This is a genomic window from Actinomyces johnsonii, assembly GCF_006546835.1.
GTDB classification, from domain to species: Bacteria; Actinomycetota; Actinomycetes; order Actinomycetales; family Actinomycetaceae; genus Actinomyces; species Actinomyces johnsonii.
Window position 1 is genome coordinate 1 of sequence record NZ_VICB01000021.1, and the last position, 41,945, is coordinate 41,945.

Annotated in this window: 33 protein-coding genes and 1 pseudogene; 12 read left to right on the forward strand and 22 right to left on the reverse strand. The window is 66.9% G+C overall.

Features of this window, described 5'->3' with window-relative positions; genetic code table 11:
- Positions 1-72 precede the first annotated feature (72 nt).
- From FK256_RS11960 to FK256_RS11990, 8 genes are all read right to left on the reverse strand, one after another.
- Complete coding sequence (locus FK256_RS11960; protein ID WP_141424914.1) at positions 73-606, reverse strand: GNAT family N-acetyltransferase; 534 nt, start codon at positions 604-606, stop codon at positions 73-75.
- A gap of 133 nt (positions 607-739) precedes the next feature.
- Positions 740-2,818 carry a hypothetical protein gene (locus tag FK256_RS11965; protein WP_141424915.1) on the reverse strand — a complete coding sequence of 693 codons (2,079 nt, stop codon included), beginning with the start codon at positions 2,816-2,818 and terminating at the stop codon, positions 740-742.
- On the reverse strand, positions 2,805-3,329 hold the full coding sequence (locus FK256_RS14330; protein WP_150387403.1) for a hypothetical protein: 525 nt from the start codon (positions 3,327-3,329) through the stop codon (positions 2,805-2,807). The genes FK256_RS11965 and FK256_RS14330 overlap by 14 nt, the downstream gene beginning before the upstream one ends.
- Positions 3,330-3,406: 77 nt before the next feature.
- A complete protein-coding gene (locus FK256_RS11970; RefSeq protein ID WP_141424916.1) occupies positions 3,407-5,290 on the reverse strand; it encodes a hypothetical protein in 1,884 nt (627 codons plus the stop codon).
- A gap of 148 nt (positions 5,291-5,438) precedes the next feature.
- Positions 5,439-6,914 (reverse strand): hypothetical protein, encoded by a 1,476-nt coding sequence (locus FK256_RS11975; RefSeq protein WP_141424917.1) that lies wholly within the window; start codon positions 6,912-6,914, stop codon positions 5,439-5,441.
- 135 nt (positions 6,915-7,049) lie between these two features.
- Positions 7,050-7,319, reverse strand: a complete 270-nt coding sequence (locus FK256_RS11980; protein WP_141424918.1) for a hypothetical protein — start codon at positions 7,317-7,319, stop codon at positions 7,050-7,052.
- A gap of 196 nt (positions 7,320-7,515) precedes the next feature.
- Positions 7,516-9,198: a phosphoglucomutase (alpha-D-glucose-1,6-bisphosphate-dependent) gene (gene pgm, locus FK256_RS11985; protein ID WP_141424919.1), complete on the reverse strand. Its 1,683-nt coding sequence runs from the start codon at positions 9,196-9,198 to the stop codon at positions 7,516-7,518.
- Between the two features lie 222 nt (positions 9,199-9,420).
- Positions 9,421-10,470: a hypothetical protein gene (locus FK256_RS11990; RefSeq protein WP_244936408.1), complete on the reverse strand. Its 1,050-nt coding sequence runs from the start codon at positions 10,468-10,470 to the stop codon at positions 9,421-9,423.
- A 198-nt stretch (positions 10,471-10,668) separates the two neighbouring features.
- Between FK256_RS11990 and FK256_RS11995 the strand changes: the two genes are divergently transcribed.
- From FK256_RS11995 to FK256_RS12010, 4 genes are all read left to right on the forward strand, one after another.
- Complete coding sequence (locus FK256_RS11995; RefSeq protein ID WP_021608628.1) at positions 10,669-11,067, forward strand: RidA family protein; 399 nt, start codon at positions 10,669-10,671, stop codon at positions 11,065-11,067.
- Between the two features lie 164 nt (positions 11,068-11,231).
- The gene (locus FK256_RS12000) at positions 11,232-12,230 is read left to right on the forward strand and encodes a DUF5129 domain-containing protein (protein ID WP_141424920.1); all 999 of its coding nucleotides are present in this window, start codon (positions 11,232-11,234) and stop codon (positions 12,228-12,230) included.
- A gap of 218 nt (positions 12,231-12,448) precedes the next feature.
- Complete coding sequence (locus tag FK256_RS12005; protein WP_021605124.1) at positions 12,449-14,071, forward strand: DUF5129 domain-containing protein; 1,623 nt, start codon at positions 12,449-12,451, stop codon at positions 14,069-14,071.
- Positions 14,072-14,214: 143 nt separating this feature from the next.
- On the forward strand, positions 14,215-15,105 hold the full coding sequence (locus FK256_RS12010; protein ID WP_141424921.1) for a DUF5926 family protein: 891 nt from the start codon (positions 14,215-14,217) through the stop codon (positions 15,103-15,105).
- A 138-nt stretch (positions 15,106-15,243) separates the two neighbouring features.
- On the opposite strand, the gene FK256_RS12015 is transcribed toward FK256_RS12010, so the two are convergent.
- The 4 genes from FK256_RS12015 to FK256_RS12030 form a co-directional block, all read right to left on the reverse strand.
- Complete coding sequence (locus FK256_RS12015) at positions 15,244-16,101, reverse strand: DUF817 domain-containing protein (RefSeq protein WP_141424922.1); 858 nt, start codon at positions 16,099-16,101, stop codon at positions 15,244-15,246.
- A gap of 228 nt (positions 16,102-16,329) precedes the next feature.
- Positions 16,330-17,079 (reverse strand): DNA alkylation repair protein, encoded by a 750-nt coding sequence (locus FK256_RS12020; protein ID WP_141424923.1) that lies wholly within the window; start codon positions 17,077-17,079, stop codon positions 16,330-16,332.
- A 3-nt stretch (positions 17,080-17,082) separates the two neighbouring features.
- Positions 17,083-17,694: an NAD(P)H-dependent oxidoreductase gene (locus FK256_RS12025; RefSeq protein ID WP_141424924.1), complete on the reverse strand. Its 612-nt coding sequence runs from the start codon at positions 17,692-17,694 to the stop codon at positions 17,083-17,085.
- On the reverse strand, positions 17,694-18,251 hold the full coding sequence (locus FK256_RS12030; RefSeq protein WP_141424925.1) for a TetR/AcrR family transcriptional regulator: 558 nt from the start codon (positions 18,249-18,251) through the stop codon (positions 17,694-17,696). Before FK256_RS12030 ends, FK256_RS12025 begins: the two co-directional genes overlap by 1 nt.
- Before the next feature lie 808 nt (positions 18,252-19,059).
- Here FK256_RS12030 and FK256_RS12035 point away from each other — a divergent pair.
- Together FK256_RS12035 and FK256_RS12040 are read left to right on the forward strand one after the other, a co-directional pair.
- Positions 19,060-21,084, forward strand: coding sequence for a DUF885 domain-containing protein (locus FK256_RS12035; protein ID WP_141424926.1), 2,025 nt, complete (start codon positions 19,060-19,062; stop codon positions 21,082-21,084).
- A 666-nt stretch (positions 21,085-21,750) separates the two neighbouring features.
- The gene (locus FK256_RS12040; RefSeq protein WP_141424927.1) at positions 21,751-22,635 is read left to right on the forward strand and encodes a glycosyltransferase family 2 protein; all 885 of its coding nucleotides are present in this window, start codon (positions 21,751-21,753) and stop codon (positions 22,633-22,635) included.
- On the opposite strand, the gene FK256_RS12045 is transcribed toward FK256_RS12040, so the two are convergent.
- Positions 22,584-25,094, reverse strand: coding sequence for a hypothetical protein (locus tag FK256_RS12045; RefSeq protein ID WP_244936410.1), 2,511 nt, complete (start codon positions 25,092-25,094; stop codon positions 22,584-22,586). The two genes, FK256_RS12040 and FK256_RS12045, sit on opposite strands and share 52 nt — an antisense overlap.
- Positions 25,095-25,280: 186 nt before the next feature.
- Positions 25,281-26,231: a fructosamine kinase family protein gene (locus tag FK256_RS12050; RefSeq protein WP_141424928.1), complete on the reverse strand. Its 951-nt coding sequence runs from the start codon at positions 26,229-26,231 to the stop codon at positions 25,281-25,283.
- 162 nt (positions 26,232-26,393) lie between these two features.
- Here FK256_RS12050 and pheA point away from each other — a divergent pair, with 162 nt between their 5' ends.
- On the forward strand, positions 26,394-27,338 hold the full coding sequence (gene pheA / locus FK256_RS12055; RefSeq protein WP_141424929.1) for a prephenate dehydratase: 945 nt from the start codon (positions 26,394-26,396) through the stop codon (positions 27,336-27,338).
- Between the two features lie 370 nt (positions 27,339-27,708).
- Positions 27,709-28,299: a low molecular weight protein-tyrosine-phosphatase gene (locus tag FK256_RS12060; RefSeq protein ID WP_141424936.1), complete on the forward strand. Its 591-nt coding sequence runs from the start codon at positions 27,709-27,711 to the stop codon at positions 28,297-28,299.
- Here FK256_RS12060 and FK256_RS12065 read toward each other — a convergent pair.
- Complete coding sequence (locus FK256_RS12065) at positions 28,268-29,365, reverse strand: alpha/beta hydrolase (RefSeq protein WP_244936412.1); 1,098 nt, start codon at positions 29,363-29,365, stop codon at positions 28,268-28,270. The genes FK256_RS12060 and FK256_RS12065 overlap by 32 nt on opposite strands.
- Positions 29,366-29,685: 320 nt before the next feature.
- Here FK256_RS12065 and FK256_RS12070 point away from each other — a divergent pair, with 320 nt between their 5' ends.
- From FK256_RS12070 to FK256_RS12080, 3 genes are all read left to right on the forward strand, one after another.
- The gene (locus tag FK256_RS12070; RefSeq protein ID WP_141424930.1) at positions 29,686-30,792 is read left to right on the forward strand and encodes a methionine ABC transporter ATP-binding protein; all 1,107 of its coding nucleotides are present in this window, start codon (positions 29,686-29,688) and stop codon (positions 30,790-30,792) included.
- Positions 30,789-31,508, forward strand: coding sequence for a methionine ABC transporter permease (locus tag FK256_RS12075; protein WP_009234550.1), 720 nt, complete (start codon positions 30,789-30,791; stop codon positions 31,506-31,508). The genes FK256_RS12070 and FK256_RS12075 overlap by 4 nt, the downstream gene beginning before the upstream one ends.
- A 139-nt stretch (positions 31,509-31,647) precedes the next feature.
- On the forward strand, positions 31,648-32,499 hold the full coding sequence (locus FK256_RS12080) for a MetQ/NlpA family ABC transporter substrate-binding protein (RefSeq protein WP_009234549.1): 852 nt from the start codon (positions 31,648-31,650) through the stop codon (positions 32,497-32,499).
- Positions 32,500-32,662: 163 nt separating this feature from the next.
- On the opposite strand, the gene FK256_RS12085 is transcribed toward FK256_RS12080, so the two are convergent.
- The 4 genes from FK256_RS12085 to FK256_RS14335 all read right to left on the reverse strand — a co-directional run bounded on the left by FK256_RS12085 (position 32,663) and on the right by FK256_RS14335 (position 37,274).
- Positions 32,663-33,859 (reverse strand): glycerate kinase family protein, encoded by a 1,197-nt coding sequence (locus FK256_RS12085; protein ID WP_141424931.1) that lies wholly within the window; start codon positions 33,857-33,859, stop codon positions 32,663-32,665.
- Between the two features lie 78 nt (positions 33,860-33,937).
- Entirely contained in the window at positions 33,938-35,509 is a 1,572-nt protein-coding gene (locus FK256_RS12090) for an SLC13 family permease (RefSeq protein ID WP_141424932.1), read from the reverse strand.
- The gene (locus FK256_RS12095) at positions 35,506-37,119 is read right to left on the reverse strand and encodes a sensor histidine kinase (protein ID WP_141424933.1); all 1,614 of its coding nucleotides are present in this window, start codon (positions 37,117-37,119) and stop codon (positions 35,506-35,508) included. Before FK256_RS12095 ends, FK256_RS12090 begins: the two co-directional genes overlap by 4 nt.
- 5 nt (positions 37,120-37,124) lie before the next feature.
- On the reverse strand, positions 37,125-37,274 hold the full coding sequence (locus FK256_RS14335; RefSeq protein WP_009234545.1) for a hypothetical protein: 150 nt from the start codon (positions 37,272-37,274) through the stop codon (positions 37,125-37,127).
- A gap of 354 nt (positions 37,275-37,628) precedes the next feature.
- Here FK256_RS14335 and FK256_RS12100 point away from each other — a divergent pair, with 354 nt between their 5' ends.
- Positions 37,629-38,114, forward strand: a complete 486-nt coding sequence (locus FK256_RS12100) for a helix-turn-helix domain-containing protein (RefSeq protein WP_141424938.1) — start codon at positions 37,629-37,631, stop codon at positions 38,112-38,114.
- A gap of 262 nt (positions 38,115-38,376) precedes the next feature.
- Here the strand turns inward: FK256_RS12100 and FK256_RS12110 are convergent, their stop codons facing one another.
- The 3 genes and pseudogenes from FK256_RS12110 to FK256_RS14905 form a co-directional block, all read right to left on the reverse strand.
- Positions 38,377-39,756, reverse strand: coding sequence for a hypothetical protein (locus FK256_RS12110; RefSeq protein ID WP_141424934.1), 1,380 nt, complete (start codon positions 39,754-39,756; stop codon positions 38,377-38,379).
- An 800-nt stretch (positions 39,757-40,556) separates the two neighbouring features.
- Positions 40,557-41,411 (reverse strand): type I restriction endonuclease subunit R, EcoR124 family, encoded by an 855-nt coding sequence (locus FK256_RS12115; protein ID WP_425321594.1) that lies wholly within the window; start codon positions 41,409-41,411, stop codon positions 40,557-40,559.
- Positions 41,406-41,864: pseudogene (locus tag FK256_RS14905) on the reverse strand (type I restriction enzyme subunit R domain-containing protein); the annotation flags it as partial. The pseudogene FK256_RS14905 and the gene FK256_RS12115, both read right to left, overlap by 6 nt.
- Between the last annotated feature and the right edge of the window lie 81 nt (positions 41,865-41,945).

Genomic DNA, 41,945 nt, shown 5'->3' on the forward strand with positions numbered 1-41,945 from the left:
CATCCACCACCAGACCCCACCGTCCCCCTACGCGCAGGATGTCCCCGACCGTGATCCATGTCGACGGCGACGTCAGCCCAGGGTGAGGCGCATCTGGTGCCAGGGCACGCCGCCGTGGTTGGAGGAGGACAGGCCCTCGTCGATGAAACCGAGGCGTGCGTAGAAGGGCACGAGGTCGTCGAGGCAGGTGAGCACCAGACCCCGGCGGCCGTGGGTGCGCGACGTCTCGATGACGGTGCGCAGCAGGCGGGTGGCCAGTCCTTGCCCCTGGGCGGCGGGCGCCGTGGCGACGCCGAAGATCATCTGCCAGTCCCCGTCGGGGTCGTGCATTGCGGCATTCTCGTACATCTCGTCGCTCAGGTCGCGCTCGTTGGTGCACAGACCGTTGACCAGCGCCAGCAGTGTGCCGGACTCGTCCTCGATGAGCCAGAAGTGGTCGGCGTAGTGGGCCATCCGCTCGGCGATCGACGTCGGGCTGGCGGCCTGCTCGGGCGGGAAGCAGACGGCCTCCAGGGCGGCTGCCATGGCTGCATCCTGCGCCTGCTGTGCCGGTTGAGCGCGGGCTGTGCGGATGTGGAGGATGGTGGAGTCGCTGGTGGAACTCATACCTGCATTCTCTCCGGGTGACCCGCCGGCGTCGAGTGTCGCCGGCGCTTTCGGGCAACGGCCGGGACATCCCTCGTATCGAGGCGTGGGAACTCTGCTCCCGACGGCGTCGAATGCCTCCGGTGGGAAGACGCTAGAGGAGCTTCCTGCCTGTCAGCGTGGAGGTGGAGTCAGATTTCTTTTCGGCCGTGATCATCATTCCTTCTGGAGATAGAAGAGAATATGTGTCCGGGGGAGTGGGGAAATCGATGCTGATCCGTACCCATGGCAGCCTGCGCCCATCCGATGCCGTGATGCCGCTCTGGTCACCCCTGTCATCCCCCATGCGGATGGCAAGCTTTCCGTAGTAGGCGTCGTAACTTTCCGTTTGTAAGAGGAGCTGGGGTGTGTCGATGGGTCCGTTGGCGGCGCGGTCGATTTCAGTGCTACTGCTACTGGAGTCATCGGCGCGCTTGGTGCTGCGGTAGAGGCCGGAGGAGTCGATGGTTGTTGATTTTCCAGAGCGAGTGTCGAAGACGCTGAGAGAAACAGGGTAGATGGGAGTGGATGCTTGATTGAGCTCCTGGTTCGGTTCTGTATCGACAGTCCAGACCGAGATGGCTTGCTGGCTTGCTTCTATCTGAAGAACATTCTGGTAGTTGGTTGAAGGTTCAGTGAGGGGTACCCTGCCTCCGCTGTCGATGTTCTGCGCTGTCAGCTCGTTGTTGTCATCGACGTAGGTGACGATCCATCCGCCTGATGTGATGATATATCCGACAGGCATCCAAGCGCGTTTCAAGCTTTGGTGCTCGATCTTGTATCTATTGTCTGATGAGGCGCGCAGATATGTCTCTGGGAGACTTTCCACTGATGTCTTTGATTGTGCCTCGGGTTGCTCGTTATCGGTCTTGACGAGAACATTGGCGTGACCACCGGGGCCTGGGACAACAGTCACGGCGGTATCCAGTGGATCGAGTTCCTTACCGCTGGTGAGGTCGTAAACTTTGCGATTGATGACAGCCATGGAATCGGTCAGCTGTACGGTTGGCACATTCTCTGAGAATTGGGCATCCACAGCGACTTCTCCGGTATCAGTACGCAGAATGACAATGCGGGTCAGAGTGTCATGCGAGTTTTTAGGGGTCATGTCGATGGCGTAGGCGAGCCAGGTGCCGTCCGGTGAGGTGAACGCGGGCTTATCTGCATATATGGAAGTGTTTTCTATGGTCTTTCCAAGCGCGTCATACTCCAGGATGTCTGGGCTGGTCGTTGCGAAGCACCAGGTCAAGTCGTCAGTGGAAGGATTGATGCCGTAGAGTCCTCTGTCAGTGACGGCTACGGCGTTGTGCTTTCCCGTCAGCAGCTGATCGACTCTTGTATAACCGAGAGATCTCTCCCAGGTAGGTTCTTGAGGTGGTAGCCGGTCCCCAGCTCCCGCCTGAATCTCATCGACGGTTGGGAATGAGACCTGGCTATTGGCGGCCTTGGTCGTTGATCGGATGAGCGGATCCAGGTGATGATTGACGGCACTGGGAGCTGTCGCCGCCAGGACGACTGTCAGTGCGCCAGCGGCACTCGCGCACAAGCGTTTGGCCCGCTCCTTACGGGGAGCTCGAGAGTGGCAAGAGGTTGTCTGGATCCTCCCCTGCCCGGTTGGACGACTTTCCTCCGACTCAAGCGCATCATCTGGGAGACAGTCCTCTTCGCGGCCTACCTCCTGCTTGGAAGCATCTCCGGTGTTCTGGCGTCGGAGGAGCTCGCGTTTGTCGCGCGCCTGCAGCAGCATGCACGACACTGCGGTGATAACAACGCCCATCCAGCCGGCAAGGAGCCATCCCGCGACGCTCGGAACAGTGCTTGATGAGGAGGTGAATGACACCACCTCGCTCCTGACGTTCTGATTCAGAATAAAGGTGGCTATGAAAAGAAGAAGAGTGGTCGAAAAAAAGTAATTGCTGGTTCGCAGCCGTTTTGGTCTCAGCAACCACGCGCACAGGGTGATGGCTATGATCGTCGTGATCGCATAGATGCGCATGGACCCCATTGCCATGGACAAAGGGGAGCGCAGCCAGACGATGAAGGCACCAACGTGCAGGGCGGCGGTTGCGAGGCCAGCGGCCCGGTTGACCCCGAGGAGGATACTGCGCCCGAGCCACCGCTCCCGCCTGGGAGGTGAAGTGGCTGAGCCGGATCGCGGGGAAAGCTCGCTCAGTGCCGCATCATCGTTTTTCATATGGCAAGTTTTCACTCTCTGAGTTCGATTGGCGATGGGGAAGGCGGCCCGATGGCGTCGTCGATCCGTCTAAGGCGCCTGTCTGAGCAGAGGATTGATCGGCTGCCCGTAACCTGATGAGTCGATCGTCGTACGCCTGCAGCAGCATGCATGAGAGGATGGCGACAATCAGGCTGATCCAGGCGGCTATGAGGTGCTCGACTGATGAGGGTATTGTGTCAGAATGTGATAACCCTATGGGTTTGATCCACCAATCCTGGATGCAAGTGGCTGTGATGAGGGTAAAGGCCGCTGCTGGATAGTTATCGCTGTGCGGCGGCCTCGGCCGGTAAGGACGAAGCAGCCACCCACATAGTGTCACGGTAAAGACCAGGACGATCGTGTAGTAGTACAGGAGCCACATGATGTCTAATGAATATGGCGCGTACGAGCACACGATGAAGGCGCCGAAGTGCAGGGCGACGGTCATGGAGATGGTCGCCCAGATCATCCAGATGAGGAGACCTCGCATGGGCCGCAGTTTCTGGTGAGGAGGTGGAACGGGCGGGCTCGACTGCGGGGCGGGGCTGGTTGGTGCTGCGCCGTTCCTCATACGGGAAGCCTCCAACCCTTCAGAAAGACTTGACCTGTGTCCGACTGTTGCTCGGCGGAAACTACTCTCCCTTCGGGGCATAGGACGGTGTCGCGAACTCTATTTTCCAGAAGAGGGGTGGAGACCTTCTTCCAAGACGCCTTGGCTCCGTTCTTGAGTGTCACGGTCCCCTCTCCTTCTCCCGTTGGGACGGCGAGTTTTTCTCCGAAATCTTCTGAACGGTCGCCAGTCACGGAGAATGTCGGGGTATCTACGATCCCGATACCGATCCTGCCCGTTACGTTTTGGTCGCTCTCCTGATGATTGAAAAGCGCCTGATGAATGCTCGACTGATCGACGGCTGTCACTTCTTCTGTCCTTGGATCGAACACGGACAGCGTCAGGGGATACAGTCGATGTGGATCAGCGTCGGCCAGTTCTCCATTCTCGCTCACATCAGCCAGCCACACGGCGATGGCCTGAGAACTGACGTGCATCAGGATCACCTTCTTGCTTTGGTTTCCAAAAGATATGCTTCTTCCGGTATCGATGTTCTGGACGGCTTCTTCTCCGTTACTGTCGGAGATGACGACCCAGCCGCCGGATGAGACGGGCTGGCCGTTGATCGTCTGGGCTTTCTGCATAATGGGCGTCTGGTGCTGATCCTCCGGAGATATGCCCTCAACCGATACCGAGTTCGACGTAAGCGACTCGGAGTAGTCGCTCGTTCGGGTGAGTATGCGTTCATGCCCTCCGGGGCCGGGGACAACGTTCGTTTCGGATTCCAAGGGGGCGATCTCTTCGCCGTCGGCAATGTTGTAAACACGTCGATTGATGATGGCGTTGGAATCAGTCAGCTGCACCGTCGGAACCGTTCCAACGACCTGGCTATCCACAGACACTCGCCCCGTGCTGGTGTTGAGCACGATGACACGGGTGACGGCCTCGGGACTGTCGTGGCCGTTCGCCTCGGTCGGGGTGATGCTCACTGCGTAGGCCAGCCAGGCTCCGTCGGGGGAAGTGAAGGCCTCATGCCCCGCGTAGATATCCACTCCGCGGAGTGAGGCCGAGGACTCGGTGTCGGGTGAGGGCGGAAGTGCCGCCGTCGCGAAGCACCATGTGCTTCTACCGGTGGAGGGATCGACCCCGTAGACGCCGTGGTCGGTGACGGCGATCGCTCCCCTGGATCCGGCGAGCAGCTGTTTGACGGTGGTGGTTCCCAGCGGAGTCTTCCAAGCCGGTTCCGACGGCGGCGATTGCTGCTGTGCCCCGGCTTGAAGCTGAGCGACGCTCGGGAAGCGAGCATGACCGCTCGATGCTGTGACTGTTGTTCTCAATAGCGGGTCCAAGCGGTGATTGATGCCTGTGGGGGTCGTCGCGGCCAGAGCCACCACTGCTGCCGCTCCGATGACGCCCGCACCTATATGCTTCACTCGTTCGCTGCGGGAGGACCGGGCTTGAGAGGGATCGCCGTCGGAGTCGTCTGAGGAGTCCTTGGAGCGAAGACGCGGAGAAGACCCGACCGCACGCAGAGCGAGATGTGTCAGCATCGCAGTAACGAGGCAGATCCATGCAACTGCCAGTCTGCCCACGACCTCGGGCACCGTTCCCGTTTCCCGGATGATCTTGCTGGTCTCCGCCACGGTAAGCGCGCACCCGACAAAGCTGAAAAAGGCCAGGGCGCCCGCAGCGCCGAAAACATCACTCACGGCCGGCTTTCGAAGCGCAGCCCAGATCATGGCGTAACCGAGCAGAACAATACCGATCTCCCCGATTACGATGAGCGGCGTTGTCATCGCCATCGATAATGGTGAGCGCAGGAGGGAGACGACCGTGCCGGCAATCAGGGCTAGCATGGCAATCGCCGAGGCCAGGGCGATACCGATGAAGAGACTGTGCACCAGTCGACGCCACCGTCGGGGAGACGAAGCGGGCGGGTCCGATTCTGGGGCGGGGCGGGGTTGCGCCTTGTCATCGTCCTTCATGGAATCAGCGTCCGGCGACGTCCCACCGCGGACAATGGGGACGAGAGCCCAACGGTGCAGCCGCCTATCCCACCCCGTACAGGATGGTGCGGCTGCGGTCCTGGTCGTGTCCGCCCCGTATCTTCTCGAAGTCGGTGCTCACCTCGACCCCGACGACGACGATCCCGGGGGCGGCGACGGTGAAGGGGTTGTGCGCGGTGTCGTTCTTCCCAAGCAGTGCCCCTGCGGGACTGATGGGGACGCCGCTCGATCCATCGACCCGCCCGAGCTCCAGGTAGCCCGCTCCCAGGTCATCTGGCGCGCCGTTGTCGGGGATCGACCACCGTGGCACACCCGTGTCCGGGGTCGGCCAGGAGGGCCGATGCAGTGACGTGTCCCAGTCCTGTCCCACGGAGACCTCGGTGAGGCTGCGAGTCGCCGGGTCGAAGACCGCCACCGGCGCCGGGGCCGGCGGCGACGAGCCGTCCTCAGCCCCGGGAGCGTGCTCTGGAATGACGGGCCGCAGGGCGATACGTGCCCCGGAAGTCGCCCGGTCCGGTCCGCCATAGGTTCCCAATGCGACAACTTCCTGCGCCTCATCAGCAGTGCCGGCGGCATCCAGGCTGATCGCCTCCAGCGGCGAGTCCGGGCCGCCGGGGGACGCGCGCCGCACCGTCCACCCCTGGGCTAGCGTGACGACGTCGTCCCCGTAGCCCGGGATGCGGTCGTCCGTCGGGTCGACCACGACGTTGCTCAGGCGGCGGGTCGAAGTGGGGTCGGCGTCGTCTGCCAGGGTCAGGGAGCAGGTTCCGCTCTGCTCGTCGCACTGCTGGTCCACAACGAGGGTATGCGGCGCTTTCGTGCCGGAGAAACGCCGCATCGGGGGGTCTGGCAGCCTCCACAGCGTGGAGCCGTCTGACAGGGAGACGCCCTCCCGGCCGATGAGGGCCACCGAGTCGGTCACCTGCACGACGCCGTCTTCGAGGTTGGCGGTGAGTGTCTCCCGTTCGGCCACGACCCGGCCAGTGGCGGTCTCCAGGATGACGATGATGCGTCCGTCATCCGCATAGCTCGTGCGCGGGTACCAGATCGAGATGAGAGCGTAGCGACGGTCCGGGCTGGTGATGACCCGAGGGTCGGAATCTTCGCCGACTCCCATGAACTGCGCTCCCGTGCGCCGGTAGCTCCACAGCGTGGAGCCGTCGACCGGGTCGAGACCCTCCAGACCCTCCCCGGTCATGAGCAGCGGCCCCGACACGCCGGCGGCGACGTCGACATACGGGCTCACCTCCCGGCTCCACTCGACCGTTCCGGTTACCCGCTCAGGAAGCTGAGGGACGTTGCTCGGCGCGGCGATCGTCCGTGACTGGACGGGAGAGAGGACCTGGGACGGCACCAGTGCCGAGGCCGCGAATACCACGACCGTCACCCCGGCGGCGACGAGCCGGGGGCCCGACGGCGTGGCGGCCCGGGGCCGGCGGCGGATGATCGCCTCGCTGATGAGTGCGACCCCCAGGGCCAGTGCGGCAACGGCCAGGTTGAGGAGGTAGCCGATGTTCACGCCGTACTGGTTCAGGACCTGCCACCACCTGCCGGCCAGGGCAAGGGCGACGCCTAGGGGGATGAGGAGGCCGACGACGATGACGATCCTGAGGACCGTGCCCGGCCGTGGGAGCCGACCGCTTCTGCGCAGCCTCTACCAGACGAGTCCGCAGACCAGCGCCAATGCCAGGGCGCACAGGAAGAAGAAGGGCCAGGCCTCCACGACGTGGTCCCACCACTTGCCGATCGCGCCCTCCCGGTCCTCAAGGAGAAAGACGCCCCAGTGGTGGGCGCGCCGCTGCCAGATCGCGGCGGCGATGAGCCCGATGACGGAGGCGCAGGCCCCCAGACGCACCCCCTTGAGAGCCGCCGAAGTACGGCCTCCGAGGGGAGCGCGACCACCGGGAATGGGCTGAACGGTCATGAGGTAACTGTGCCAGGCGCCATACCTCGACGGCATGGGACCAGCTCGATGCGGCCGGCGGCGGCGAGCCGATGGCGAGCAGCACGACGGCCGGAGACAGCCGACGCCGTCGGGAACAGGAATCCTGTACCGATACGCGTCGAATGCCTCCGGCCGTGAGAAGGGGATGCGCGGTGAGGCCGCGGGCCCGCGTGCTTCAGCCGCCCAGGGCCGCGGAGACTACCTGCTTGGCCTCCTCCTGGACCTGCGCCAGGTGGTCGGCGCCCTTGAAGGACTCGGCGTAGATCTTGTAGACGTCCTCCGTGCCCGAGGGGCGGGCGGCGAACCAGGCGTCCTTGGTGGTGACCTTGAGCCCGCCGATGGCGGCGCCGTTTCCGGGCGCATCGACCAGCCGGGCGGTGATCTCCTGGCCGGCCAGTTCGGTTGCGGTCACGTCTTCGGCGGCCAGGGCGGCGAGCTTGGCCTTCTCCTCCTTGGAGGCGGCGGCGTCGATGCGCGCGTAGGCGCTGGCGCCGAAGCGCTCGACCTGCTCCTCGTGCAGCTGGGAGGGGGACTTGCCGGTGACGGCGATGATCTCGCTGGCCAGCAGGGCCAGGATGATGCCGTCCTTATCCGTGGTCCACACGGTGCCGTCCTTGCGCAGGAAGGAGGCTCCCGCGCTCTCCTCGCCCCCGAAGCCGATCGAGCCGTCGAGCAGCCCGGGCACGAAGTGCTTGAAGCCCACCGGTACCTCGATGAGGGTGCGGTCGATCGCGGCGGCCACCCGGTCGATGAGGCTGGAGGAGACCAGCGTCTTGCCCACGGCGGCGTCGGCGGGCCAGCCGGGCCGGTGGGTGAAGAGGTACTCGATGGCCACGGCCAGGAAGTGGTTGGGGTTCATGAGCCCGCCGTCGGGGGTGACGATGCCGTGGCGGTCGGAGTCGGCGTCGTTCCCGGTGGCGACGTCGTAGGGGGTCCTGCCCTTGGCGTCGGGCGTCATCTTGGCGCGCAGCGAGGCCATGGCGTTGGGGGAGGAGCAGTCCATGCGGATCTTGCCGTCCCAGTCCAGGGTCATGAAGTGCCAGGCCGGGTCCACCTTAGGGTTGACCACCGTGAGCTCCAGGCCGTAGCGCTCGCCGATCGCGCCCCAGTAATCGACCGAGGCGCCGCCCAGCGGGTCGGCTCCGATGCGTACGCCGGCCTTGCGGATCGCCTCGAGGTCGATGACGTTCTCCAGATCGGCGACGTAGGTCTCCAGATAGTCGTGCTTGATGACGTAGGGGCCGTCGATCGCCTCGGCGATCGGGACGCGGGGAACGTCCTGCCAACCCGAGGCGAGCAGCTCGTTGGCGCGGTCGGCGATCCAGCTGGTGGCGTCCGAGCCGGCCGGACCGCCGGTGGGCGGGTTGTACTTGAATCCGCCGTCGCGCGGCGGGTTGTGGGAGGGGGTCACCACGATACCGTCGGCCAGTCCCGCCCCGGTGGTGCGCACGCCGGCCTCGGTGCCGGCGCCGTTGGCCAGGAGGATGGAGTGGGAGACGGCCGGGGTGGGCGTGTAGGAGCCGCGCGAGTCGATGGCGGTCATGACGCCTGCGCCCGAGAGCACCTCGATGGCGGTACGCCATGCCGGCTCGGACAGGGCATGGGTATCGCGCCCCAGATAGAGGGTGCCGTCGGTGCCCTGGGAGCGGCGGTACTCCACGATGGCGGCGGTCGTGGCCACGATGTGGGCCTCGTTGAAGGCGGTGTCCAGAGAGGAGCCGCGGTGCCCGGAGGTGCCGAAGACGACCTTCTGGGTCGGGACGGTCGGGTCGGGGACGAGGTCGTAGTAGGCGGAGACGACCTCGTCGACGTCGATGAGGTCTTCGGGCTGTGCTGGCTGTCCTGCGCGTGGGTGCATGGGGCACAGTGTGTCACGTACCACTGCCTGAATCAGCCCGTTTCGCTGTGCGAAACACCGGCCGTTCCGGGGCTGGGACGTGGTGATTCGCGAGAGCAGAATGCTCGACGGCGACGGCGTTGTGGGAGAGTCCGCCGCGAAGGCAGGTGGGGAAGTGCCGTAGGTCCCGGGTGGCGGGATGAGACCTGTGGTGGCGGGTGTTGAGGGGCGCTTCTCCCGGCGTCAGGAGAAGACCAGGAGCAGTTCGAGCATATTTGTGATCGTTCCTGTGAGCATTTCTGCGAAAGATGTAAAAGACTCGATGTCGGCATTTTCGCGGTCCGCCAGCCACAGCTCGGCCCGCCTCACCCGGTTGCCCATGATGAGCAGCGAGCCACGTACTGGGTGCGGCACGTTTCTGAACAGCGCGTAGGTGTCCGCGCCGGTGTCCACCGCGACGCGATCCTGACCCAGGAGGTGCAGACGCTTCACCGGGCGGGTCGGGTCGGCGGCCAGGGCCTGCCAGGCCTCGGCCGGTATCCCCTGCGGCAGGAGGCCGGCCATGTCGGCGGCGTACGCAGTGGGGTCCTGGCCCACTGACGTGATGACGATATCGAGATGACAGTCCTCCCCTTGCGCGGCCAACTGATGGCCTTGATCGGTGTCCACGCACAGGCGGGTCCACCCCATGGCCCCCCGGGCCTGCTCCTGCTCCGAGACGCTGATCCAGTGCAGCGAGCCGGTGGCCGAGCCCGTGTCAAGTGCTCTGCGGACATTGCGCTTGAAGAACCGTGACGAGGCGTTTCGCATGATGTTGGGAATGCGACGGCCGTGCACGTGGATGAGCTCGGTGACGTCGAGCTCGGGCAGACCGTTGGTGCCGGTGGCCTCGGGGGCGAATCCGTTGTTCTTGAGTTGCTTGCTCTCGCGGCCTCCCATGCGAAGGCCGGTGCGCATGAGCCCTGCGCCCATCAAGTAGCTCCCGGCACTGCGCGTGTGAGGGTGGGCGGCGAAGGCGGTGGCGAGGGTCCGGGCGAAGGGGGTGCCTGTGATCCGCGGCCCGGCGTCGACGGGGGTGGGAGCCATTGGCGCCAAGTTCGACAGGCCCGGAAGCTGGTCGACACCGAGACGCTGGGAGGTCTGAGCTGCCGTGCGGGCGGCCGCCCGGCCCGTGTCGACCGCTGCCCGAGACACCGTGTCGGCGGCCTTGGCGGCACCGGAGGCAGCCTGACCAGCGAAGCCGCGAGCCTGGGCGGTCAGCTCGTCTCGCGAGGGGATACTGGGCAGCTTCATGGCAGTCCTTCAAACATGGGAGCAGCAGAGAGGCGTCGGCTTGAGAACGGCCGGCTGCCGCCGAGTTTAAGAAGCAGGTGGTGCGCAGGACATGGGTAGTCTGGCCCGGGCGTCGGCGCTACTGCGCTGCCACCCGGGCCGCCGCTCCGCTCACCGGGGACGCGGCCGAACCCCAGCGTCCAGCAGGAACGAGGAACCATGACCGTCAGCCGTATCGCCACCGCCAGCGCCCCCGCCGCCGTCGGCCCCTACTCCCAGGGTGTCTCGACCGGCCAGGAGGCCGGCTCGCTCGTCTTCGTCTCCGGCCAGGTTCCGCTCGACCCGGCCACCGGTTCCCTCGTCGAGGGAGACATTCAGGCTCAGGCCGAGCAGGTCCTCAAGAATGTGGGGGCCATCCTGGCCGAGGCCGGACTCGGGTACGACGACGTCGTCAAGACCACGGTCCTGCTCGCCAGCATCGCCGATTTCGCCGCCGTCAACGAGGTCTACGCCCGTTACTTCACCGGCGGGACCCTCCCGGCCAGGGCGGCCTTCGGCGTCGCCGCCCTGCCGTTGGGTGCCGGCGTCGAGATCGAGGCCGTTGCCGTCCGGTCCTGAGAGCCATTGGATGGTGCGGGGCGTCTCCTCATTCGGGGGGACGCCCCCGTGTTGCTCTCCCCATGGCAGGCGGCGTGACCGCGGGTAAGGATGAGGCACGGCGGGTGGCCGCAGAGTCACCAGCCGACCAGGATTCCGCTTCGAGGCTTCATGAGAGGAAGAAGATGCCGCCCATGCGCCTGCCCCTCGCGGTTCGTCTCGGAGGAATCCGTTCGCTGCTGGCCTTCGCGGCCGTTATGACCGGTGGTCTTGTGGCCTCGTTCTCACCAGTGGCTGCGGCGGCCTGGGCGCCTGGCCTCCTACCCGTCTCGATGCTGCTGGCCATTGTCGGTGCTGGCGGTATCGGCTACTACCTGTGGCGCGGCTTCTCCGCACGGCGCCTGCTCGAGCAGGCGCTGCGGCACTACGCGCGGGTCACCTACGACTACGAGGCCACCGAGCTCCATGCCCGCCTCATCCCTGAAGGTGACACCCGCGGCGCCCGCGTCATGGCCCACTACCGCTGGTTCCGCGACGAGTACGAGAGCCTGACCCGGACGTGGCAGGACCTCGGCAGTCCCCGGGGCGTCCAGTGGTTCGAACCGGGAGTGTTCCAGCGGGTCTCCGAGATCGAGCGGCGCTCGGCCGCACTGGACTCGACCGACGACATCATCGCCGGCAACGCCGCGTTCCTGAGCCTGTCCTCCAACTGGGAGAGACTCTGGCGCGAGGAACAGCAACCGGTTCTTCATGATCTCAATCTGCTCCTGGTCCTGTGCCAGCAAATTGATTCCCAAGCATTCACGCCCAGTGGCACGGTGGAGGCGCGGGAACAGGTCCGGGCCCATCATCAGCGTCTGACCGAGATGACCACCGAGCTGGCAGCCGGCCAGCTGCAGCCCTCGGCGGCGCTCGACGAGCTTGCCTGGATAGCGGCCGATGTTCGCCGGACGGGGAGCAGCCTGGCACTCCGCGTAACTGGTGCCGGTCGGCCCCTCGGGGGCTCCGGTGCCGGGATGCCGCCTCGGTCGGCCGCCCACGGTTCGCCGGGCATCGTCGGGCCCGGGAGGCCCGACGAGCACTGGCAGCTGTCCGGTGGCAACTCCGCACTCCACGCCAGCACCCGGCCGTACGCGCAGGTCCGTGCGGGCTTCCTCGGGGACGGGACCTTCCCCGGGTACTGAGGTCCGCGGCAACCGCCGCTCTCATCCTCCCGCAGTCCATTGAACAGCTTCGACTCCCCGAGTGGTCGTTGCGGCCATGGCCGCTCAGGGGCCGGACCATCGTCCAGTGTCCGAATCGGCCGGCACGAGACATCGCCCACCTCTACGAGCCCGTTGGCCCGCCGGTGTCCCACCACTGTCAAGACTCCAGATCCACAGAAAGATAAGGGGGAGTAAAGATGGAACAGTCCCGCATCGCCCGCCTGGGCGGAGCCCGGTCGGTGACAGCCTTCGTCGCCAATGTGGTGGTGAGCCTAGCCCTCATCACCGTGCTGCCGGTCATGGTCATCTGGCCCTTTGGCGGCAGCCACCACCCCAGCGTGGAGGTCCATGACGAGGCCGGGATACTCCAGACCGAGCCGCTGATCGAGGAGATCCAGGCGATGCGCTTTCGCCAGGATGTCCACGTCGCTGTACTCACGGTCCCGGGCTGGGATGTCGACAACCTCAACGATGCGGTGCTGGAGTACGCCCGCTCGCATGCGAGCGACACCGACGTCCCGTGGATCTCGACGTCGAACCCCAACTACTGGAGCGACGGCCTGGTGATCCTGGCGGTCGCCCCGGAGGCGCGCAAGGTGGGCTGCTACTTCGGTGAGGACGTCGCGGTCCCCCTGCAGCAGCAGGCCACCATCCAGGATGCCGCCAAGAACCAGTACCGGCAGGCCGACTGGTACGGGGGCACCGTCTCCATGGCGGCCAAGACCGCCGACGTCATCGGCCGGCCCGGCGGTGGTGACGTCGGCATGACCTACATCCTGCCCGGAATCTCGGCGCTCGTGGGCTTCGCCTGGCTCTCGTACTACCTGTGGCGCGGTTTCGCGGCGCGGCGCCGGGCGCGCGAGGCGCTGCGCCACTACTCGCAGGTCACCCACGACTACGAGACCACCGAGCTCCTGGCCGGCACGATTCCCGAGGACGAGCCGCACGGGGCCCAGGTCATGGCCCGCTACCGCTGGTTCCGCAGCGAGTATGAGAAGGTCACCCGCTCCTGGCAGGACTTCGGCAACCCCTACCGCGCCCAGTGGTTCGGCATGTCGGTGCTCGGGCGGGCCACCGAGCTGGAGAAGCGCTCGGCGCTCCTGGACTCCCTCGACGACGTCATCGCCAACACCGCGACCTTCCTGGGCCGGTCGCCGGGCTGGGACCGAGTCTGGAGCAACGAGCAGGGGCCGGTCCTGGAGGACCTGCAGTCGCTGCGGCGGCTGTGCCACGAGATCGACAGCTCCGACGCCGCCGAGAGCGGTTCGATCGCCGAGCACACCAAGGAGGAGCGGGAGTGGGTCCGCTCTCGCAAGCAGCGCCTGGACGACATGACCTCCAGCCTGGAGGACGGTTCGCTCCAGCCTTCGGCCGCGCTCGACGAGCTCGACGAAATCGCCAGTGAAACGAAGACGAAGGCCGCCCGGCTCGCACGCGAGGCCATCGATGCCGACACCTCCAGCTACGCCGACGAGCGCCGTCGGCGCTACGATTCGCGCTCGTCCAAGGAAGCCGCCTATGCCGGCTATTGGTACCTGGGCGGCGGGCACGGCAGCTACAACCCGCACTCGACGATCCGCCTCAACCCCTCCTCACCGGCCATCTCCGCCATCGGCTCGTCCAGCTCGGGTGCTGGTGCCGGCGGGTCCTACAGCTCCTTCACCCCGATCTCCGACCTGGTAGTGGGCTACAGCTCGGCCTCCTCCTACACCCCGCCGAGCAGCTCCGGCTCCGGGTCCAGTTTCTCGGGAGGTGGCTTCTCCGGCGGCTACAGCGGTGGCGGCGGCTTCTCCGGGTCCGGCTCCTCCTCGAGCTTCTGAACCGGTCCACGTCAGTGCACCGGTTGACGACCGAGGTACGGAACGGGGTCGGTGATCGTCGTCGGCCGTGAAGCGCGTCATGAGGCGCCGACGGACCGATATCGGCCTGGGAGGGGCGTGAGCCGCCCGGTAGGCTGGCGGCCATGTCGAAGAAGAAGCGCCACGGGCGCCGTCCGGCCGGCAAGTCGGCCAAGCCCCGCAAGCAGAGTATCGAGTTCGTCGCCCGCCCCTTTGCCGGTCTCCCGGCCGAGGAGGACCTGGTGGCGATGGCCCAGATAATCCCGGCCGCCACGGCCACGGTGCGTCTGACCAAGGAGTACGGCGGCGGGCAGGTCCAGCTCGTTACGCTCCTGCCCGAGTTCGTCCAGGGCATCAAGCGCGCCGACGGCGAGGTCCTGGTGGCCATGCAGACCTCTATGCACTCCGGGGACGCCTCTCGCGACGTCGCCGCCGCTGTCCTGGCCGCCATCGACCTGCCCGAGGGCCAGGCGTTGCGAGCCGACAGCCTGCCCGAACCCGGTCCTCGCCTCCAGGACATCCTCGACACCACCGAGCCGCCGGTCATCTCCGTGCGCGAGACCTTCGACTTCTGGGTCGATCCTCGGGTCGGCGCCGGTGACGCGCAGTCCCGCCAGGCCATTGAGGAGGCCATCGAGCGCGCCAAGGATGAGATCGCCCCGACCTGCCCCGTGCCCGGCGTCGAGCACGCCTACTGGTGCCGCCTGGGTGCCAAGGAGTTCGTGCGTTGGGTGCGCGGGGAGGACGAGGACGAATTCTTCAACGCTTTCGCCCGCATCCACTCCGCGCGCCAGTCCGACCTGGAGGAGGGGGCGCGCTTCGTCGGCGCCTTCAGGGCCAATGGCCTGGCCATCCCCGTGTGGGAGCTCGTGCCCGGTACGGAGGCCGAGGAGCTCACCAAGCCGCTGCAGGCCATGGGCGAGCGCCTGGAGGCCGCACTGTCGGATGAGAGCCCTCTGAGTCCCGAGGACCGCCGCGCTAAGGCCGGCATCATCTCCCGCCAGGTCAATCTCTGAGCTCTCTCCCTCCCCTTCCCTTCTCCCGTCGAGTCGGACATATTTTGCCCAGACCAACAGAAATTCTGTTGGGCACCGCGAAATATGCCCGGCTCGACGGTGTTCGCAAGTGCGGGGCCGGGGTGCGGGCCGGGCGACTCAGGTCTCGGCGATGCGCAGGCGCCGGCGTGTCACGCGCGGCAGCCCGCGCCCGTAGAGAGTGCCCTCCTTCACTTTGACGGCGGCGACGAGCACGAAGCTGAGCGAGATGAGCAGCGCCCAGCTGCCGAACTTGCCGGCATGCAGCAGGTGCCAGCCCTCGGCCTGATCGGGGTAGCGCCAGGCGCTCAACGCCGTCGCCAGGTTCTCCGCCAGCCAGAGGAATCCCCCGATGAGGATGAAGGCCACCGTCGTCGGCATCCAGTAGCGGTCCCCGCCGACAGTGAAGTGGACGGCGCTTCCCCACAGGGCGATGAGGAAACCGGCGGCGATGACCCAGCGCAGGTCGACGATGACGTGATGGGTGAAGAAGTTGAGGTAGGCGGCTACGGCCAGCAGGCTCACCGGCCACCACCGAAAGCCGCCCACGTGCAGGTCGAGGCGCCGGAAGGCCTGACAGATATAGGAGCCGACGGAGGCGTACATGAATCCGGAGAAGACCGGCACCCCGCCGATGCGCACCGCCCCCGCATCCGGATAGGCCCAGGAGCCAGTGTGGACCTTGAAGACCTCCAGCGCTAGCCCGATGAGGTGGAAGGCGCAGATGACGCCGAGCTCTCGCCAAGTCTCCTGCTTCAGGGCGACGAAGGCGATCTGCACGACGACGACGTAGATCAGGAGGGCGTCGTAGCGGGCGATCGGCGGATTCGTGTAATTCCAGATCAGGGCGCTTGCCGCGAGCCCGACGAAGATAGCGATCGCGAAAGCGCAGCAGGCCAGTTCCAGGAGGGCGAACTGGATCAGGCGGCGGGGGAGCAGGCGCCACCGACTCAAGGGAAGACGCGCGGTATCGGGCACGACCGAAGTATGCCGCACCTCCGACGTCGGCCTGGTGGGGAGGGGCTTTCCCTCGCGGTCGGGGACGTCTTGCGTGTGCGGGGACAGAATCCTGTCCCCGACGGCGTCGCATGTCCCCGGCCATGAGGAAAGGTCCCAGGCCGCGCGGAATGCCCCCGTCAGTCTTATGTGTGCCTATTGGGAGGGCAGACCTGGCCGGGACTGACGACCATCTGGCCGGTCAGGAGATCACCGCCTGATCGAGCGCAGTGCTCGCTTGATAATCCGTTCAGTGGCCGGGGTGGGCGACTCCTCCTGCCAGCGCCCGCAGAGCTCCCTGGCCCAGGCGGGCTGGGTCTTGGCGGCGTCGTTGACCCAGTTCGCCACGGAGTCCTGCACGTAGCGGGAGGAGTCAGCACGCAGCGGCTCGAGCAGCGGAAGACCCCGCTCGGGTTCCTTCTTGAGTGCGGGGATGTGCCGCGCCCACACGCCGCGCGGACGCAGCGCCTCGCTGGCGAAGCGCCGAATGCGCTCCGAGGGCTCCGAGGTCCATGGCCGCAGTGCGCCGATCGCCTCGTCGAGCTGGGGCACCAGGTGCGGACGCACCGCCATCCATGACCACTCGCGCACTCCGAAGTGCGGGTCGTCCGCGGCCGGTCGTGCCAGGGCCAACAGCGTGTCGACGTCGGCGTCCTTCTCCTGAGCGACCAGGGCGAAGAGTGCCCAGCCCCGGACCGTGTCGGCCGGGTGGTCAGTGAGATCCAAGCATGCGGAGCGACCCAGGTGCGCAGACAGCGCTTCTCCCATGGTCTGCATGCGAGCCAGGATGCCGAGCGAGTCGGCGTGCTTGGCCGCCTCCACCAGCTCCTCGGGCGCCTCCGGCACCACCTGCGTCAGAAGCGTGGAGTGGCTGATGGCTAGGACCTCTGCCAGGCTTCGGGACTCGTCTCGTCCCGAGTTCAGCTCGGCCAGGCGCTCTGCGGCGATACTGGGGCTCATGCGTCACTTCACCACGAGCTGGGCGACGCGCTTGAGGTGCTTCTTGTGCTGACGTCGGCTGACCTTGCCCACCTTGCCGAAGTTGACCCAGCTCCGCCCGTGCATGCCCAGCTGCTTGAGGACGGCTCCCAGGAACACCGAGCCGACGTAGTTGCCGCAGAACCGGCGCAGGAACCAGGTCGGGGCGGTTGAGGTGGTGAGCACCAGGACCTGCTGGATGTGGGTGAGGTGACCTTTCACTCCGGAGGCCGTGGGGTAGTACGCCCAGTTCTGCTTCATGACCTTGTCGACAAAGCCCTTGACGATGGAGGGCACTTCGCTCCACCAGATCGGGCAGATGACAATGATGCGCGAGGCCCCCTCGATGAGCTTCTGGTAGTGGCTCACGAGCGGGTCCAGCGTGCCGCCTTCGCTGAACAGGGCCAGCTCCTCGGCGGTGTAGCGCGGGTCGAAGCCATCGGCGTAGAGGTCGATGACGTTGTAGGGCCGGTTCGCCTTGTCCAGGGCGGAGGTGGCGGCCTCGAGCACGGCGTGGTTGAAGGAGCCGTCGTAGGGGTGGGCGTAGACGATGAGGGTGCGCTCGCCCGTCTTCTTGGAAGTTTTCTTGGTGGTCATCAGCTGTCTCCAATCGTGACGATGGCGCGCAGGGCTGCGCGGATGAAGGTGGCGTCGGCGGTGGTGGCGCCGACGGCGATGAGCTGGGTGTAGCCCTGCAGGCAGGACCACACCAGGAGGTGAAGCGGTTCCGGATCGGTTCCCCGCTGCACGGCCAGGCGCTCCACCTCGCCGCGGGTCAGTGCCAGCAGCGGGTGCTCGTCCAACCGGTCGAGCGCGGCGATGGCCGCGGGACTGACCTGATTGAACTCGAAGAGCCGGGGGTGCTCGGCGGCCAGATCTACCAGGAGTGACCCGATGCCGACGAGCGACTCGATCGGGTCCTCCCGGATCAGGGCGCCCGCGCGCTCACCCAGCGAGGTGGACAGCTGGCGCGCCGCGGCCTCGAAGAGGCTCGTTTTGGACGGGAAGTGCTTGTAGCAGGCGGGCGTGGTCACCCCGCAGGCGTGGGCGACGCCGCCCAGCGTCACTTCGTTCCATCCGTGGACATCGATGAGGTCCAGGGTGGTGTCGATGAGTCGTTGACGGGTGTCCGTGCTGCGCCGGTCTATCTTCACATCAAGTAGGTTAACTCAATTTACCTATCTGTCAAGCGGTTCTGTGACGGGACTGGTGTGCTCCGTCGTCGCTGTCAACCAAGAGTGACCACTATGTGGTCGATCCAGGGTTGGAGAGGTTGGTGCGAAGATTGCTTGATGGCCCCCTTGTTAACGTTACCAATGGTGCTATCGCAACGACGTCGGGCGGCCGTTGAGAATGCCCCTGACCTGCGGGAATATCGGTATGGGTGAACCTCCGGGCAGGGGTCTTGACACTCCTGGCGAGGAGGCCTTGAATCATCTCAAGTCCATCACAGCACGACGAACGCCTTGCGTCGACAAGTCCCGGCTCGTCCGGCATGAAAGGAGCGCTGATGACGCGTACCGCTTGCGGCTCCGCACCGCGGTCGATGCCGATGCGCGTCAGCCCCCTGCGCTCCTGTCGGTCCGTCCAGCCGGCGCCATCGATGCCCGTCGACCGCCATTCAGTGATTATCCACTGACTATCCGCTGATCATCCGCTGACGCCCTCGGGTGTCTGTGTCGGTCGGAGGGGCGAGGGGAACCGCGGGTTCCTGAGCCCGCCGCCGAGGGACCTTGCTCCGGCTCGTCGTTGAGTCTCATCAGTCGGGGTCCTGCTATCCGCTAGTTCCCAGTCCCTGCCGCCCGGGCGGCAGGGAGTCCCACTTGACTTATTCGATTTCGTTCGCTGTCGTAACCATGACGCCTATGGATCTTTGTTCCAGTTCCTGGCACCCTAGTGGGACGGCAGCGTCGCCGCCGGGCCCGCCCGCCATGCGGCGAGTGAAGCGAAAGGCCTGTTGTCATGACCACTGATCCCGCGAACCGCTCTCAACCAGGTGCCACCGCGCCACTCTCCGACCTTCACGAGCAGGATGCTCGGACCGGCGGCGCGGACGTCGCTCCTGCGCCCACCACCAGCCCGGTCAGTACCGGGCCGCCCGAGCGGCCACCGGTCTACCCGCAGCATCCGAGCTCCGGAACCTGGCACCCCGTCAGCACGGCCGGCGCTCCCCTGAGCGTGCACGAGGTGGATGCGGCTGCTTCCACCGCCCCCTCCGCCCACACCTCTGCCCAGGCCACTGCCCGCTCCTCCGTCCGCTCCCCCTCGGAGACCGCCGCTGCCGGTGTGGTCCTGCGCGATCTCGCTGACGAGTACGCCATGCTCCTGTGCGCCTACGACCCCGAGGCGGCCGCCCGCACCGGCCTGCCCGGCGGAGCCATTCTGCCCGACTACTCGCCCGCGGGCCTGGCCGAGCGCCTCAGTGCCGAACGCTCCCTGCGCCACCGCGTGGCCGCCGTCGACCGCTCGACCGGCTCCGACGAGCTCCTGCGCCGCCACCTCCTGGAGCGTCTGGAGACCTCCATCCAGTTCATCTCCGCCGGTGAAGAGGGCGGGAACCTCGGTTTCTTCTCCTCCCCCTTCCAGCAGATCGCCCGTCAGCTGCACCGGCCCCCCGAGGCCCCTGACCGGGCTGGTTCGGAGGAGGCCGACCTCGCCGAGGCCGAGGCCAAGTGGGAGGACGCCTGGAACCTGCACCGCACCCGTCTAGAGGCGCTGCCCGCCGCCCTGGAGGGACTGGCCGCCTCCCTGGCCGCCTCCGCCGAGGCCGGTGCCATTGCCCCGCTCAGTCAGGTCGATGTCGTCGCCGGTCAGGCGCGCGATCTCGCCAGCCGCCGTACCCGGGGCCTGCCCGAGGATCTGCCGGCCACCCTGCACGTCCAGCTTCAGGAAGCCGACATCACCGCCCGCCGCGCCGCCCTGGACTTCGCTTCGCACCTGCGCACCACGCTCTCCCCGCGTGCCCCCCAGGCCGAGGGGGTTGGCCGTAGGCGTCACGCCCTGTGGATGCGCCGGGTCCTGGGGACCCGGGTGGATCCCGAGGAGACCTACGCCTGGGCAACCGAGGAGCTGGCCCGGGTCATCGCCGAACAGGACGCCATCGCCGTCGACATCCTCGGTCCCGGCGCCAACGCCCACAGTCTCAACCGGCATCTGCGCGCTGACCCGACCCAGGCCTTGCGCCCTCAGGACTACACCATCTGGGCGCAGGAGGTGGCCGATGAGGCCTGGGACGCCGTCGTCGGACGGGTCCTCGACCCGCCCGACGGTCTGGGCCGCCCCCGGGTGCGCCTGGGCGAATCCGGAGCCGGCGTCGTTCGCTACGAGGAGCCGCGCGGCACCGGCGGAGAGCGCCGGCCCGGCGTGGTCCTGAGGTCCCTGGCCGACGGCGAACGACTGGTGTGGCCATGGATGGAGCGGACCACGGTTCTGCACGAGTCGGTTCCCGGGCACCACGTCCACGTCGGCGCGCACGCCACCAGCACCCGGCTGACCGCCTGGCAGCGCTATCTCGGCTCAGTGGCCGGCTGCGACGAGGGCTGGGGTCTGTACGCAGAGTCCCTCGCCGACGAGCTCGGGCTCATGCCCACGCCTGAGGACCGCTTCGGCCGTCTGGCGGCGCGCCGTTGGCGCCTGGCCCGGGTGCTGGTGGACTTGGGTGTCCACTCCCGGCTGCCCGTGCCCGACGACGTCGCGGCCCTGCCCGGTGCGAGCCGCGAGTGGAACCGGGCCACCGTGACCGCCGTGCTGCGCCACCACACCGTGATCTCCGAGGGGCGCCTGCGCTTCGAGGTCTCGCGGCACCTGGGATGGCCGGCCCAACCGCTGACCTACGCCGTGGGCGAGCGGGTCTGGCAGGCCGGTCGGCGCAGCGCCCAGGAGCAAGCCCGTGCCGAGGGCGGTCGGCTGGACCTACGGGCCTTCCACAACAGGGGTATCGACCTAGGGAGCGTGGGGCTCGATCTCCTCGCAAGCGCCTTGCACTGACCTGCACGAAGAATGCAAAAGGGGCCCGGTCGTTCGTCGGCCGGGCCCTGGATGTCTCCTCCTCCGTGACCCGCGGGGCGCCCGCGCGAAGTGCCGGGGTTCTCGTCTGGTGAAAGATGGGGGAACCGGTGCTGCCTGCGCAAACATGGATGGACGAGATCCGCGCCGACGGTGCGGTCACAGAGGGGCCAAGGCGTGCCGGGGCGGCAGGGGGCGTCGCCCCGGCACACAGAAGGACGCGTGGTGCGTCAGCGGAACCCGGCTCCGTTGACGGGCTCCATGGCTTCACTGTGCCACGAGAACCGGGTGTGACATGCCGAAACAGGCGATCTTAGCCTTTCTATCAGGAAATGTGTTGCTTTACTGCAATATTTGTCGGTTTCTCCGGGGACCGTTGTCCCATGCTGAAGGTTTGACACAAAATCGCTGGGGAAGGCCTGGCCATAGGTCGCTTCCCCGGCGTTGGCGAGATGGCGTCGGCGTGTCGCGGCGGTGGGCGGGATGCTCCCGGAGCGCCGTCGGTGAACGCCTGGTCCGTTGGGAGTCGCGAAATCCTGCACTGAACCGTGTCAAATCGGTGGATTTGACGGGCATCACAAAAAAGGAGAACGACAACGGGGCGCTCAGGAGTCTGCCGGAGACCGCGAGTCTGGATACCCTGGTGGTGTGAGTCCCACCAAGCGCCCCGACCAGCGCGTTGCCGTGGTCATCCCCGCCAAGGACGAGGCCGAGCGCATCGCCACCACTGTTCGGGCCTGCCGCTCCATCCCGCGGGTGGACCTCGTCATCGTCGTCGACGACGGCTCGACCGACGGAACTCAGGACCACGCTCGTGCTGCCGGCGCTGTGACGGTCCGCCACTCCGTTTCCCGCGGGAAGGCCTCCGCCATGGAGACCGGGGCCTCCGTAGTCGCGATGCGCGACTACGTCGACGGGCCCGCCCGGCTGCTGCTGTTCATCGATGCCGATCTGGGGGACTCGGCCGCTTCCTGCGCCGAGCTGGTGCCCCCGGTCGTCGACGGCGTCGCCGACATGTCCATCGCGGTCCCGCCCAAGCAGGCCGGGGCCGGCGGGCGCGGACGGGTGGTGCGCGCGGCCAGGCGGGCCATCTCGCTCGCCACCGGGTGGTCGCCCGTGGCACCGCTGTCCGGCCAACGATGTCTGAGCCGTGAGGCCTATGAGAAGGCCGTTCCCCTGGCCGACGGCTGGGGGGTCGAAGTCGGCCTGACGATCGACGTGCTGGTGGCCGGGCTCTCGGTCATCGAGGTTCCCTGCGACATCACCCATCGCGTCACCGGCAATGACCGGGCAGGCACGATGCACCGGGCCGCCCAGTACAAGGACGTCCTGCGGGCCGTGACCCGGCGGAAGCTGCGCCGCCACCGGGTGCAGCGGGGCGTCTTCGAGAAGGCGGCCGCCGAGCAGGACCACTTCTTCGCCTACCGCGCCGTGCCGCTACCCCACAAGGTCGACGACGACGTCGATCCGACCGGGAGCCCTCACGATGTCGGCGATTCGGAGGCCGATGCGTCGGAGGCGGCTGGCGATTGACGCGCCGTGTGCGCCTTCCGGGGGCTCCCCGGATCGTCGTCGTGAGTGGTGCCCCGGTACTGCGCTCGAGCGGGATCCGGAAGTGAGGAGTCGTGGGGCAGCGGGGCCGAATCGCTCCTGTTCAGTGTTAGCGCCAGTAGAGCGGGTGCGGCGGCGGCGAAGATGAATCCCGCCATCGTGACGCCGGAGTCGTTGACCAGCACCGACACGACCGTCAGAACTCCCAGCGCCCGCAGTGCCGCCGTGGTGCCTCCACCGGTGGCGGGGGCGAGCCAGGCGTACGGGCTGGTGCCGGCGTGCCAGGCCCGCACCTGCCCGCGCCCCCACCAGACGGCCATGACGACCAGCGCGAGCGTGCAGGCCAGGGCCGCCGCCATGACCGGCTTCGACACGAAGGGACCGACCAGTGCGTACGCCTTGCGTCCCAGCACGCCGATGGCGGAGCCGTCGGCCACTTGACGGGCGAAGCGCCCCAGGTGCGTGGGCCCGCCCGGCCGGATGAGGTCGACGACTGCGAAGCCGCCGACGACCAGGACCGTCGTCGCCCCGATGACCAGCCAGTGCCGCCAGTTCAGACGCAGACTCGCCAGGCCCGCACCGAGGAAGGCCAGCGTTGGCACCAGGGTCAGGGCGCCGCCCACGTCCGCCCCCAACTGGGGGGCGCCGTCGACAACCAGCGCCGCACCGCCCAGCAGGCCCGTCAGAACCAGGGCGGTGCTGCGGCTACGGCCCAGGGCGTTCCATGCCCCGGCGATGACGACGACGAGCGCCCCGGCCGCCAGCGCGAAGGCCGTGTTGGAGACCCCGTAGAAACGGCCCGCCACCACTGCGTTCATGCCTAGCGGATTGTTGAAGGCCAGGTGCGCCCCCGCGGCGGCATCCGCCAGCCAGGCCAGTGGGATCGCCGCTGCGACCAGCAGTGCCATCAGGGTTGTCCGGCTGGGCGGGGAGGGGACGGGATCTGCGGTCCCTCCCCGCGGCGGTGCGGTTGCGCGTGCGTTGGAGGAGGGAGCCGATGAGGCCGCGGAACGGGTGCACCACCGGTGCACCGGCGTCATGATTCCGGCGGCCAGGGCCAAGACGCCGATCGCGATCGCCACGGTTAAGGTGAAAGCGGCGCCCGATACCCACGCCGAGGGAGAATCGCCCCGCGCCCCTGCGCTCCACCAGGGGATGGCGTTGACCAGCAGCAGCGCCGTCGGCAGCGCACTCAGGCAGATGGCCACCCGGGTGACTCGGCGCCGCACCACTTTGCGCCGCTCCGCCCTTGTCTCACGCAGCACGGCGGCGGCCCAGGCCAGCAGCACCGCGGTCGACCCCATGAGCAGAACACCGGCTGGGATCACTGTCCGCTGAGAGGCGCGGGCGTGCAGGGCGTCGTAGGCGAGCCAGGAGATATGGGAGGTGTCGTGCGCGGTGGCGAGGTCTGTGGTGCTGGTCGTGCTGCCGCTAGCGGGCAGGTCCAATGCCTGGCCGTCGAAGGCCGGGTCGCTGTGGCCGGTGAGGGCGGTCGTCAGCGTCGGGGCGAGATCCGTCAGCTGGGCCAGGCCGGGCTGGTGTGTTGAGGTCCCGACGATGAGCCCGCCGGAGGTGCCGCGAGCGCTGGTCGTTCCCGATGGCAGAACCGCTATCTGGGGGCCGGGATCCTCGTTGTCGGCCACGGAGGCGATGACGATGCGAGTGCCGGGGCGCGCCTGCTCCTGAACTGTGTGCAGGGCCGCGTCGAGGGCGGTGATCCGTTCGGCGTCGGTGGAGATGTCACGACCGGTGTCGATGATGGTGAGGTCGGCTCCGGAGGACAGGGCCTCGGGCAGGGAAGGCGTCAAGGAGACATCGGTATCTGGTGAGCTCCCGGGGGTGCCGGTGGTGAGCTGAGTGCCGGGGCCGACGGTCCGGATCGAGACGTCGCGCCCGAGTGCCCGCACGAGGGGGGAGGCATCGTTGGGGATGGCGGCGGTGGGGCCGGCGCAGGAAGCGGCCGGTTCGATGGCGCTCGCTCGGGCGCCCTTGCCCAGAGTGAGCCAGCCGTCGGTGGGACAGGTGCGGTCTGCCGGGGTGCGTACGGCCAGGTTGACCGCCTCATTGGTGGAGGCGAAGGCCAGCAGATGGGCGGCGGCCGAGCCGACATCGGCGGCGTTGGCGCCGGTGTCGGCGGCCCGGGCCTGGATGTCCGCCCAGGTGAGGTTGTCGGTACCCAGGACGACCACCGGCGCAGGCCGCGAGGACTGATCGGCGTGCGGGGTACCGGAGGAGGTCACCGATCCGGAATCCGTGACGGCGGGGGGTTCTGCCGCTGAGCCGAAGGGCGCCGGTCCTGCTGCTCCTGCCGGGGCCGTCAGGTTCGCGGGGGCGGCCAGCGCTGAGCTGGCCATCGTCAGGATCAAGCCGATGACCACCAACAGGACGAGGACATACACAACCCCGCGCACCAGGCGCTGTTGGCGTTGTCGAGGTCTCACTCGACCAGCCTACGGGGCCTCGCAGCCCGAAAAGTGTCCACAAGGGACGACTTTGACGTCGTCTCCGGTGGTCGACGCGCAGGCAAATTGCCCTGACCTGCACAAACGCGGAGGGCTCTTCTCGTAGTCGGTTTCAAAGTCGTCCCAGGCGGACAAAATGGGCGCGATGTCCTGGCCGGCATCAGCTCACAGGTACTGGCGGGCCACGGCGACGGCCTCTCCGCCGTAGCCGCCACCGAAGAGGAAGGCGTGAATCATGATGATGTGCCATGAGTGGAGGCCCACCCGCTCTCGCCAGTCCGCCGCCAGCGGCGAGACCTCGTGGTAGGCCGCGTAGATCCGGTCCAGGTAGCGCTGTCCGAACACCCCCAGGGCCGCCAGGTCGGTCTCGGCGTGCGCACCCTGCGCCATGGGGTCGATGAGCACGCCGACCACCGTCGACCGCCCGGCAGGCCCCTCGCCGTGCCGATCCCCTCGGCCCTCGTCGCCCCCGCGAGACTCCCCAGGCGCAGGCTCCTGCGGTCCGAGCCCGGCTCGCGGCGGCGCCCACTGCGCGGCCTCGTCGGCAGGCGTCCACAGGACGTTGCCGCACCACAGGTCCCCGTGGGTGCGGGCCACCGCGACCCGCGCGCCGCGCTCGCGGGCGCCGGCGCGCACCAGGGCCGGCTGGTCGGTGTCGAAGTCGCCGTCACGCAGGCGCTCGCACAGCCGCTCGATGAGGCGAGCCCCGCCGACGCTGATCGAGCCGTTGTCCCGACTGGGCTGCAGGTAGGGCAGGATCCGGTCCTCGGCGTAGAACTCGCCCCAACGGCGCGGCTCGCCCTCCTCCGCTGCGTGCGGCCGCAGCCGGATGTCGGAGCGGCCCATCTGCGCCCTGCCATCCCACCCGGGCGGCGCCGCCCCGAAGGCCGGGGCGCCCGCCGCGTGGGTGACGGCCAGCGCCCGGCCGAAGGCCTCAGCCCCGGCCGGCGTCACACCGGTCGTCGTTAGCCGCGGCTCCTCCAACCAGCCCGGGCCGCTGGTCACTGGGACCACGTGGGCGCCGCCGTCGGCCATCGCCCCGGCGAGCCAGGTCAGGCCCTGGGCCTCCAGGGCGGTGGAGACCGGGCCGTCGTCGTGCTTGCGGAAAACGCTCATGGCCCCAGCCTGCCAGGTCGGGCCGTAGTCGCGGGAGAGCAGTGGGAGGGCAGTGGGAGGCCGGCGACGGGCCGGTGCCGAGCCCGAGCGCCGCCACGTGCCAGCGTCCCGCAGAGCAGCCCGGATCGGGCCGACCGAGCCGAACCTGACTACCCTGTGCCCATGACTGCTCCCGCTCCGCTCTGGTCCTTCCTCGGTCCGGCCGGCACCTTCACCGAGATGGCACTGCGCCAAGTCGCCCCCGTCAACGTCGAGCTCGATCCCTGCCCGGACGTGCCCACGGCCCTGGACCACCTGCGCGAGCGTACGGTGGAGGCTGCTGTCGTGCCCATCGAGAACTCCGTCGAGGGCGGGGTCAACGCCACCCTGGACAACCTCGTGGCCTCCACGCCCCTGGTCATCGCCGCCGAGATGGCAGTGCCGATCACCTTCGTCTTGGCCGGCCGGCCCGGCACCCGGTTGGAGGACGTGCACGCCATCTCCACCCACCCGCACGCCTGGGCGCAGTGCCGCGGCTGGGTCCACCAGAACCTCCCCGAGGCGGTCTACGTGGCCGGGACCTCCACCTCGGCGCCCGCCCGCGCGCTGGCCTCGTCTGGGGTGGACACCGGCTTCCAGGCGGCGCTGTGCAACCCGCTGGCCGCCAAGGAGTACGGGCTGGAGGTCATCGCCGGGGGAGTGGCGGACAACCCCGATGCCGTCACCCGTTTCGTCAAGGTGACCCGGCCCGGTCGCGTGGGCGAGCCCACCGGCGCCGATAAGACCACTCTCCTCGTCCAGCTCCCGCACGACCGCTCCGGCGCGCTGCTGGACATGCTCGAGCAGTTCAGCGCCCGCGGCGTCAACCTCTCGCGCATCGAGTCCCGGCCGGTGGGCGACTCCCTGGGTCGCTACCGGTTCTCCATCGATGTGGAGGGGCACGTGCGCGAGGAGCGGGTCCAGGCCGCCCTCATCGGGCTGCACCGCACTTGTCCGGTGGTGCGGTTCCTGGGCTCCTACCCGCGGCTGGACGCGCGCCCAACGGCGGTGCTGGCCGGCACCAGCGACAAGGACTTCGTCGTGGCCCGCTCCTGGGTCGCCGACGTCCTGGACGGCCGCGCGCTCTAGGTCCTGTTGCATATGTCCGGGGCAGGCCGGTCCTCGCCGGTCGCCGACGTCGCGGTCGTGCCTTAGGCTCGCGTTCGTAGGGTAGGTCGTCGGTTCGTACCCTCTACCCCTCGAACGCGCGACCTAAGGTACGAACACGCGCCCTGACCCCACCCACCCCGTACGCGTCGAATCCCTCCGTCCGGGAAGTGTGGGCCCGGCCGGTGGACAGGCGCCCGGGTCGTGCGCAAGGCTCGGGGACGTGAGCTCCTCCGACGCCAGCACCGAGACGACCACCGAGACGACCTCAGCCGGCCCCGCCTCCTCGACCGCCGCCCCGGCGCCGGCCTCATTACCTCGACGTCGGGGCTCCGGGCGCTACCGCGTGATCATGGTGTGCACCGGCAACATCTGTCGCTCCGCCATGGCAGAGATCGTCCTGAATGACCGTCTCGTCGCCGCGGGCCTCCACATGCGCGAACCCGACGGCGTCGTCGTCACCTCGGCCGGCGTCTCCGACGAGGAGCGCGGCAACCCCATCGACTCCCGGGCCCGCCGCGTCCTGGCCGAGGCCGGCTACGGTACCGGCGCCGACGACGTCTCGCGAGCCACGGATATCGCCATTACCTCCCACGCCGCCCACCGCATCACCGACGCCGAGATAGCCGAGGCCGACCTCCTGCTGGCCATGACCGACTCCCACTGGAACATCCTCCAGCGCCGCGCCGCCGGCCTGGGGGCAGAGCCCTCCCGAATCCGCATGTACCGCGAATTCGACCCCGCTGCCGCGCCTCAGACCGAGGCCGTCGCCGCCGGCCGGGCCTCCCGCGGCGTCCTCAACGTCCCCGACCCCTGGTACGGCACCATGGCCGACTTCGCCGACACCCTCGAGGTGGTCGAACGGGTCAGTGACGAGCTCGCCGACGAGCTCGCCGCGCGCCTGACTGAGCTCAGTGCAGGCGGTTGTCCAGCCAGTGCGTGACGGCCCGGAGGTACTCGGCGCGCGCCGGCGGCCCGGACAGGGCCAGGTCGTGAACGCCATCGGGGATCTGGCGGACGGTGACGTCATCGCCCAGATACTGCGAGCGATCGATGATTTGGTCCACGTCGAGGACCACATCGGAGCGCTGGGCCTCCTCCAGGCCCGCCTTCACGCCGCCGCTGGTCGTTGAGCAGCACACGAGGATCGGCACCCGGATGCCCAGCCCGTGGTGGACCTCGCGCTGCAGGCGGCGGATCCCCGCCAGGAACCCGGCCCGCACGGGGAAGGACGGCGCCGGTTTGAGCGCCAGGTCCCAATCCCATTCGCCGCGCCAGCGCCGGTGCAGGGCCTCAACGTAGTTGTCCTTCTCGCCGCGGCCGGGCTCGTCGATGACGCGCTCGGGGTCCCGGCGCGAGATGAGGTCGACGATGGCCGACCCGTAGGAGCGCACGAGCGCCGAGCCACGCAGGTCCAGCCACGGGGAGTTGAGCACGACCGCGTCCACGGTCCCGGGATGGTCGGCCGCCCAGATGACCGCCTGCAGCCCGCCGGTCGAGTGCCCGTTGAGGACGACGACGTCGTGCCCGTGCTCGGAGCGGATGATGCGCAGGGCCTCGGAGATCTCCTCGTCATGGACGCGCAGGTCGCGCACGTCGTGCGGGGAGACGCACCCGATACCGGCGCGCCCGCAGGCCCGCAGGTCCAGCGCGTAGAACTCGTAACCGGCGTCGAGGTAGGCCTGCGCCAGGTGAGTCTGGAAGAAGTAGTCGCTGCGACCGTGGAGGTAGAGGACCGCGCGCGAATGGCGCGGCGTGCTGGCCCGACCGGCGGCCTCGCGCTGGTGGACGAGCACAGCGTGGTCGGCGCCGGGCGCCTTCGTGGGCGACTCGGTCACCGGGATGCGGCGCGCCACCCACGGCTCGCCCAGGATATCGGGCGTGATCGCGTCGTCGGAGCTGCTGGAGGCGCCTGCGGTTGTGGGTGCGGCGCTCGGGCCGGTAGGGGAGGTCGGGTCCGTCGGCTCCGGCATCGGCTCGGGGGACGTCTGATCTGAGGTCGCACTCATGAGCAGATCCAAACATGCCGCCCTGTGCGGTGCGAGTAGCGTCGCCGATACGAGACCTGAGAATACTCAGAATGTTGCCGAAACGTCGACGAAGGTCTGATCGAGAGGACCCCTTCCGACGACGAGGGGGCCGGACGGCGGCCTGGCCCGCCTTCCCAACCGGCCCGTGGCGGCGGCACGGCCAGAGGAGGCTGGTGGCGTGACCTGGGTCCCTTGACGGCGTCGTCGCTTGCGCAGTCGATGAGACGCTGCGTAAGTTACTCGTGGCCATCTAGAGCAACCGAGAGACCTGGCTCGACGACATTGCAGCAACCCCCTTCATGGTGCGGGTGCTTCCGCCAGGAACGATGGAGGAATACGTGAGCACATCCGACCAGTCCGCCGCCGACCCCGGCCGGTCCGAGGACGGCGACGCGTCCGGCTCTCAAAGCGAGCCCATGATCTCCCTGCGCGACGTCCACAAGGTCTACCGCCTGCGCAGCGGTAAGGAGGTACGGGCCCTGGACGGCCTGAGCCTCGACGTCGCACCCGGCTCCATCCACGGCATCGTCGGTACTTCCGGCGCCGGCAAGTCCACGCTCGTGCGCTGCCTGACCTCCCTGGAGCGCCCCACCAGCGGCCACGTGAGTGTCGACGGCCAGGACATGACCGCCCTGTCCGCCGGCCAGCTGCGCGAGGCCCGACGCCGCATTGGCATGGTCTTCCAGCACGCCAACCTCCTCGACCAGCGCACCACGGCGCAGAACATCGCCTACCCGCTGGCGCTCGCGGGCGTGCCGGGGGGACAGCGCCGCCCGATCGTGGAGCGCATGCTCGACCTCGTGGGCCTGTCCGACCGCGGCGCCTCCTACCCCTCCCAGCTCTCCGGCGGTCAGAAGCAACGCGTCGGCATCGCTCGGGCGCTGGCTGACGACCCGGCCGTCCTCCTGTGCGACGAGCCCACCTCCGCCCTGGACCCGGAGACCACCCGCTCCATCCTCGACCTCATCAAGAACGTCCGCGACACCCTGGGCCTGACCGTCATCATCATCACCCACGAGATGAGCGTGGTCCGCCATATCTGCGACTCCGTCAGCCTGCTCGAGGCCGGCAGGATTGTCCAGAGCGGTCGCCTGGAGGACATCGTGCTCGATGTCGACTCCCGCCTCTCGCGCGAGATCGTGCCCTTCCCGAAGGTGCCCGAGGCCGCCGTCGCCCACGGTGAGAGCGTCATCGATGTCTCCATCACCGCCCACCCGGGCCAGCCGGCCGCGGTCGCCCTCATGTCCATGGTGGCCGAGCTCGGCGGCGACATCGCCGCCGGGGTCTTCGAGACGATCGGTCAGGCCCAGATCGGGCGCCTGGCCGTCACCGTCCCCGGGTCAGACACCGAACAGGCCGTGATCACCCTGCGCCAGGCCGGTATTGCTGCGGAGGTCCGCTCATGAACCCGATTCTCCTTCCGCTGGCCCAGGCCGCGAGCTCGACGTCCGGGGACGGCACCTGGTTCAACAACCCGGCCATCCAGCTCAAGCTCGGCACTTCATTTGTCGAGACCTTGGCGATGGTGTCTGTCTCCGGAGTCCTGACCATTGTTTTCGGCCTTTTACTGGGGCTCACGCTGGTGGCCACCGGCCAGCGGGGGCAATGGCGCAATCCGCCCCTCTACTGGATTCTCTCGCAGATCGTCAACCTCGGCCGCTCCATGCCCTTCATCGTCCTCATGGTGGCGCTCATCTCGGTCACGCGATTCCTCGTCGGGTCGTCGATCGGGTGGCAGGCCGTCTGCGTGCCGCTGACGATCGGCGCGATCCCCTTCTACGCGCGCCTGGTGGAGACGGCCATCAACGACGTCGACCACGGCAAGGTCGAGGCCGCCCTCATGATGGGCGCCTCCGGCCGACAGATCACTTGGGGCGTCCTCGTGCGCGAGGCCCTGCCGATCCTCATCCAGTCCGCGACCGTCACCATCATCACCCTCCTGGGATACTCCGCCATGGCCGGCGCCATCGGGGGCGGCGGTCTGGGCGACCTCGCCATCCAGGATGGCTACCAGCGCAACATGGCCGACGTCATGGTCATCACGGTGGTCGTCATCGTCGTCATCGTGGGTGTCATCCAGCTCATCGGCGACATGCTCAGCCGGCTGGTGAACCACCGCTGAGGCGATCACCAGCCGGGGTAGGTGCGCTGGATCGGTTCAGACCGCTCTGGAGCTGTTCATCCGCGCCGTCGGGCCCAGCACCGTCAGACTTCCTTCTCTCCCATCATCGGGCCCGCCCGGCCCTCCGAAAGGAACCACCATGTCTTCCTCGTCCGCTTCCATCTCCCGCCGCACCGTCATTGCCGGCGGCCTCGTCTCAGCCGCCGCCCTCACCCTGGCCGCCTGTGGCTCCAAGACCGGCCTGACCGAGAAGAACGGCGTCACCACCATCTCCATCGGCGCCACCCCCAAGCCCCATGTCGAGATCCTCCAGTGGGTCCAGGACAACCTCACCGAGGGCACTGGCATCAAGCTCGACATTGTGTCCATCAACGACTACCAGACGCCGAACACCTCGCTGAACGACGGGTCGCTGGCGGCCAACTTCTTCCAGACCCCCAATTTCCTGGCGCAGCAGAACAAGGACAAGGGCTACAGCTTGGTGTCCATCGCCAATGTCCACATCGAACCCATGGGGATCTACACCTCCAAGGGATACAAGGACGTCCAGGAGATCCAGGACGGCGGCACGATCATCCTCAACAACGACCCGGCCAACACGGCACGCGGCCTCAAGCTTCTGGCCGCGGCCGGACTCATCGAGCTGGACAAGTCCGCTGAGCTGCCCAGCGACACCGACGTGACCTCCAACCCGAAGAACCTGAAGTTCAAGACCGTCGACGGCGCACAGGTCTACCGGTCGATGCCGGACGGCGAGGCCGCCATCATCAACGGCAACTACGCCATCGACGCCAAGCTCAACCCCAAGGAGGACTCCCTCTTCCTGGAGAAGGGCGGCAAAGACTCCGAGTATCCCAACCAGCTCGTCGTGCGCAAGGACGACAAGGACAACGAGCACCTCAAGAAGCTCGCCAAGCTCCTCAACGACGAAAAGCTGCGTGACTACATCACCAAGACCTGGCCGAACGAGGCCGTCATCCCGGCGTTCTGAGACGGACCCAGTCGGGGCCGGTTGTAGTTGGTCGAAGGGCCGACCGCGACCGGCCCTTCTCTCCTCGTGGCCGGGGACATCTCATGCGTACGGGGACAAAAATCCCGTCCCCGTACGCATGGAATGCTCCCGGCTGGAGCGGATTGCACCCGGCCGCATCGGTTCACGCGGCGATGGCGGCGCCCAGGAGAATGAGGCGCAGCGCCCGCTCGGTGGCGTCGGTGACGAGCTCGTCGGCGCGTGAAACGGCCTCGGGCAGATCCATGGGGACCGGGATGATGCCCATGACGGCGTCGATTCCGGCGGCGTGGACGGCCTCGGAGCCGCGGCCGATCGAGCCGGCCAGCGCGATGACCGGCTTGCCGGCCAGCTTGGCCCTGCGTCCCACCTCGGCGGGGATCTTGCCGCGCGGTGTCTGGAAGTCAACGGCGCCCTCGGCGGTGATGACCAGGTCGGCTCGGGCGATCTGGGCGTCGAGGTCGACCCCGCACAGGTCGGCATCCATGAGGATGTCGAAGCGAGAGCACAGCCTGGCCCCCAGCCCTGCGGCGAGCCCGGCCCCCAGGCCGCCCGAAGCGCCGGTGCCCGGGCCGGTGAGCAGGTCGCGGTGGTCCGCCTGGGCGGGGAAGGCCTCGGCGAGGAGCCCGGCCCAGTGGACCAGACCTGCCTCGAGCGCCTCCACCTGCTCGGGGCTCGCCCCCTTCTGCGGTCCGAACACGCGGGCCACCCCGCGCTCGCCGGTGAGGAGGTTGTGCATGTTGCCGGCCACGAGGACCTCGACGTCGCGCAGGCGGGGATCCATGCCGGAGGTCTCGATCCGCCGGACCCGGGCCAGATTCGAGCCGATCGGGTCGACCTCATGGCCGTCCGCGTCCAGGAGCCGGGCGCCCAGGGCGACGAGTGCGCCGGCCCCGCCGTCGCAGGTCCCCGAGTCACCGCATCCGATGATGATGCGCCGGGCTCCGCCGTCGAGCGCCACCGAAATGAGTTCGCCGACGCCGATCGTCGTCGTGGCGCCGGGGTCGCGCATGCCGGCGGGCACCAGGCGCAGGCCGGCCGCCGCGGCCATCTCCACCAGCCAGGTTCCCTGGGCGGAGCCGCCCAGTCGGGCCAGGTAGGAGTCGACCGGCTCGCCAATGGGGCCGGTGACGCGGGTGGTGATGAGGTCGCCGCCGGTGGCCCGGGCCATCGTGGCCGCCGAGCCCTCACCGCCGTCGACCAGGGGCAGCTCGACGACGACGGCACCGGGCAGGAGACGGCGCACCCCGGCGGCCACGGCCTGGCACACCCCTTCTGGGGACAGGCTCTCCTTGAAGCCCGAGGGGGCGACGAGAATACGGGTGGGTACGGACGTGGGCATGACTTTCCTCCAGGATTGCAATGTTTGAGGGGGTTCTCAGGGGATAGGGCGGGCTCCGAGGCGCGGTGCGGCCCGGCCTCACCAGCTCAGGCCCAGCAGCGGCCACAGCCAGGCGCTGCACGCCATGACCAGGACCACCATGAGGGGCCCGAGGAACAACGACAGACGTCGCAGGTCGTCGGGGGAGAAGGTCTCCATGCCCTCGATGTCGGAGAACATGGCCACCGGCTTGGCCGAGGACGGCAGCGTGTGGCAGAAGCCAGCGGCGGCGGTCGAGGCGAAAGCGGCCGCGGCCGGGCTGACGCCCACCGCCGGGGCCAGGGCCACGACGATCGGGATGAGGACGGCCGAGCGGGCCGAGCGCGACTGGATGACCAGGTGCGACGCCGTCGAGAGCACCACGACGACCAGCATGAAGGGCCAGGGCGAGTCGATCCTCAGGGCATTGAAGGCCGAGGTCGCCACCCACTTCGCGGCGCCGGTGGACACCAGCGCGTCCCCCATGGCGAGGGTGGCCGCCATGAAGACCAACAGCGACCAGGGGGCCTTGGCCAGCGCCTTGCGCAGTGCTACCGAGCCGTAGCCGGGTAGCGAGGTCACCAGGACCCCCAGGAGGGCCACGATGGCCGGGTCGACGCCGTGCAGGGACTCGGTGCACCACAGCATCACCACCGTGCCGACGAGCAGGGCGGCCCGGTTCTCGGCCTGGGTCAGGGGACCGGTGACCGGGGTTGGGGAGGCCGCCGCGAGGTCGGCGATGTCGACGCGCACCCGACGGCGCATGTCCTCCTTGCGGGTGAACAGTCGCATGATGAGCTCGGTGGACAGGTGGCTGGACAGCGCCGCCAGGGGCAGGCCCAGCAGTAGCCAGCCGGCGAAGGAGAACTCCTGCCCGCCGGCCGAGGCCACGATGTGGGAGGTCACCAGGTGGGCGCCCGCCCCCAGGAAGGAACCGACCGCGGACAGCAGGATGACGGTGGGGAAGATGAGCGACAGGGCGTGGATGAGCCGCTTGCGGGAGGCCGCCAAAGCAGCGTCATCGTCAGGTCCGGTGCTCAGGGCCCCGGCCAGGGCCGTGTAGACCGGCAGCAGCAGGGCGGCGCGGCCCGAGGTGGAGGGGGCCGCGAAGACCGTGGCGACGATCGCGGCCGTCACCAGGTGGACCAGGACGCGCGGGTGGTCCGTGCCGGTCACCAACCAGGCGGCCAGGCGGCCGGTCAGGCCCGAGGCGCTCACCCCGACGGCGATGACGAAGGCCGCCACCAGGAGCCAGATCGTGTCGTCCCCGAGGCTGGCGAACATCTCATCCGGGCTCAGGGCTCCGGTGAGGACCAGGGCGGTGGCGGCCCCCAGCGAGATGTAGGTGTCGTCCACCTTCGTGAAGGCCCAGGCCCACACCGAGGCGATGAAGATGATCAGGGTGAGTGCTCCGGTGACGGTCAGGCTCCCCTCGGCGCCGCCCGCGCGCCAGGCGGCCACGCCCACGGCCGCGCACAGGCTCACGGCGAGGGCGGCGGACAGAACGTGCCGCCACGGCAAGCGCCGGGCCGGTGCGGGCTCGCCGCGCCTCGCCAGGGAGAGCGGCAGGGTCTCGCGCACGGTGGGCGTATCGGTCTCGAAGGAGCCGACGGTGTCGGTCACGGTGGTCATGAGCCGGCCTCCTCTCCCGAGTCTTCCGAGGCCCCATGCGCGCGGTCGTCGTGGGCAACTGCCGGCTCACCGGTGGTCACCCGAGGCGCCGTGTCCGCCGAGGTGCGCGAGGAGGGCGCGGTGGCCGAGGAGGCGACGACGGCGGGATCGGGGTCGGAGGAGAGGCGCCAGGAGCTGCCGGCCGGGATGCGCAGGCCGACGGTGGCCCCCTGGCCCGAGGCGGAGACGGCGAAGACGGTGCCGTCGTGGGCGTCGGCGATGGCCCGCACGATGGCCAGGCCCAACCCGCTTCCGCGCGGCTTGCCGTCGGCCTCGCCGTGCGTGAAGCGCTCGAAGAGCCAATCGACGTCGTCGTCGGCCAGTCCCGGACCCTCGTCGGTCACGGAGATCTCCAGCCCGCTGCGGCCGTAGCCGTCGGTGCCGGGGGCGATGGTGAGGGTGAGGGGGCCATCGCCGTGCTGCAGCCCGTTGCGGGCGAGGTGGCCGGTGGCCTGACGCACGCGCTCGACGTCGAGCGTGGCCGTGCCGCGGGCCGAGAGGTCGAGCTTCCAGCGGCCCGGGGCCATGGCTTCGACGTCGTCGAGCAGGGTGCGGGCCAGGTCGGTGACGTCGACGTCGGGGGTGAGGTTGGCGAAGTCGCGCCGTTCGGCCTGGGTGAGGGACTGGAGGTCGTCGAGGACCCGTTGCAGCTCGGCGATCTGGGTGCGCTGCTGGAGGACGGTGCGGGTGGCCGGCTGGCTGGCCAGGCGTGCGTCCATGACGGTCAGGGGGCCGGAGATCTCCTGGTGTGCGCGCAGGACGAACTGGGTCTGTCCGTCGAAGGCCTCCTGGAGGCGGTCCAGCATGCCGTTGAACTCTTCGGTCAGGCCGGCGATGTCATCGCGGCCCTTGACGGGCAGGCGGCGGTTGAGGTCCTGGGTGGAGACGGAGGCGGCCGCGGTGCGCAGATCGCGCAGGGGCCTGAGGATCTGGCGGGCCACGAGCAGCCCGACGACGCCGGTGAGGACCAGGACTGCCGCGCTGATGCCGACCATGAGCCAGATCGTGGCGTTGATCTGGTCCACGCGCGAGGCGGTGAAGCTCATGGTGATGACGGACAGGTGCTGGGAGGGGTCGTCGGGTTCGAGCTCGACCCGGGCCCAGCGGACCTCTCCGCTGCCGTAGTCGGTGGCGCCCGACGGCGACTGCAGCATCTTCACGAACAGGGGGTCCGTGCTGGTCAGGTTCAGGGATGGGGCGGAGGCGCCGGAGGCCTGGGTGGCCTTGCCGGTGGCGTGGTTGTAGATGATGACGGCTTCCCGGTCGGTGAGCTGCTGGCCGTCCCGGTAGACCTCCATGAGGCGGGTGGTGGAGGCGAAGGGCTGGGAGGTCCGCGGGTCGACGCCGGTGGACGCGAAGTTCTGGAGCTCCTTGACCTCGTGGGCGACGTCGGTGTTGGCGGAGCGCGAGATATCCGCCATGAGGGTGGAGCGCACGGAGACGATCATGCTGGTCAGCCCCAGGGCGACGACGAACAGCGTCCAGGCGACGATGCGCAGTTGGGCGGGGACCGAGGAGCCGGAGGCCGGGTCGGCGGCCGGCGGGGGAGAGGAAGAGGGGATGGAGGACATCGGTGTCAGCTCCCTTCGCCGGCGGAGGTCAGGTAGACCGGGCTGGGCTGCGCGGGCGGGCCGGGGACGACGGCCATGAACTCGGCGGCCAGCGCCAGCGCCACCGGGACGAGCATGAGCAGGGCCAGGGCGAGGATGCGGCGTGAGGTGTTCATGCTTCAACTGTCACGAGTCAGTCCTAGAGGGACCACAGGTGAGCATGAGAGTTCTCTAATGTAGAATAGACTAATAAAACAGTAAAACTTGTAGGTTTTTGATAATGACTGGGATGCCGCCCTTGGCCGGGGACGTACTTGTCCCGCGAGGACTGCGTCTTCCCACAGATCACTGGGGTCTGACCGTCGTCGTGTGCGGGAAAGGTACGTCCTCGGTGCGAAGGTAAGTCCTCGTGAGGGCTGGCAGAAGCGACAGTGCTTCGGCTTGTGTCGACGCTCACTGAGGCCTACACTCAAATCGCTCAAAACGATCAACTCGAAAACAGTGAACGGACAGCAGTGTGGGAGTGTGACATGACGATGACGACTGAGAGCAAGACCTACCTGCCTGAGGAGGACGTCGCCGGGCGCTTCGCCGAGCTAGTGAAGGAACTTGAGGCCTCCTCCGGTGCGGCGCTGACCATCAATGGTGAGACGATTGAACTCCCCTCCGCGGCGGCTGAGGCCCTGCTGCAAGTCGTAGATGCGATGCGTCGAGGTCTGGCTGTCACGGTGGCGCCGCAGGACCAGCGTCTGACGACGCAGGAGGCGGCTGACGTGCTGGGTATCTCGCGGCCGACGCTGGTCAGGATGTTGGAGGCCGGCGAGATCCCGTTTGAGAAGGTCAGACGGCATCGTCGCCTGTTCCTCACTGACGTGCTGGAGTTCCGTGAGCGTCAGCGTCGGGCGGCGAATGAGGCGCTGTCGGACATGGTGACTGACGCCCAGGCGATGGGCGATTATGACGATGATCCCGCCGAGAGGCACCAGATCCTCAAGGACCTTCGCTCGCAGGACTGAACACTGACATTCGCTGCTTGCCGCAACGGCTGTGAAAGTTCAGTCGTGCCTGGCACAGCGGGGGTATCGGACGAGAAAGACGCTGGCAGACTAGTGCTGCAGCCCGTCTCTGTGTACCGCAATGTCAGCCGCACCTGGCCAAGCTCCACCTGCGCGACCGCGTCCAAATCGCCGTTGCCTGGTACAAGAGAAGCGGTTTGATATCTTACTTTCGCAGATATGAAATCGAGAAACAAATCCGTCGGTAGTCTTTTCAGTGTTGTTAGTGTTTGTAGACCTTTACTCCGACATGGTGGACGACAATACGATTCTTGCTAGAGTCTAGTGCGAAATGAATGCGCCCACACTCATTAGGACTGACTGCGTCACGAACTTTTACGTGCGGGGTGCCGTCGAGCGATAATGAGTCTTCAAAGTTAAACTTTCGAAGCCACGCCAGTTCGTTTCGTTTGAATTTAGAGATCGTCTGGTCTGTCAGTGCAACATTGAGGCCGTAGTTTTCTTTGAACCAGGTGTCTAGGTGAGGTATAGTTCGGCCTCTGGTCTCATATAGTTCTTTGGCGGCTTGTGCGAGTTTGACGAGTTTGTCAGTCATGTCTTCTGGATCGGGGTAATCAATGGACTCCCATGATTTCTTTGCTCGTTCTGTGAATGCAATATAGTCCCCAGAGGCATCGGAAATCGCCAAATAAGTTTTGTTCGGGTTGCTGTGCGAGGTGAGTTTGGGAACCGCATCCCAAGGGTCAATTGGCTTTTCAGACGGACTGGAAGCGATATCTTGATAAGAATTTCTCCAGGCTGCCGCTTCTTGTTTTGTAGTTTCTAATTGCTCCTTAAGGTGTTCAAGTTGATTTTCAAGTTTCGAGCATCGCTCCCTTGCCTGATCGGCGTCTCGCATCGCTTCTTCGCCAATCTCACTTAGCTCATCGTTCGAATCATTGAGTGTTTTAACTTGCTGTTTGAGAGCCTCAATTTCTCCAGCGCTATCTCTTCTCTCCCTTGCTGTATAGGCTTGTGCTAGAAGTTTATTCATGTGTTGATCGTCAATGTCGCGTCGAATTCTATCCCAAATTGTGTCACGTCCTGATCTGAGTGCTGACAACGACCCCAGGCGCTCCGTGAGTCTAGTGGTTATGTCTCGCGGAGAAATAGCAGCGATCTGCTCTGCTGTCCATCGGAGTGGGTGTCCCTGCATGCCCGGCCAAAATAAAATAAGACCTCCAAATGGTATGTTTGCGCCGGGATGAGCTTCGGTAATAGCTCGGGCTGTCACATAGTTCACGGTGAGTATTCTTGTTAGGCCGATAAGCTTCCTGGAAAGCTCGTGAGCCAGCTCCCAAGCGTTCGGAGACTGAAGGTGAATGATGGTGAGCGGTAAGCGATTACTAGAAGCCATGGAATCGGATGCAATTTTCGCTTCATCCAGCGACTTAATCGCCTGAAATTTCCCGTCTACTGCTTGATTGTTGACGCGAAACTTAAGTGTATTATCGTGATCGATTAGTCTAATAAGTCGAGGTTGGAATACGTCGGTTCTAGTGACGGGGACTAATGCATTTGATGTGCTCTTTCTGCCGATTCCAATGCGGAGTTGAACGCCGTTCTCGTCCTCTCCAAGCGTGACTCGTGTCGTGAGCTCCATGTCAGAGCCGTCATGTTGCGATACTATAAGTTTAATGGCGTGACTCTTAGAGTGTGAAAGAGTGCTCCATTCTGCTTGGCGGGGAATCTTTTGATTGTGTACTTTTCCGGGGATGGGTGTGTACTGTCCCGAATGAAGTAAGGAAGTGAATTGTAGGGGGTTCTCTTTGTTGGAAAGCCATGTAGAGATATGACGTAGAACTCTGTTGTAGGCATCGTCGCCGATGATCGAGAAGTTTACAACATAGAGTAACTGCAAGATAGTGCTCCGTTCTCGTGAGAAGTTGTCTCGTCCTGACGATTTTTCGGACAGGATAAGGGTGTGCTTTTTTGGTAGACGTGGTGTGGCCGTGATAGTCGAAAGAGAGGTGCGCTTAGCTTGACATCCTTGCCGTCAGTTTCGAATTCTAGCAGCATATGGTGATTGAGGTTAGAAAATAACTACATGTATGGCAGTGTTAAATTGAAAGTAATTGAATTGAGATAAAGCTGAGTTGATTCTGAAATTAACTATCGAGGTAATAATCGGGTTCTGGGGATTCTGTTGCGTTTGGATTCGAAACGTCAACTGTGACCCAGTCAAGTTTTGCTTGTGGTATCGCGTCTAAAGTACTGTCGCCCGGTGCGAGAGCCGCGGTTGAGGTATGAAGGCTCGTAGGCGGACCATGAGAGGTGCTGTGGACGACGTCTTGCGTGGCCGGGTACAGGATTCCTGTACTTGGCGACGTGGAACATTCCCGGCTGGAGTGGTATGCGCCCGGTCGTACGGGAACGCTCCTGCTGCCGCGTGGGAGCCTCTACTCATCGCACCCAGTCTTCAACATAGGCGGCCAGGGCGGCTTGGACGCGGTGCTTCTTTTTGTCGTGGCCGTCATCGCCGACCGAGCGGCGGAACCTGGAGGTGGGCGGCAGAATCCTCGTGATCGCGGTTTCCTCGGTGGGCACGTACCCGTCCCGCAAGGCTGCCTCCACCAGTGCCTTCGCCGGCCCCTCGCGCAGCCGTTCATCGCGGATGATCGCTGCCAGCTCCTCGCTACGCCGCTGTTCAATGAACGCCCGCCACTGCTCGTCCACGTCCCCGAAGGCCGACACCGTGTGCACGAAGTCCTCAATGAGGTCGCGCTTGTTGCGCAGGCTGGGACTGGAGGTCACCGCCCGGCGGATTTCCACCGGGATCTCCTTGTCCTCGCCATCTCCCGCCTCGCCCCGGTGCTTCTTCACCAGCATGAGGACGTAGTCGACTCCCACCTCCACCTGCTTGACCAGCTCGATCTCGAAGACGAGATCGTCGTTGACGACCTCCTTCTCCACGTCGGCGGCCCGCCGCATCTCGGCATACAGGTCCACATACACGCTGCGGTAGTCCTGGAACTCGGCTTCGCCGATGACGTCGTCGTCTCCGAAGTCGTCAAAGCTCGCCAGGATGTTGCGCAGCCGCAGGATCTTCCCGAACTTGCGGATGAACTCCTTCTGCTCGGCCTCCGAGGCGATCATCTGACCCGGCTCGAACCTGGCCCGCAGCTCGTTGATCTTCTCCAGGTAGTCCTCCAGGTACTCCTTGTACGGCTTGAGGAGCACCAGCCTGCCGGCGGCCTCGTTGCCGAACAGGGCGATGGCCTCATCGGTCTCCTCCTGCAGGTCCCGGAAGCAGACCACGTTGCCGTAGGTCTTGACCGAGTTGAGGATCCGGTTCGTGCGCGAGAACGCCTGGATGAGCCCGTGCGTGCGCAGCGACTTGTCCACCCATAGGGTGTTGAGCGTCTTGGAGTCGAACCCGGTGAGGAACATGTTGACCACGATGACCAGGTCGATCGTCCGCTCCGCCAGCCGCCGGGAGATGTCCTCGTAGTAGCCTTCGAAGCCCTGTGCGCTCGTGTCGTAGGCGGTGCCGAACTGCGCGTTGTAGTCGCGGATCGCCTCATCGAGGAAGGCACGGTCGTCGGCGGTCAGCTGCGAGGGGTCCACGGCCTCATCGGCCAGTGTCTCACCGGGCGCGTCGGCGTTGGGCGCGTAGGAGTAGACGATGCCGACGCTTAGGCGCCGGTCCGGGGCCAGCCCCTCCTGCTGCCGCTTGAACTCCATGTAGTAGGCACGCGCCGCCCGGATCGACGCCGTCGGGAACGGGAATCCTGTTCCCGGCCGCGTGGAATGTCTCCATGTGTTGAGGGGGTGGGGTCAGGTGGTGTTTGC

Bases quoted from the DNA above. Each gene is read 5' to 3' on its own strand.
- FK256_RS11960 (WP_141424914.1), bottom strand. From the start codon at position 606: ATGAGTTCCACCAGCGACTCCACCATCCTCCACATCCGCACAGCCCGC.
- FK256_RS11965 (WP_141424915.1), bottom strand. From the start codon at position 2,818: ATGAAAAACGATGATGCGGCACTGAGCGAGCTTTCCCCGCGATCCGGC.
- FK256_RS14330 (WP_150387403.1), bottom strand. From the start codon at position 3,329: ATGCGAGGTCTCCTCATCTGGATGATCTGGGCGACCATCTCCATGACC.
- FK256_RS11980 (WP_141424918.1), bottom strand. From the start codon at position 7,319: ATGACCGTTCAGCCCATTCCCGGTGGTCGCGCTCCCCTCGGAGGCCGT.
- pgm (WP_141424919.1), bottom strand. From the start codon at position 9,198: ATGCACCCACGCGCAGGACAGCCAGCACAGCCCGAAGACCTCATCGAC.
- FK256_RS11990 (WP_244936408.1), bottom strand. From the start codon at position 10,470: ATGAAGCTGCCCAGTATCCCCTCGCGAGACGAGCTGACCGCCCAGGCT.
- FK256_RS11995 (WP_021608628.1), top strand. From the start codon at position 10,669: ATGACCGTCAGCCGTATCGCCACCGCCAGCGCCCCCGCCGCCGTCGGC.
- FK256_RS12000 (WP_141424920.1), top strand. From the start codon at position 11,232: ATGCCGCCCATGCGCCTGCCCCTCGCGGTTCGTCTCGGAGGAATCCGT.
- FK256_RS12005 (WP_021605124.1), top strand. From the start codon at position 12,449: ATGGAACAGTCCCGCATCGCCCGCCTGGGCGGAGCCCGGTCGGTGACA.
- FK256_RS12010 (WP_141424921.1), top strand. From the start codon at position 14,215: ATGTCGAAGAAGAAGCGCCACGGGCGCCGTCCGGCCGGCAAGTCGGCC.
- FK256_RS12020 (WP_141424923.1), bottom strand. From the start codon at position 17,079: ATGAGCCCCAGTATCGCCGCAGAGCGCCTGGCCGAGCTGAACTCGGGA.
- FK256_RS12025 (WP_141424924.1), bottom strand. From the start codon at position 17,694: ATGACCACCAAGAAAACTTCCAAGAAGACGGGCGAGCGCACCCTCATC.
- FK256_RS12035 (WP_141424926.1), top strand. From the start codon at position 19,060: ATGACCACTGATCCCGCGAACCGCTCTCAACCAGGTGCCACCGCGCCA.
- FK256_RS12050 (WP_141424928.1), bottom strand. From the start codon at position 26,231: ATGAGCGTTTTCCGCAAGCACGACGACGGCCCGGTCTCCACCGCCCTG.
- pheA (WP_141424929.1), top strand. From the start codon at position 26,394: ATGACTGCTCCCGCTCCGCTCTGGTCCTTCCTCGGTCCGGCCGGCACC.
- FK256_RS12060 (WP_141424936.1), top strand. From the start codon at position 27,709: ATGGTGTGCACCGGCAACATCTGTCGCTCCGCCATGGCAGAGATCGTC.
- FK256_RS12065 (WP_244936412.1), bottom strand. From the start codon at position 29,365: ATGAGTGCGACCTCAGATCAGACGTCCCCCGAGCCGATGCCGGAGCCG.
- FK256_RS12070 (WP_141424930.1), top strand. From the start codon at position 29,686: ATGGTGCGGGTGCTTCCGCCAGGAACGATGGAGGAATACGTGAGCACA.
- FK256_RS12075 (WP_009234550.1), top strand. From the start codon at position 30,789: ATGAACCCGATTCTCCTTCCGCTGGCCCAGGCCGCGAGCTCGACGTCC.
- FK256_RS12080 (WP_009234549.1), top strand. From the start codon at position 31,648: ATGTCTTCCTCGTCCGCTTCCATCTCCCGCCGCACCGTCATTGCCGGC.
- FK256_RS12085 (WP_141424931.1), bottom strand. From the start codon at position 33,859: ATGCCCACGTCCGTACCCACCCGTATTCTCGTCGCCCCCTCGGGCTTC.
- FK256_RS12090 (WP_141424932.1), bottom strand. From the start codon at position 35,509: ATGACCACCGTGACCGACACCGTCGGCTCCTTCGAGACCGATACGCCC.
- FK256_RS12095 (WP_141424933.1), bottom strand. From the start codon at position 37,119: ATGTCCTCCATCCCCTCTTCCTCTCCCCCGCCGGCCGCCGACCCGGCC.
- FK256_RS14335 (WP_009234545.1), bottom strand. From the start codon at position 37,274: ATGAACACCTCACGCCGCATCCTCGCCCTGGCCCTGCTCATGCTCGTC.
- FK256_RS12100 (WP_141424938.1), top strand. From the start codon at position 37,629: ATGACGATGACGACTGAGAGCAAGACCTACCTGCCTGAGGAGGACGTC.
- FK256_RS12110 (WP_141424934.1), bottom strand. From the start codon at position 39,756: ATGGAGCTCACGACACGAGTCACGCTTGGAGAGGACGAGAACGGCGTT.